We start from the raw sequence: 57,671 nt of genomic DNA, 5'->3' as shown, positions 1-57,671 counted from the left end.
TGGCTTGCTCAAAAAAATTAGAGACAACGAAGGGAAATTTACCGAACTAAAATACGATTCCGATTATAATGTCTCTAAAATGATATTTCCAAATGGAGGCGTTTCAAAATGGAATTACAATATCTGGGGCGAATGCATTCAAACCACCAATCCAGCAAAACACAAACAACAATTTAGTTATGATGTGTTAGGTAGAGTAAAGAAAATTAAACTCACCGACGATAACATTATCAACCTAAAATACAACGCCTACGACGAAGTGATTGAAACCATCGACTCGAAACGCCATAAAATTAATTTTGAATACACGCCCCTTGGAAGCTTGAAACTTCGGGAAGAAAGCGGAAGCAAAGTGCAATTTAAATACAATACTGAGGAACAACTTCTCGCCATTATAAACGAACATAAAGAGTACTATCGCTTCGGAAGAAATAAAAATGGAGAGATTATAAACGAAACTGGTTTTGACGGCCTAAGACGCGAATACCAACGGGATCGCGCAGGAAAAGTGTTGAAGGTAGTACGTCCTGAAAATCGTTTTTCTGAATTTGAATACGATTTAAACGGTCGCATCACACGTACCGAACACAGTGACGGTACTTGGGAAACCTTCAGTTATAACGATGACGGACTTCTTATTGAAGCCGTGAACCAAAATAGTACCGTACAAATTACGAGAGATGAATCTGGGAAAGTAGTTTCCGAAGTACAAGACGGTCATCTAGTAGAAAGTACCTACGACAACGCTGGAAATAGAATTGGTATTTCAAGTAGTCTAGGTGCCGATATTACACTAAAGCGAAATGAGTTTGGTCTTATAGAGCAAGTAGATGCCATGGCCGAAGGACACGATACTGCATGGACTTCAAAAATGTCGTACAACAGTATCGGACAAGAAATTGAGCGTGTGTTACCAGGTGGAATCACCAATAAAATGGCGTACGATAAAGCGGGGCGCCCAATACAGCACACTGTTTCTAGAACCAACAAGGAGCTAAGACATAGAACTTATGCGTGGAATATAAGCGACCAGCTACACAAAATGGTGAATGAGCTTACAAGCGGTGTTGTTAGCTATACGTACGATTCCTTCGGAAGTTTAGCCAGTGCACGCTACGAAGACAAGCAATTTGACTACAAGCTTCCAGACGAAGTTGGAAATATATACCGAACCAAAGAAAAGAGCGACCGTAAATATGGCGCGGGAGGAAAACTTCTAGAAGCCAGCGGTAACAAATACAAATACGACCAAGAAGGGAATTTAATTTTAAAAAGCACCCTTAACGGAAACTGGGAATACAAATGGCAAGGCAACGGAATGTTACAATCGGTCGTAAAACCAGATGGCGACACCTTAACTTTTGAATACGATGCCTTAGGAAGAAGAACCGCAAAAATTCTTGTTCCGAGAATGAACCATAAAGATCGTATTATTACACGATGGGTTTGGAACGGTAACGTGCCACTTCACGAATGGAAATACAAACTTGAAGACAGGCCGCAATGGATGGTGAACGAGTTTGGTGATCTAACACAAGACAAAGAAGAACCGTTAGGACTCCCAAAACAACCAATTTTAGAAGCGCTTAAGACTTCGGAAACATCTGAGGAAACAGTAAAAGTTGAAGAAAACGTTGGTTTTATTACTTGGATTTTTGAAGAAGGAACCTTTAAGCCTGCTGCAAAAATTGTAGATGGTGAACAATTTTCTATTATTACGGATTACCTGGGAACCCCCGTAGAAATGTACAACTCGGGAGGTCAAAAAACCTGGGAAGTCGAGTATGATATCTACGGAAAAGTACGTAAACTTGTTACAGGTTCATTGAACGATTGCCCGTTTAGATACCAAGGTCAGTTTGAGGATGTTGAGACTGGATTGTATTATAATAGGTATCGATATTATAATGCAGATGAGGGTGCATACATTAGTCAGGATCCTATAGGACTAGATGGTGGTATGCCGAATATGTATAGCTATGTAAGTGATAGTAATACATTTGTTGACTTATTTGGGATGATGCCGACATGGATGCCTACTAAGCAAGGATATCAACGTCATCATATGATACCGAAAAGTCTTCAAAATCACCCTGCTTTTAAAGCATCTGGAATGAATATTGACGGAGCTAGTAATATGAAATATTTACCCGTAGCTGAAGGAATAGACTCAAATCCTAATAAGTCATTACATAAAGGGTGGAATGAAACCCATTCAGAATATAATAAAAAAATGAAAGGGAATCTTGATGCTATAAATACTAGAGCGATGACTGAAAATTGGGATCAAAAAAGAATTCAAGATGAAATTTTAGATTTACAAAGAAAAACAAGAGCAGATTTAGATACAGGAAAAATAAAATGTGGATAGAATGTTTAAACTTAGTGTAGCACTTTTTAATGAATATCATTATTTAGAGTTTGTTAATCAACAAAATAATATTATTAATTTTTTCACCTTAAATAAAGGGAATGATACTTTTTTAAATTTTACAGAAATAATTTTTAAGGCTCAAAAAGGTTTTAATTTAAAAAACATAAGATCTTTTGATTATTTAGAAGGCTTTATGGATATTCATGTTTTTTCTGAAAGATTTAAAAATTCTTTGGAAACAATATTAAAGGATGAAATAATATTCTATCCATGTAAAGTTCTTTGTGAAGAAGAAAAAATAACATTTTACATAGCAAAATTTATTAAATACATGGATATTATTGACGAAGAAGCTTCTGAATATTCAACTTTCTCAGATGGAGTAAAAAAACTAGAGAAACCCGTTTTTAAAGGAGGGATCGATTTTGATTATGCAGTAAGAGATTCAAAAGAACTTATTATATCGGTTGTTTCAAATAAATTTGTTGAACTTTCAAAAAAGAATAATTTTAAGATATCTTTTGATGAATTAAAAGTCTCTGTTTAATTCTACTTAATACATTTTGTCTTTAATTAATTTAATTCAAAACCTAACAACTAAAAAAGTTGTGGGGTTTTGTTTAAAGACCACTCCCCTTTCCAATATCTATATACGTAATACTATAATATTTACGGAAAAGTACGTAAACTTGTTACAGGTTCATTGAACGATTGCCCATTTAGATACCAAGGTCATTTTGAGGATGTTGAAACAGGATTATATTATAATAGGTATCGATATTATAATGCAGATGAAGGAAATTATATAAATCAAGATCCATTAAGACTTTTGGGAGGTGCTAATTTCTATCAATATGTAAATAATTCTAATTTTTTTATCGATCCTTTTGGATTAGCTGGAATGCCTAAGAATGGCTGGAATTATGGAAATATGCCAAAAATAGAAGGCATGGAGAATCATCATGTTATACCCAAATCAAATATTAATCATCCAGCAATTAAAGCTGCAGGGTTTGATGTTAACAAGCCAAGTAACTTAATTTATTTACCTAAAGAACATGGTGGCTATGGAGATAGAAGTGCTCATAAAGGATATAGTGGAGATCATGCTAAATATAACAAAGCAATGAAAGCTGAACTTAATGAAATTGATAAACTTGGAAAAGCAAAAAATTGGGATAAGAAGCAATATCAAGATGCAATCGAGGCATTAAGAGGAGATACAAGGCAAGGATTAAGAAAAGGAGAAATAAAATGTCGTTAAATTTATGAAAAACAATAGATACTTTGAGTTATACGAAAAATACAAACGTGATGTTAATTTTGTATTTGATGAGGAATCAAATGGACTAACGGGAGTAGATTTAAGGGAAGGCAAAATTTATAATTTTGAAGAACCTGTTAGGTATACTGTAGATAAACTTGACTCCTATATAGATAGTTATGATATTTTACCTACTATAGGAGGTATTCTTGTAAGTGAGAAACTTAAAAAACAATTCAATGATTTAAGTAATAAGGATCTCAGTTTTTTTCCTTCAATTATTTATGATGAAAAAGGAAACTCTAATAATAATTTTTATTTTGTCTCTATCCTAAATATAGTTTCTTGTATGGATATTGAGAAGTCTGTTATTGAAAAAACAAGATATGGAACAACTAAGATTAAAAAATTAATATTTAAGCCTAATTGTTTAGGTGAACACTTAATCGTTAGAATGAAAGAACATGATTCTTATATAATCGTTTCAGAAGAATTTAAAAAACGTTGTGAGGATTCTAAATTAAAGGGCGTTGAATTTATAGAAGAAGGAGATAGTATATATACAAATATATAAAGCATAGCTCGTTTCATTTTCTTAAAATATTATTCAAAAAAGTATGTTGCGACTTGAATAAGATATTTATAGAAAAATCCATAAACAAATTACTGAAAGTTATTAACTTTTAGTAATTGAATCTGATTAGCAGCCATAAATAATATTGAAAGAGGTAAAGAAAGTTCTATCGATTTTAAAAAAAAAATTCTGATTCTGAATATCAAAAATCAGAAAAATTAAATTCCACAACTAAAAAAGTTGTGGGATTTTTGTTTAAAGACCACTCCCCTTTCCAATATCTATATACGTAATACTATAATATCTACGGAAAAGTACGTAAACTTGTTACAGGTTCATTGAACGATTGCCCATTTAGATATCAAGGTCATTTTGAAGATGTTGAGACTGGATTGTATTATAATAGGTTTAGATATTATAGTGCTGAAGAAGGTGCATACATAAGTCAGGATCCTATAGGGTTAGATAGTGGAGAATATAATCTCTATTCATATGTTCAAAATTCTAATGCTCTTTTTGATCCATTAGGACTAGAAAGATATCATCGAAAAAATGGACAATTTGGCAAAAAAAGAGGACGCCCAAGAAACCCAAGTGTTCATGGTAATTCAAAAACATCAACAAAACCTGCCGTTTTATATGCAATGTATGATGGGGAAGGAAATTTCCAAAAGTATGGTATCACCCAAGAAGTCGATAATCCTAGAAAGAGGTATGGTAATACTATTCCCGCAGAATACGAAGTCATAGAAATTGATAGAGGCAAGCGCTCCGATATGCTCAAGAAAGAAAGACATCTAACAGAAAGAGGAGGAGGCCCGCTCAATAAGGAAAAATGGGCTAACACTAAATGTAAATAATGGAAGTAACACTAACCTCACAAATTGGAGGTCTAGATGCTGGAGAGGTATTTCGCCCAATTAATATTCAGCTTCGTAGATCACTAAAGCTAATTACAGATAATTACTCTGAGATTATTGACCATTTCAAACTTCAAATGAGAGTGAGTGGATCAGTTACAGTATATAAAGAAGATACTGGTGTTCACTATCTTAGGGTTATGAAAAAATTGAAGTATATTTCAGGTGAAATTATTTTAGGTAAAGAGGTTTGGGAAAACAAAACAAATACTGAAATTGTAATATCGGTATCTGAATATGTAGTTCTTCTTTTCGAAAATTTAATAGCCAAACTTAAACAACAGCAAATTGATATAGATGGGGTGAGGTTGCTTGATGATGTTAATAATATTGTGATAAAAGACTTTATGAAAAAACTCCTTTAAACTGAGTTTGAGTCCCCCTCTCATGAGTCATATCACATAATCTGGTGCGCTTTTACAAAGAGTGCCTAATTTTATTTACACTCTATTATTACCAACTACTTAGGAACCCATTTTAGAAGCGCTTAAGACTTCGGAAACATCCGAGGAAACAGTAAAAGTTGAAGAAAACGTTGGTTTTATTACTTGGATTTTTGAAGAAGGAACCTTTAAGCCTGCTGCAAAAATTGTAGATGGTGAACAATTTTCTATCATAACCGATTACCTAGGACCCCCCGTAGAAATGTACAATTCGGGAGGTCAAAAAACCTGGGAAGTCGAGTATGATATCTACGGAAAAGTACGTAAACTTGTTACAGGTTCATTGAATGATTGCCCATTTAGATACCAAGGTCAGTTTGAAGATGTTGAAACAGGACTGTATTATAATAGGTTTAGATATTATAATGCTGATGAAGGAATTTACATTTGCCAAGATCCTATTGGACTGGCTGGTGGAATGCCGAATATGTACAGTTATGTATTGAATAACAATATACAATTTGACCCATTCGGTTTAGAGTGTTGGGGAACTGCACGAAAAAAGTTTTGGAAAAATGAAGCTGCAAATAACTCTGGTGGGTACTCTCCTAATAATTTAAAAAGAATGAAAGAAGGGAAAGCTCCTAAAATGACTGTTGAAGTTACAAACAGAAAAACAGGGGTAACCACAACAAGAGATTATTCAATGGAATTACATCACAAAGATATACCACAAAGAGTTGGAGGTGATGGTGTTCACGATTCATCTAATCTAGATGCTCTTACTCCTTGGGAACATGAGGCTGTTGATGAATTTAGACATGTTGGTTCAGACTTAGATGAGGTAATAAAAGGAGTAGATACATGGTAATCATTAAAATTAAATAATGCAAGAATCAATAAAAGTTATAGAATCAGATGTTTATACTAACTATATAAATTTCATAGAAAATAAAGTAGTATTAAAAATTTTAGATAAATATAGAGAGAATGCAGCCATTCGTGATTCAGACAAAATGAATAAAGCGAATGTTTCAGCCTCTAGTATTATTGATATATTAACAAATGATAAAGATAAATTTACAGCATATGTTTTTTCTAAAATAAAGAAATATGAAAATGTAAAGTTCAAAGAAGACTATCCAGAAGGGGAAGAACCAGAAGAAGAGGATAATAATGAACAAATATTAGGGTATGCAAAAGGTTTTATACTTTTATATGCAATAGAATATTATGTCTTAAAACACAACCCAGATTCATTAGAAGCATATATAAAAGAATGCAAAATCCCGCAAGCAAGTAAGTACACTAAAGAATTAAAACAGATATATAGAAAGTTATAATACTAAACTATTATAGCTGCGGTTTTTTTCATTGAGATTACTTCTCTTTCCCACATACATATACCTAATTACATAATACTTACAGAGAAATATGTAAACTAACCACAGATTCATTGAACGATTGCCCGTTTAGATACCAAGGTTGCTTTTAACGATGATGAATTTGCAGAAGTATTATTGGCTATTGCAAAAAAATACAATTCAAACACTAAAATAAATATCTTTATAATATCATCATTAGGAAATATGATGGAAAGATATAAATTGAAAGAAACTAAGAGTATTTATGAATACTTTTTATCTAAAATATATGAAAAAGGGGTTTCAGTGTATGCTTCTCTATTTTTTACTGAGCTGAAAAATTTCATCAATTATCAAAATAAATGGGACTATATAATGTCAGTTAAAGACATGAAACCATCTAAAATAGCAGAATCATCATTTGAAACTATTATACAAAGTAAAAAAAATGAAATTCCAGAAGAGTATAAAGTTACTGTTATTAATCATTATTTAAAAAAATCAGAAAATTCAAATAGCGAAAGTGGTAAAAGTTATTATCTAGATTTAGCTAATGAGTTTAAGTAATACAGATTCTATTTGTTTTTGCTGAATACCTAGTAAAACAAAACCCCACAACTAAAAAAGTTGTGGGGTTTTGTTTAAACACCACTCCCCTTTCCAATATCTATATACGTAATACTATAATATTTACGGAAAAGTACGTAAACTTGTTACAGGTTCATTGAACGATTGATTTCAAAAAAATGCTTTAAAATGTAGCTTTTTTTGTACCTTCATTCTACGTATTCAACTTCCCTAACGTATCCAAACAAAATCTTTTATCATTTATGAAATTACACATGTACCTTTTAATGCTTCTTGCCATTTTCAATCTATCACAACTAAACGCGCAAGAAACAACAGAACCCGAATACGTCGAAACTGAAGCAACTATTACAGATTTAGATTACAAAGTTAGAGGAAGAAGCTCAACAATGATGGCTGCTGTAACCTTTGTCGATCTAAAAGGAGATACCATTGCAACCAAAGCGCGAATACTTCACATACCACTAATAGGCTCCCTTAAGAGTGTCGGCGACCAAATTGATATTGTATACCAAAAGGACAACCCATACCTTATTAAAAGTGCGGGAGACTCCTTTCTACAAACCTATGGTCTATACCTATTAATCGCCGCAGGAATTATAATTTCAGGATATCGTTTTTTCAAATACAGAAAAAATTCATAATTAAAACTTAGTCTAATGGGTTATACCCTATGGTTCCTCATAAGGCTAGAAAAGCCTAAGGACTCTAAAACTGCATTTTATCGAATAAATCCCAAGTTAATCCATTCTATCTCAGAAAAATGCTTTAATCCTTGATTGTTTTAATTGTGTTCTTTAATTTTACTTCATACATATTTTTATATACATATATATCTTATTATTAACTAATTAAAATTTATTTATTATGTCTTTTAAAGCAAAATTAAAAGTAGCAGGAAACGAGTACAACGTATTAAGTTGTTCTTATGAATTGCACCAAGAAACGGATGCAACAGGAAGACCTTCATCTATCACTAGAGGAGGAAAAATTAGATTAACAGTAGAATCTACTGCAGACACAAGTTTGTCAGATTGGATGTTCAACAACTTTGAGCGTAGAGATGGATCTATCGTATTCTTAAAAAGAGATACGGAAGCAACTTCTAAAGAATTAAAGTTTACTGAAGGTTACATGGTAAAATATCATGAAGGCTTCGATTCTACAGGAAAAAACCCAATGTCAGAGTCTTTTGTTATTTCAGCAAAAACAATCGGTATTGGAAATGGAGAACACGTGAACGACTGGGTATAACCAATCATTCCAATTATAATTTGATAAGGGAACGTATAATACGTTCCCTTATTTTTTTTGAAAAATAGTTAAATCAGTAGCTAAGTCAAAATCTTTTCTTGGGCGTTCGAGCGGGCTATTCATTCCAATTCCGTTTTTTACTGAAATGTAAAAATCCGGGATTTCCATTGCTATCCCTAACGCAGTAATATAATACTTACAAGAGTTACACAGAACAGGTTCAAAACAAACTGCTAAAACACTCTTTTACAAAAAAGGGTATAATAAAAAAAGACAGCTATTTAAGCTGTCTTTTTTTTATAAGATTTAAATAATGACCTATTGTTGTTCGTATTCCGAATCCCAATCAGTACCATCATCTCCTTTTTGTCCATCCATCTTAATCATAAAGTTTTTAGCTGGAAAATAAGGTTTCATGTGTATATCTAAATGAACTCTATCCTTTTGGTTTGGATCTTGCTCAAATCTTTTAATAGAGAAATCTTCAATTAACTTGTCGGGTCCTGTAATTCCGTCAAGGAATTTTACAATTTGTCCCATCAACTCCTTACGCGTTCTAGCATTAAAGTTTTCAAAAGCTCGTCGGTTTAAGAAATCCATCAATACTTTCGTTACGTAATCAAAAACACGAACTACAGAATAGGTTTGTAACCCTAAGTTATCTCCATTAAACAATGTTTTAGCAGAGAAAGCCATTACTTTACCATATTCATTTACCATAGGAACTAATCCCAATTTTTCAAGCTGTGCAATGTCACTTTTCTTCAAGTCGAAACGAACACCGTCCACTTCATTCATACCACCAAACTTTTTACCAGCAGTTACTTGCGACATTAATGTGCTGTAAATTTTACCTGCTAAAGCACCCGATGGCGGAACGTATAAATCTTCATCCTCTCCTACTTCATCATGTTTCCCTCTACCTACAAGCCAGTTACAAGACATCATTACATTAGATCTGTATTTGTCTCCACCCGTTAAGTTGGCTGCTTCAAACATTTCCATCACATCATCCGGCTCGTCTAAATGTTCGAAATCGGTAACAAGCATTACTTTATTATCGTGCGCAATTTTAGCCCACTTTTCAACTACTTTATTAGACCCTAAGTATCCAGGAATTACTAATAACCCGTAATTATCTCTTAAGTCCAAACGGTCAAAAGCACCGTTTAATTCTTCAGCAATAGCATCAATAAAACGCGTGTTATCTAGATCTTTCATTTGATCCAGCTCAGCGTTTACGATAGATATATTTTTAATTTTATCAGACTCAGCATTTTTGTAAAACAAAGCAACAGAACGATACGAACGCTCTAAATCTCTAGTGGCTTCAATAGCTCTTCCAAGATTTTTTGTTAAAGACTGTTGTGCTAAATGAGCACTTTTCTCAGAACTTTCAACCATTTCAGAAATATCGTCAGAACCTGAAAGTGCGTTAGACCAAATTTCTAGTGTTTTTTTCAATGTTTCTCGATCCTCCTTCTTAGTCATTTCCGTTAAGAAAATCTTTTTCCTTGCTTTACGTTCTGGGTTCATATTTTGAACACCTTCAATACAAGCTTCAAGTAAATCGAAGCCTCCAAATTTTACAAGTTTATCACTACTTTCTTTTAAAAATTCAGCAGGATTTTCAACAGGAGAAAATTGTTGTTGGTTAGCGGCCATATCTTTTATTTGTTTTCTTCAATTTCAGTTAATAATGCACGAATAGAATCTAATAATGCTTGTTTAGCTTCAGGGTCAGCAATTGCTGTCTTTAAAATCTTATTGGTTTTAAGCTGCTTTACAACTTTAATATACTGATCTTTTTCAGTATCCAAATCTTTTAAATAACCACTTTGACGTGTAATTCCTTTTGCACCAAAATCTCCTAGGTTAGCAAAAGTTAATTTTTCTTTTTTCCCTACACCATCGTTGTCTTCAAACTCTACTTCTACCTCTGGCTTGTAATGTTCAAAAACTTCTTCAACAGTTTTTAATCCAGTTTCTACCACTGGCTTAATGGCTGGGTCGTTGGTTAATTTTTCTACTAAAAGTGTTCTATTCTGAGGTATTTCTGCAAAGGCCTCATTGGCGTCGGTTTTCACTTCCGTTCCACCAATTCCGTATGTATCGCTCATGGTTTACTTATTTATGTTAAATATATTATTTTTTTTTAATTTATAGATTGTAAAAACTAAGTAATATTCCATTTTAACTCGTTTTTCTCATCTAATTCCAGCTTAATATTTGTCCCTTTTGTAATTTTTCCAGAAATTATCATTTTAGACAAAGGCGATCGCAAGTCGCTTCTAATAACACCTCGCAACGGACGCGCTCCATATTTGGGCGTAAATCCCTTTTTAGCCAACATCGCCGTTGCCTCATCACTAATCTCTAAAGCAATTTCTTGTTTCTCTAAGGCCTTGTATAAGTCTTTCAGTTGTATTTTAAAGATCTTACCAATATTAGCTTCTATAATTGGTGAAAATGGTATTATCTCCGTAAGACGTCCTAAAAATTCAGGTCTAAAGTGATTCCCCATCATTTCTAGTAAGTCGCTTGATTTTGGAATAATCCCTTTTCCGAAGGAATCTACAATATGCTGACTCCCAATATTTGAAGTAAATAAAATGACTGCGTTAGAGAAATCACCTTCCTTCCCTAGCCTATCGTGTAATTTTCCTTCATCTAAAATCTGTAAAAAGATATCAAATACAGAAGGATGCGCTTTCTCAATTTCGTCAAAAAGTACTATTGAATACGGTTTTTGTCTAATTTTATTTACCAGTAATCCTCCTTCTTCATATCCAACATATCCTGGAGGTGCTCCGTATAATAATGCTGCCGAATGTTCTTCTTTAAACTCGGACATATCGAACCGAATAATCGATGTTTCATCTTGAAACAAAAATTCAGCAAGTGCTTTCGCTAATTCTGTTTTTCCTGTTCCTGTAGGCCCCGAAAAGAAAAAAGACCCAATAGGAAGCCCAGGCTTGCTTAAACCAGATCGTGATTCTAACACAGCTTCAGTCACCGTTTTCGCTGCGTGATCTTGTCCAATTACTCGTTTTATTAATTGCTCTTCCATATTCAGCAAACGTTCTTTCTCATCGGCTTGTAATTTACCTGTCGGAATTCCCGTTTTATTTGCTATAGTAGAGGCGATATCGTGTTTCGTGATGCTTTTCTTTTCCTTTTCAGCAATGGTTTTTAAGTTATTCAACACGCTATTTAACGCTGTAAACCCTTCTTCTGGAGTGGTTATGTTCTCAAAATGGTCTTCTTCGCCCAGTTCCGTAAACAACAAATAGCTCAACTTATCTTGCATTTGGCGATACATCCAATCTTGTTCTGCTAAAATCTCATGGATTTCTAATTTTTCTTCCTCAAGCGCATCCAATCGTTCCTTCAACAAAGCGATTTCAGGCACCGATGTTTCTACCATAAATTTAGCGGCAGACATGGTTCTATCTATTAAATCGATTGCCGAATCTGGCAGACTTCGTTCTTTATTGTAGCGTTTTGCCAAACGAATTGCTTCAGAAATAGTTTCCGAATCAATTTCTAAATTATGATGTTCAGAATAATAGGAAATTGCATTTTTAATCATTCGATGTGCCTCATCTTCACTTGGTTCTAACAATCGAACGGTTTCAAATTGCCGAGCCAACCCTTCATCTACTTCAATGTGTTTTCTAAAGGCATCGTTGGTAGCAGTAGCGATAACTGTAAGCTCTCCCTTTACAAGTTCAGACTTTAAAATATTAACCAAGCCTTGATTTCCAGAGGTTTTATCGGTTAAATTTTTAAGCTCGTCAATTAATAAAATAGGTTTGTCAAATTGTTTAATTTCATTGAATACTTTTTGAAAACGATCTTCAATTTCACCTTTATAGCCAGCACCAGAAACGAGACTTATAAAGTCAAGTTCGAATACTCTAGCATCTTTTAAGTGCGACGGAATGTTTTCATTAATCGTAGCGTATGAGAGTCCGTTCATCATAACCGATTTACCAACACCAGGATCCCCGAGAATTAGAACGTTTGGTTTTGAACGACGTCCAAGGATTTCAGTAATCATTTTTATTTCTGAATCTCTCCCTGAAATATTTTCAATGGTAGCATTTTTTGCCTCTAGGGTTTTATCGACACAGTATTTTAAAAGTGTAGATCCTCCTGAAGCAGTATTATTTTTAGCTTTTCCACTTCCTTTTGCTCCTCCTCCAACTGAAGCAGCTGCAGAATCGCCTGTTCCTACAAAATCGATAATTTCGTTAGGAGTTAATGGAAATGTTTTTAATTGATCGTACGAAAACCCTACTCCTGGAGTACATAACGCTATTAGTAAGCAATGCACACTTACTTCGTCAATTCCTAATTTGAGTTTAATATTATCAGCCTCATAAAAAACGGCTTCTACAGAAGAGTCTCCTACTGGATTTTCTGGAACTTTTGTTGTTTTTGGCAATGTTTCCAAACGAACTTCTGCCCATTCTTCCACATAATAGGCATCTTGGCCCATAGATTCTATAAACTTAAGCATCCCAATCTCCTTGTGAAGTAATGCTTTTAATAAATGAGCTGCCGAATATTGCTCATGCGCATACTCTCTTGCAATTGCTTGTGCAATGTGTACTGCTTGTTTAAGAGTATCCGTTAATGTATAATCTATCATTTTTATATATTAGAAATTGATGAATGTCATTAAATCTATTGGGGAATAGATTATTAAAGTTACATAATTTACTTTGTAATACGGTATGCGCAAAAACTATTCGTTTAGGTGCTTAAAAAATGGTTAAAGAGACTAATCAAGGAGTGTAAATATGCTTTTAGAGTAGTAATAGAGTACCATCCCATAAAATAGTGTTTTCATTTATTCTACGATTATAGGCGGTATTAAATCGTTCATAATTGCAAAAATAACAAGCCCTGCTATGTTTTTAACCTTGGTTTTTTCTAATAAATTTTTTCGATGAACTTCAACCGTTCTCGGACTTATAAAAAGCTGTTCTGCAATTTCTTGTGTGGTACATTGTTTACAAATAAGCTCTAAAACTTCTCGTTCTCTCGGAGTTAAAAAGTTTTCGTCAAAAACAGATTTATCATCTTCACTTTTCGAAGTACTTGCTTCGTTTAAAATGTTCATGACATTGTTATCGTAATAAAATCCTTTATAATAAACTTGTTTTATAGTATGTAATACTTTTTCTGGGGAAGAATTTTTTACCAAATATGCGCTTGCACCAACACTAATCATATTCCGAATAAACGATTTTGTATTGTAGGTTGTTAAGGCTACAATACCCACTTCTGGATACTCGTGACTTATAATTTTGGTTGCTTCTACGCCATTTAATTCTGGCATTTTAATATCGGTAATAATAATATCTGGTAATAAAGTACAATCTTTTAAAAAGGTGATAAGTTGTTTTCCATCTGAAGCTTCATACATTATATTAATATTGACATCTCGTGATAGAATGTATGCCATCCCTACTCTGAAAAGCTCTTCATCGTCTGCTATAACAACATTAATTACCATTTGCTACTGAATTAATCTAGTTCTTATCTAAAGTGATTTTGGCGGAAACTCCATTACCTGGAGAACTTTCCATTTTAAGATTCGCATTTAAAATGGAAGCCCTGTTTTCAAGACCAATCATTCCTAAGCCTTTTGCATTTAGAGCATCACTATAATTGAAACCTTTTCCATCATCCTTATACTGTAAAGATACTATGTTTTCTGTACTTGAAAGAATTAGTGTGATTTTTGTCGCATTTGCGTATTTAATAGAGTTACTTAGCAATTCTTGTATCATTCGAAATAGATGCAATTCTTCATTTGGATTGAGCAACCCATCGATAGATTTAAGAGAGGTTTCCATGGTAAGGGTGCCAGACTCTCCTACTTCATCACTTAACTCTTCTAACGCAGCCTGTAAGCCAAACTTTTCTAATGTTGGAGGTAATAAATCGTGTGCTATCCTTCGGGAACTCTCTAAAACAGAAGTGGTTACTTTTAAAATACTTTGCCCAAATTTATTGGCATCGGCTGCTGTAATATTTCCTTCGGTTAAAAAATTTGCATTTAAAGAGACGATGTTCAATTTAGAACTAATGGCATCGTGTAAATCTTGTGCGATACGCCCTCGTTCTTCTTCTTGAATAATTAATGAAGATTTAATTATTTCTTTTTGATGATTGATTTGAGTGGTTGCTTTCTCCATTTCAGCATCAACAATCTTTTTTCTGGAAAAATAGAAGAATAAAACTATAGATAAACCCATTAACACTAAAACTCCAATAACAATTAGTATTAGAGTGATAACTTGATACTCATCAAGTAATAATTTATCCATTCAGATTCTTTTTTTTATAATAGTTTTTTCCCCATTCTAGTAAAATCAAAACTTGAAAAACAAAATAGAAAACTGCATTCAAATTACGCATAATACTGGAGACGCTTTTAAATTCATCTACAAAAACTAAATTACCTGCGGCAAAAATTAAAATACTAATTAGCATGTAAAAAAACACACCTATATTTACAATTAAAAATTCACCTTTAGCTGAAAGTAACCTGTAAAAATATAATAATGAGTAAATTACAATTATAATTTGAGCAATTGCAGAACCTAACGGATTGTATTTAGCACTTAATTCGGGATCATCAATATATTGAAAAATGAAAAATAATAAGGCAATTGATGTCATAAAATAAACCCACCGATATCCTAACAGCGTTTTATAAAAATAGGATAACATCAAAAATTGAAAAATAAAATAATATTTAAATAGAAAAAGGTTCGTCTCAAAATCTAAAAAATTTCTTACAAATCCCATTAAAAATTGAATAATTCCAATTCCTATTAAATATAGGGTAAAAATCTTATAGGCCTTACTATTTCTAGTAAAGCCTATAAGGTATAAAAAAGGATAAAACATTGACAGATAAACAATTATATCTGTAAATATGTCTATAAATAGATCCATATTAGTCTAAAGGGCTAGCCGGATCACTTCCTGGTGGAACTGGCTGTGTAAAATCATACATTTTACCAGTTCCGTTATAGCCCGTTATTAAGTCACGGTATATGACTCCCACGCCTTTAACAGGATCTGGTTCTGTTCCTACTAAGATTAATTTTTCCTTATTGGTTGCAGAATCTACCCCTAAGTACGCACGAACATATTTATCGCCAGATTGCCCAGCAATTTCATTAAGTACAGATTGTAAATCGGAAGCTGGAATTAAAAAACCCTTACAGTCGTTATAACTATTGTAAGATGATTCTACAGCTCTCCATTCGGTAGTCCATGCTACAGCTGTCTCTAACGGAATTGAATTGTCGCTACTATCACTCATAATTAAAAAATTTATTTGGTTAAGTGATAAAAATAGAAAAACCATCGCAGTCTCACGAAGGTTTTTCTAGAAGATTTTAGTTTTCATTTTAAACTATTAAATTTTTGAAAGTAAATTATTAGTAGAGCTATTCTTCATTCTCTCAGAAGATTGTATTGCTTTTAATGTATGTTTCGCAATATTCTTCCCCAATTCTACTCCCCATTGATCATAACTGTATATATTCCAAACTATACCTTGCACAAACAATTTATGCTCATATAATGCGATTAAACTCCCTATTGATTTAGGTGTTAACTTTTGAATTAAAATTGTATTTGTTGGTTTGTTCCCCTCAAATTTTTTGTAATTATTTGGAGTCGTAACACCTTCTGTTCCTTGCAATAAAGCTTCTGTCTGCGCTATAAAATTAGCCAACAATTTATCATGGTGTTCTTTATTGCCATGCAATGACTCTGCAAAGCCAATAAAATCTGACGGAATTAATTTTGTTCCCTGATGCAACAGTTGAAAAAACGCATGTTGCGAATTGGTTCCTGTACCTCCCCAAATAATGGTTCCAGTTTCGTAATCGACTGGAGCGTCATTTCTGTCTATACTTTTACCGTTACTTTCCATAATGGCTTGCTGCAAATACGGAACTAGCTTGGTTAAATATTGCGTGTAAGGTAATACAGCTTCACTTTCAGCTTTATAAAAATTAGCATACCAAACTGACAGCAATGCTAACACAACGGGGATATTTTCTTGAAAGGGTGTTTCTGAAAAATGACCATCCATTTCATTGGCGCCTTTCAGTAAATCTTCAAAATTTGTGTATCCTACCGAACAACAGATTGATAATCCAACGGCGCTCCATAAAGAAAATCGGCCACCAACCCAATCCCACATTGGAAAAATATTTTCTGAAGCAATTCCAAACTCTTTTACAGCCTCCAAATTAGTAGAAACGGCTACAAAATGTTTGGCTACGTCAGATTCTGAAGCGGTCTTTAAAAACCAACTCCGCACCGTTGTTGCATTGGTTAAAGTTTCTTGAGTAGTAAACGTTTTTGAAACTATAATAAACAGTGTGGTTTCAGGATTTAGCTTCTTTAAGGTTTCCATTACGTGATCGCCATCTACATTCGAAATGAAATAGGTCTGTAACTGATTTTTATAATAGGTCAACGCTTCTGTCACCATGTCTGGCCCTAAATCACTTCCCCCAATCCCAATGTTTACAATCGTTGTAATAGGCTTTCCTGTGTATCCTTTCCAATCGCCTTGAATTACTGCTTCTGAAAATTGTTTCATCTGCTGAAGCGCATTTGCTACTTCTGGCTTCATGTTTTTAAAATCGCGAAGGGCTGTATGCAATACTGCTCTATTTTCAGTTTCATTTATGTTTGCTCCTGAAAATTGTTGCTGAATAGCTTCTTTTAAATTGACATCCTCGGCCAACTGAAGTAGCAACGAAAATGTTTCCGAAGTAATTCTATTTTTTGAAAAATCCACATAGAAATCATTCCACGAAATAGCAAATCGATCGGCTCGAGTTTCATCTTCCGCAAATAAATCTTGCATTTTTACATTCTTGGTTTCCTGAAAATGTTGCTGAAGTTTTTTCCAAGCATTGGTTTTTATAGGATTTACTGAAGGTAATGACATGTAAGTTTCTTTTTAGTACTGTTTCAACACACTAAATTTCTATTACTTTAAATTCAGTACTTGTGTTCTATAATAATCTATAAGACCGTCGATGGGTCTTCTAATAATGGTTCCTAACTCCAAATTGTAGGGCTTCATGCAATCGCGAATAATCGCCTCACTAAAGTGTGCAATAGACCCTATAAAATGAATGGGGACCTTTTGCGCTTCTTTGTAACAAAGAATGCGGTATTCAATAAATTTTAGAATTCCTTCGCTTATGAGCTTGTAAAAATAACCATTCACTTCTTCACTTGTAAAAATAAACTCGGCAAAAGAAGCCAAATACATATTTGGGTTTGGCTTTTTGTACAAATTCATTTTTATTTCATCAGGATCTAGGTCGAACCGTTTTTCAAATTCTGAAGCCAACTCACTCGGCATTTTATTGTAAAAATAATCCCGAATCAATCGCTTTCCGAAGTAGTTCCCACTCGCTTCATCCATTAAAACATAACCCAACGAATTTATAACGTTATGAACCTCTGTACCATCAAAATAACAACTATTTGAACCCGTACCTAGAATACATACAATTCCGGGCTCTGAAGTCGCTGCGCGAACTGCTGCTACAGTATCTTCGTTTACGGTAATTGTAGCGTTAGTAAAAAAGCTCGTCAGTATTGTAGCTAGTAATTCTTTAGGTGTTTTGGTTCCACAACCCGCACCGTAAAAATCTAATCGGTCAACAGATTCTGCTATTGCTAATAAATCTTTATTCTCAGTAATGCGTTTGTATAGTTCTTCTTCTGGAAAAACGGCTGGATTTAATCCTGAAGTTCGTGTTTTTAAAACGACTTCTCCGTGAGTATCCAATAGAATCCAATCACATTTTGTGGAACCTCCATCGGTAATTAATATCATCCTTAAACTTTTGCTACGTAGGCAGCTAAATCGATCAATTTTGACGAATATGCATACTCATTATCATACCAAGCTATTAATTTGAAGAAGTTATCGTTTAACGCAATTCCTGCTCCAGCATCAAATGTACACGTATGTGGATCGCTCACAAAATCTTGAGATACTACAGCGTCTTCCGTATAATTTACAATTCCTTTGTAAGCACCTTCAGAGGCTTTTTTAAATACCTTTTTAATTTCTTCGTACGAAGTACTTTTTTCAGTTCTAACCGTTAAATCGACCACAGAAACATCAGTAGTAGGAACACGAAATGCCATCCCTGTTAATTTACCTTCCAAAGCAGGGATTACCTTTGTTACAGCTTTTGCTGCACCTGTAGAAGCTGGAATAATATTAGACATTGCACTTCTTCCTGCTCTAAAATCCTTACGTGAAGGTCCGTCAACAGTAAGTTGTGTCGCTGTTGTTGCATGTACGGTAGTCATTAGCCCTTCTACAATTCCGAACTCATCATTGATAATTTTTGCTAATGGCGCCAAACAGTTGGTGGTACACGATGCGTTAGATACGATAGTGTCTGTTGCTTTTACGTCGGAATGATTTACACCCATGACAAACATTGGAGCATCTTTAGAAGGTGCAGAAATTACTACTTTTCTTGCATTTGCTTTAAGATGGGCTCCTGCTGAATCTAACGTTGTAAAAATTCCTGTACAATCAATAACAATGTCCGCACCTGCTTCATCCCATTTTAGGTTTTCAGGGTTTCTTTCCGCAGTCACACGGATGGTACGTCCGTCTACAACTAAGTTATTATCTATGACTTCTACAGTTCCAGGAAATTTTCCGTGTACTGAATCATATTCAAGTAAATACGCTAAGTGATCAACATCTAGTAAATCATTTACAGCCACAACTTCAATATCTTTGTGTTGTGATGCAATTCTAAAAGCTATTCTTCCGATTCGGCCAAAGCCGTTAATTCCAATTTTTGTCATACTAAATGTCTCGTGTGCACGAGAATGTTTAAATTAAACTTATTCTTAATGTTATTTTTAGAGTCTTTCGAGACTATATTGTATCTAAGGATGGAAAAGAGTATACCCAAATGTATACTAGTTTCACGAAAGACTTGTTAAATTGATGTTATGTCTGCCACTCGGATTAATTCTAAATCCAATTCATTTTCACCTTTTAAAGCATCTTCAAAAGGAACAGATACAATTTTACTGTGTACAATACCTATCATTACATTATGTTCGTTATTAAGTAATGCATCTACGGCTCCTACTCCCATTCTACTTGCCAAAACACGATCGTAACAACTTGGTGAACCTCCGCGCTGAATATGTCCTAAAACACTAACACGAACCTCATACCCTTCTAAATTATCTTCAATGTATTTTGCCAATTCGAAAATATTCTTTCCAATTTGATCGCCTTCAGAAACCACTATAATACTCGATGTCTTTCCAGATTTTTTACTGCGACGTAACGAATCGATTAATCGATCCTTCCCCATATCTTGTTCGGGAATCAAAATTTCTTCAGCGCCAGCACCTATTCCTGCATTCAAAGCAATATCTCCAGCATCTCTTCCCATTACCTCAACTAAAAAGAGTCGATTATGTGAATTTGCTGTATCTCGTATTTTATCAATCGCTTCTACTACTGTATTAAGAGCTGTATCATACCCGATGGTAAAATCGGTTCCATTAATATCGTTATCAATGGTTCCTGGAATACCTACAACAGGAAAATCAAACTCTTCACTAAAGACCAACGCTCCTGTAAATGTACCATCCCCTCCAATTACCACTAAAGCATCTATATTTGCTTTTACTAAATGATTATAGGCTTTTTGTCGCCCTTCTTTGGTTCGGAAACCTTTTGATCTAGCCGACTTTAAAAAAGTTCCTCCTCTATTGATAATGTTTTTTACCGAACGTGCATCTAGATCTTTAAAATCGCCTTCAATAAGACCTTCATAGCCTCTAAAGACCCCAACACATTCTAATTTTTGATAGGCGCACGACCGAACTACAGCCCGTATCGCTGCATTCATTCCTGGAGCATCTCCTCCACTCGTTAAAACACCTATTTTATTTATTTTTCTACTCACTACTGTAAATTTATGTTATAAAATGATACTGCGCAATTTCTTTTAAAAACTATAACGTTTTCGGTTGATAAATATTTAAAAAAAGCACTAAAACTGTTAAAAAAGACAGTATCCTAGTGCTAATTTGCTTTTTATTTTGAAGAACCCCCTCAAAATACCCCCCTTTAACTTTAAAAATTCACACTTACTTTACTAGAACGACATATTCCCACGGAGCAAAACTAAGTTTTTGATTTTCTACTAGTTTTAATTCCTTACCTGTTATCACATTTTTATAATCGCCTGTAACAGCTACAGTAAATTCTGTGGACGTATTTGAGAGATTCGCGATATACAACAACTCACTTTCTTTTAAATTACGTCTAAAAGCAAGTACCGTAGCATCCCTTGAGGTTGCAATACGCGTGTAACTCGAAGCCATTTTTCCTCCGCTCAGTGCAGGATTGGTATTTTTTAATGTTCCTAGTTTTTCTAAAAGAGGCCACATTTTTCCTTTGGTATGCGGAATTTCATCTTTTTCGAAAAATAACAATCGATGTTCTAGGTCGTATTCTTGTCCGCTGTAAATTAAAGGCATTCCTGGCATAGAATAACTTAGTGCGACCAAAGCTTCAGCTGCATCTCCCATTCGTTCTTTAATTGTTCCATTCCACGAATTCTCATCGTGATTGGTCGTAAAATTCATTAGAATATCGTCACGTTCATACATCGAATCCTTTTTGGTAATGTAAGCATCAAAATCGTGAACCGTTTTCTTTCCTTGCGCAATATCATTCATTACATGGTGTCCGTCCCACGCATATGCCATATCAAACAAATCTGTTCCTTTTAATAAATCTGGTTCCCAAGCTTCTGCTAACATAAAAATATCTTTTTGAGCCCGTAACTTCGGAATTGCATTCTCCCAAAACACTAGCGGTACCGATCCAGCAACATCACATCTAAATCCGTCGATTCCTTCTTCAGTAAGCCAATACGACATATCTTCAATCATCTCCTTTTGTAATCCTTCATTACTGTAATCTAAGTCGGCTACATCTGCCCAACCTACAGGTGTTCCGTCGTCATTTAAAGGATCTGTAATTTCTCCTGCTGCGTTTTTTGTATAATATTCAGGATGGCTTTTTATCCAAACATGATCCCAACCTGTGTGGTTTGGCACCCAATCTAAAATAACATACATCCCATTATCATGAGCTGTACTGATAAGACTTCTAAGATCATCCATCGTTCCAAATTCTGGATTTACTTTGGTAAAATCTGTTACAGCATAATAACTTCCTAACATTTTAGCACGTTCGGCTTCATCTTCAATTAAACTCGCAAAATCGCCTCCTGTAGCTTTTCGTTTTGTTTCAGAAATAGGAAAAACAGGCATTAACCATAATATTTTCACTCCTAATTCTTTTAACTGCGGAATGTCTTCTGTAAACGCATTAAACGTTCCTTCAGAAGAATATTGACGAATATTAGCTTCATAAATCACGGCAGATTCTAAATCTGCATCTGAAATAGGTTGGATTGTTTTTTCTGAAACTGTTTCAGTAATTACGCTCTTTTGCGTTTCATTTTTACACGCTACAACGACTAAAGCGACTAGTATAAAAGGGATCAGTTTTTTCATGTTTTCTAGTTAAAGTTAGTTCGAGATGATTCTAAAATCATTCCCTGGAATTAAGGTGTTTTGATACGTAAATCCTTCCGAAGCTTTATTAAAAACAACCGTCATGATTTCATCAAAATAGGCTCTCTGAATAATTAATACGTTTTCGTCTGCTTGCAACACTTGAGTACTTCCGTACTGAAGCGCCATCGAATTACGACGTGTTTTAATACCTTTTGCAATGCGTTCTTTTAGTTTCATTTCCAGGTTTGAAAGATCATCAAACTGCATCATTTTACGATTGTCAGGATCGTTTCCTCCTATGCTTCCGTATTCATCTCCGTAGTAAATACAAGGAATTCCAGGTGTGGTAAGGTTAAACGCTTGCAACATTGCCAGTTTGTTATAGGCTATGGTATCGCTCATTTTTATCTCACGTGTCCATCCTGCTTTTTTAGCGTCTTCATCAAATCGAACATCGCCAGAAGCGTAACTGATAAAACGTGCACGGTCTTGATTTCCAGAAATATTCCCCATTAAATGATGGCTTCCGTAGTAGGTTAACCCTTGTTTTAAAGTCGCTGCCAAACGTTCGAAAGAAGCATCGGTTGCAAAAGCATTTACTTCGGCATCGTATAAATTAAAATCAAATTGCGCTTGCAACATTCCTGTGTTGATGTAGCTTCTAATTAAATCGGGGCTTCCATAGGTTTCGCCAATTTGAAAAATAGGACGATTGGTACGTTCTTTTACTTTTTTAGTCAGTGTGCGCCAAAAATCTAACTGAATGTGCTTCGTCGCATCGTGTCTAAATCCATCCAACTCATAATGTGTAACCCAATACGCAGCCGAGTCTGTCATTTTCTCTACCACTTCTGGCTTACTGAAATCCAACGTTGGCAAAAACGTGTCGAACCAAGTTGTTAATCGATGGTCATCCCAACGCTCTGTATTTAAAGTTCCGTCTGGCAAATACAATTGGGTCGCCCAATCTGGGTGTTCTTTATACAACGGATGCTCTTCATGCACGTGATTTGCAACATAATCTAAAATCACATTCATCCCATTTTGGTGTGCTTTTTCAATCAACTCTTTAAACACCTCTTCATCACCAAAACGATCGTCAATTTTAGTGTTGCTAATGGGCCAATACCCGTGATATGCTGAGAATTTTGTAAGCGGTTCTGGCCACAAACCGTAGGCACCTTCTGGGTTTTGTGTGATAGGCGACAACCAAATGGTATTGATGCCCAAGTCTTCAAAATAGCCATCGTTAATTTTATCTAAAACACCCTGCAAATCGCCTCCGTAATAATTAGCTTTCGGTAATATACTGTCGTTTGCTACTTTTCGTGTGTTCTGCGGATTCCCATCTTTAAAACGGTCTACTAATAGGAAATACATGATTTGTGTCTGAAAGTCGGTGCGGTTTAATTTGGAAGCATCTGTAATAATATGTCCTTCGGAAAGGGGTATCAAAACATCGTTGCTGCGTCCATATTCGTTAGAAGTATACACCCGAACCTGCGCTCTTTTCGCATTGTTTTCAGGAAGCGTAATGCTTAGCAATCGTCCTTCAACCGAAATGTTTTCTGAAGCAATTAATTGGTTATCTATATAGGCTACTACTTGTGTTACTGGCTGACTCGCAGTCAACGTAAATCCTTCCGAAGTAACTGACTTTGTTTGTACAAACGGAATTTTAGATTCGTTAGTGGGTACAGAAAGTAACGAGTTAAAGCCGCCCATTCCATTACTTGTTTTTTTAGAATTGCTAGGATCTAGTGTTTCTTTTCCATCAATCATTAAAATGTATTGATGGTCGCCTGGGGTTACGCGAGTTGTGAAATTCCAAATACCATTTTGGAATTGTAAAGGCATAGTTTGCCAATTGCTAAATTCCCCCTTCACTCCTACCTCTTTGTACCTTTCATCAGCATCGGGAAGCGAAATAGACACTTCCTTTTTAGTGCTTTTAAACAGCGGAATATTAGTAACAACTCCCGAAGTCCAAATAGACATATTAAGCAGGTACGGAGCGTTTTCTTTTAATGTGACAACTACTTTTTCTTTAGTATCGAGTAGTTTACTTTCAAAAAAAGGATTTGTACCGATGGAATCAATATTTGAAACATCTAGTAAATAATCTGAAAGCAAAATTGCTTCACTATCGGTAGTTAAAAATACAGGTGTAGCAAGATTGACAGTCTCTGAGACAGCAATTACTTCTTCTTTTTCGTTTGTACACGACAGGCATATAAACGCAAAACTTAGGAATATAAAACAAATTGATTTCATAAAAACTAGCTGTTAAAAGGTTACTTCGTAAGTTCAATAATTAAGGCTGCTCTTGGCGCTAGTTGCATCGAATTTTGAAGTGTGATTTTTTCTTCTGAAACAATATCAGTTCCAGAGGTTGCTCCGTGTAAACCTTCAGCAAAACGATTCAATGATAGCGTTTTTTCTTCTTCGGAATTATTTAAAACAACCATCACCCGTTCTGAAGCATTGTATCGGAAATAAACATACACATCGTCCATTGGTATGTATTGTAAAAACTTCCCTGTATGCATTACTTCCTTTTCTTTCCGCCAATTCAATACTTTTTTCACAAAGCTGTGGTATTGGTTTTGTGAAGCTGTTCGTCCTTCTTCTGTAAATGCATTTTGAATATCACCCGTCCAACCGCCTGGAAAGTCCTTCCGAATATCGCCATCGCCATTGGCTTCTTTATCACCCATCATTCCTAATTCATCGCCATAATAAAATTGCGGAATCCCGCGAACGGTAAAGATCATGGTGAATACCTGTTTTATTTTATCAAAATCGTTTCCGTAGATTTGAGCAATGCGATTGGTATCGTGATTTCCAGCAAACACTAAAATATTATCGATGTCTGAATACAGAAAATCATTGCTGAAATTATCGTAGGCGCGTTGCAGTCCCGTGTCCCAACCTTGCGTTTCTTTAAACATTTGCATGAACGCATCGTGAAGTGTAAAGTCCATCACCGAAGGCAATCCTGAATTAAAATCTTGAATAGCTCCTATTTTACTGTCTTTTTGCCAAAATGCAATTTCGGCTGGAGAATGCATCCAAACTTCTCCTACAATATTGAAATTAGGATATTCTTTCATGATTTCTTTGGTCCAAATTGCAATTGCTTCCTTATCGTTATACGAATAGGTATCGACTCTAAATCCATCCAAATCGGCATATTCTATCCACCAAATCGCATTCTGAATCATATACTGCAACAACAACGGATTTTTCTGATTCATATCGGGCATGGTGGTATCAAACCAACCATTCATACATCCTTCAGCGTCAACTTCAGACGCATTTGGATCGTATTGAGTCGTCATTCGGTAATTACTGCGTTTAAAACCATTTGCATCCCCATCTTTCCAGATATGAATCCAATCTGTCGTTGGTAAATCCTGAATCATCCAATGCTTGCTGCCCCAATGATTGGTAACATAATCCATGACCAATTTCATATCGCGTTTGTGCATTTCTGAAGCCAATTGTTTGTAATCTTCATTGGTACCGTAGCGAGGGTCAATTTTGTAATAATCACTTTGGGCGTACGTATGATAACTATATGAAGGTTCATTATCTTCTAGCAAAGGTGTACTCCAAAGTGCGGTAAAACCAAGATCTTCTAGGTAATCTAACTGATTAATAATTCCTTGTATATCGCCTCCGTGACGACCACCGTTATTGGCTCTATCAACTTTTTCAACCGTATTTTTAGTACTGTCATTTGTTGGATCCCCATTGGCAAAACGGTCGGGCATTAGTAAATACATGGCGTCGCTCGCATCAAATCCTTGACGTGCTTCGGAAGCGGTTCTACGTTCCTTTAATTCAAAGTCGTAGGTGAATTTCGTCTTCCCTTTTTTCTGAAAGTGTAGCACATAGGTTCCTTCTGACACATTTTTTGTTGCAACCGTTACAAACAAATAATTAGGATTTGTTGTTTTTTGAACTTCGGTAATATTCAATCCATTAACGGAAACATCAAACTGGCTAATATCCTTTCCGTAGCACAAAATTTGCACATCACTCTGCTGCATTCCGGCCCACCAAAAAGGAGGTTCTACACGTTCCACTTGTCCAAAAACAGCCAACGTAACGCAAAAAAACAAACTACTTAAAAACAACTTCATAGGGCAACTTCTTTATTAGGTGTAACTATAACAGGCACATTATTGACTAAAATTTCTAATTCTTTGGTTCCTTCTAAGGTCAGTGTATGACCTGTCTGATTCACATACACTTTTAAAACTTGATCTCTAAAGTTTATTTTAAACGTATAACTTTCCCATTGCGAAGGTATTTTTGGAGCAAATGAAAGTTGTCCATCCTTCACTCGCATTCCGCCAAAACCTTCCACAATACTCATCCACGTTCCCGCCATACTTGTAATATGACATCCTTCTTCTACTTCGTTATTATAATCGTCTAAATCTAAACGAGAGGTACGTAAATACAATTGGTATGCCTGATCCATCCTCCCTAGTTTCGCAGCTTGAATGGAGTGCACGCAAGGAGAAAGTGATGATTCGTGAACGGTTAATGGTTCGTAAAAATCGAAGTGTTTTTCGAGTTGTTCTTCGGAAAAATCTGCTTCAAAGAAGTAAAATCCTTGTAACACATCGGCCTGCTTAATATAAGGAGAGCGCAAAATACGATCCCAAGACCATTTTTGGTTAATAGGACGCTGTGACGCATCCAACTCAGCTACTGAAATTAATTCTTTATCTAGAAATCCGTCCTGCTGAAGGTATACGCCTTCGCTTTCAGAATAAGGGAAATACATAGTAGAAGCCACCTCATTCCATTGTGCAATTTCTGCTTTTGAAAGTTTGGTTTTGTTCATAATACGAACATAATCATTCTCAAACCTTTCAGAAACATTTTGAATTTGTGCCGTTGCATATTGAATACACCAAGCAGCGATATAATTCGTATACCAGTTATTATTTACATTATTTTCATATTCATTAGGGCCTGTAACTCCGAGAATAACCGACTTATTTTTTGCTTTTGAAAAATTCGCTCTTTGATGCCAAAAACGTGCAATTGCGATTAACACTTCCAATCCTTTTTCTGGAATATACGTAGTATCTCCCGTGTATCGAACGTAGTTGTAAATAGCAAAAGAAATAGCACCATTTCTATGAATTTCTTCAAAGGTAATCTCCCATTCATTATGACACTCTTCCCCGTTCATGGTTACCATAGGATACAATGCAGCACCTTTGGTAAACCCTAATTTTTCAGCATTTTCAATCGCTTTTTCTAGATGATGGTACCGATATTCTAACAGGCTTCTCGCAACCTTTTGATCTTTAGTTGCCATATAAAAAGGAATGCAATACGCTTCGGTATCCCAATAGGTACTTCCGCCGTATTTCTCTCCAGTGAAGCCCTTCGGACCAATATTTAAGCGGGCATCTTTCCCTAAATAGGTTTGGTTTAACTGAAAGATATTAAATCGGATTCCTTGTTGTGCTTTTATATCCCCTTCAATAGAAATATCTGCCATTTCCCAAATAGTAGCCCAGCTTTCCTTCTGAAGCGCTAGTAATTTAGAAAACCCTAACGATACCCCTTTTGCAAGTGTTTCTTGGGCAGCAGCTACCAAATTTTCAGCGTTATGATTGGTGTCTACTGTATATCCTCCATATTTCTGAAGGGAAGCCGTTTCATTTTTACCAACCGTTACAGTGTATTGTAAACCAACATAATTTTCTTTCAAAATGGGTGTTGGTTGTTGCGTAACTTGCGTTTCATTTACAAATAATTGAGACTCCATAAAAGTACAGACATTGAACTCTGTTTTCATGGTATGAGAAACAATAAACGCTTGTTGTTTGCTTTCAGAAACAGAAAGCGTATCCCAAAATTTATCATCCCAATTGGTATCTTCATTGGTAATTCCACCATCTAAATACGGGGTAAACACAATACTTGCATCACCATTTAAAGGAGTGATTTTATAACGTATTGCGCCCAATTCGTCCATTTCTAAGGATAAAAACCGCGTGCTTTCAACAGCTATTTCAAGACCATTTGCAAGTGTTGCTTGAAATGAACGCTTGTAATAGCCTTCCTTCATATTGAGCACTCTTCTAAAATTAGAAATACTTTCACAAGTATTTAAATCTAACACTTCATTGTTTATATAAATATGTATTCCAATCCAATTGGGTGCGTTAAGTACTTTAGCAAAATATTCTGGATAGCCATTTTTCCACCAGCCAACTCTTGTTTTATCTGGATAATAAACTCCTGCAATATAACTTCCTTGGAAGGTGGTTCCCGAGTAATCTTCTTCAAAATTAGCTCGTTGTCCCATAGCTCCATTTCCAATACTGAAAAGACTTTCGGATGATTTTACGCGTGTTGCGTTAAATCCTTCTTCTATAATTGACCAACTATCTGGTTGTATATAATCTTGATTCATTGTAATTGTTTTTACATTCCTTTTTAAGAGAATACGCTTACTTTTTAATTAATTCTTTTATAAATTCTGAAGGCATTTCTGTGAAATCACGAAATACATGATCAGCTTCGTGTAATACCGTTTTATCCCCTATTCCAATACTTATCATTCCTGCTGAATTGGCTGCTTGTATACCAGCAACAGAATCTTCAAAAACAACACATTGGTTTGGAGGCACCTGTAATCCTTCAGCGGCATTTAAAAACACTTCCGGATCGGGTTTAGCTTTGGTTACGTTTGTACCATCTACAATGGTTTCAAAGTATTCTTTGAGAGCAACTTTATCTAAGATGATACGTGCATTTTTACTCGCAGAACCCAACGCTATTTTTTGGTTGGTTTCTTTCAGAAAATCTAATACACGGACTACATCTGGTAAAATTTCAGACGTCGTCATTTTAGAAATATACGAGAGGTATTCTTCATTTTTTTTGTTCATCGTAGCATTAAAAGCTTCTTCAGATAGAGAAATTGCACCCCATGTTAGTATTTTATGTAATGATGCTACTCTACTTACGCCTTTTAATTGCTCGTTTTGAGCTTCAGAAAAAGGAATTTCTAAAGATGTAGCTAAATTTTTCCAAGCCAAATAGTGATACTTTGCGGTATCTACAATGACGCCGTCTAAATCGAAAATAAATCCTTTAGTGTTCATCTTTCTTACTTTTCTTGATAGCTAATAGCATTCGGGTTTGTAATCAATAAGTTGCAAAAACCTGCAATTAACAAGCTTATTCCTGCAATAATCATTGCATTTATAGTGTTTTCTCCTAATAACTTATAGGTGAAATTAACACCTCCAAGGGCTGCTATAATTTGTGGAATAACAATAAACATGTTGAATATCCCCATGAAAACACCCATTCGTTTTGGATCTATCGCACTAGAAAGCATGGCATACGGCATGGAAAGAATACTTCCCCAAGAAAATCCTATTAAGGTGAAACTTAGCGCGAGCCAAGAAGGGCTTGGAACAAAGTACATGAATATAAATCCGAAGCCTCCTAAAATAAGGGCTCCCATGTGAATGTACTTTCTATTAATTCGTTTTTTGGAGGTATAAAAAGTTAAAAGTAATGCAAATGCCATAGAAGACAATCCATAAATTCCCATATACGATCCCACACTATTTGAAGCTTCTTGAAAGGCTGTGTTATCGGTATTAAACTGTAGTAATTGCGTTGCATTGTTTAAATCGTAATTAGCTTCAATAGGTGCTGGGGTGTGAAAAACATGTTCGGTTAAGGCAGGATTTGCCATACTCCACATAGTAAAAAAAGCAAACCAGCTAAAAAATTGGATTACTCCCAATTTCTTCATGGTTAGTGGCATATTTCCAATATTTTCTATGATATCTAGAAGGAACCTATTTTTCTGTTTCTTTTCTCTTTCAAATTCTTCCATATCTTCTGGAGGATATTCTGAAGTTGTAAAAATGGTGTATAAAATACTTGCCATAAATACAAAGGCTCCGATACCAAAAGCTACTTTTACAGACATAGGGACCACACCTTGTGCGGCTTCGTTGCTAACGCCTATTTCTGAAACAAGCCATGGTAAATTACTCGCTATCCAGGTACCTATTCCAATAATAAGTGTTTGAACAACAAATCCGTAAGAGCGTTGTGAGTCTGGAAGATTATCAGCTACAAGCGCACGAAAAGGTTCCATTGAAATATTTATAGACGCATCTAAAATCCATAAAAATCCAGCAGCCATCCATAAGACAGGAGAATGTGGTACAAATAACAACGCCAGTGAGCTTAAAATAGCTCCAATAAGGAAGTAAGGTTTGCGACGTCCCCAACGAGGATGCCATGTTTTATCGCTTAAGTATCCTATAATAGGTTGTACTAATAATCCTGTAAGCGGTGCTGCAATCCAAAGCAATGGTATATCATCTTTGGCCGCACCTAATGTTTGAAAAATTCTGGACATAAATCCACCTTGCAAGGCGAATCCGAACTGAATACCAAGGAAACCGAAACTCATGTTCCAGATTTCCCAAAAGCCTAATTTAGGTTTTTGCATATCGATAGTTTAAATTACTTCGATATATGGAATGTGCCACAGATGTGACATTCTACATATCAAAACTTATTTTAAAGTGGAAGTAAAAATATAAGTCTTGAAAATGTTATCTGGCTGTAAATATATGTATTTTTTTTAGTGGTGAAATGTTAAATTTCTGAAGTTGATGCTCTTTCTATTAATTCTGTTTCAATAACAACGGTTTGAAAAGGAGGCTCAACATGGTCATTTTCAAGCCGGTCTATTAATAAATCAGCTGCTTTTTCTCCAATTTGTTTTCCGTGTTGACTCACTGAAGTTAAGCCAGGAGTTGCATATTTTGATAAGACTCCATCTGTAAAACCAATCACTTTTATATCCTTCGGAATAGATTTTCCTAGTTTTAAAGCTTCCTTCATGGCCGATAATGCATAAATTTCGTTTACCGCAAATATTCCATCAATTTCTGGATTATTTTTTAATAACAACTGAATTTCTTGTTCTAACAAATCCATGTGTGCTTCTTCATTGAGCTCGTCATTCAATTTTAAAATAAAATTTTCATTCAAAGGTAAATTACTTTCAGTCAAAGCTGTCAAATAACCTGTGGTTCTAAGCTTTCCGACGCTTACATAATCTTTTGTAGTAATAATTCCTATGTTTTTACAGCCTAGCGAAACTAATTTATTTACTGCTTTCCGAGCTCCTTCAACATCATCGACAATTACTTTATCGCATCCTATTTCTTTAATGGCTCTATCAAACATCACAATAGGCATTCCTTGGTCTATTGTTTCAGTTAAGTGATGGTAATCTTTGAGAAGTTGTGTTTCTTTTGATACAGAAAGGATGAAACCATCGATACTTCCGTTTGCCAACATTTCCATATTGATAACCTCTTTGGTGAAAGATTCGTTGGAAAGACCTATAATTACGTTGTAGCCTCGCTCGTTAGCTACTTTTTCAATCCCACTTATAACGGTTGTAAAAAAGTGATGCACTATTTCAGGAATAATTACACCTAGGGTTTTAGTCTTTCTATTTTTTAAGCTTAATGCAATATTATTGGGTTTGTAATTATAGAGCTTTGCAAAAGCTTTTATTTTATCTCTTGTATCCTTGCTTATTTCGTGGCTATCCCGTAATGCTTTTGAAACTGTCGAGATGGACACATCTAATTCTTTAGCAATTTTTTTTAAAGTTAATTTTTGCATTCGTTAATAGGGAGGGTTGAATTTGTTAAGTATTTATTGAGATATGAAATTGATAATTGAAGCTACAATATATTATTGAATTACGAATAAAACCAATAAGAACTACCAAAATGTTAAAAAATAAAAACTTATTAACACGAAAACGTTTTCGTGAGCCTCAAATTTAACAAATTCTTAATATATAATTAAAATTCGTATACATTTGAATTGGAAGTAAAAATATACAGTCTTTTAAATCATTGTAAATCAAGAACTTAAACCAAATGAGACAACTATTCAAAAAAATTTTATTCGTAGTCGCTTTCATACCTTTAGCGCTCTTTTCGCAAAATGAGGTACAAGGAACCATTACGGATGATAGTACAGGAATGGCGATTCCAGGTGTTAATGTAGTAATAAAAGGTACAACAAATGGTACGACATCAGATTTTGATGGAAAATATACCATCAACAATGTAAAAACAGATGATCTAATTGTCTATACCTATGTTGGCTTCGCAGCGCAAGAAGTAAAATACTCAGGACAAACTTTAATTAATATTCAATTAGTAGAGGACGCTTCTCAACTTGAAGAAGTATTACTAATTGGTTATGGCTCTACAAATAAACAAGATGCAACGGGAGCTGTTCAGAAGGTTTCTTCAGAAGTCTTTAATCAAGGAGCTATTGTTTCACCCGATCAATTACTTTCTGGAAAATCGGCAGGGGTTCGCATTACTAGTAGTGGTGGTGGCCCTGGAGAAGGTTCCGAAATACGAATTAGAGGAGGCTCTTCGTTAGCGGGAAATAACAGTCCTTTAATTATTCTTGATGGAATTCCGTTAGATCAACGAAGCTTACAAGGTGTTAGAAATCCTTTAAACGCTATTAATCCAAACGAAATTGAAGAGTTTGTCGTTTTAAAAGATGCTTCAGCAACAGCTATTTATGGTTCTAGAGCTTCAAATGGTGTTATTCTTATTACGACAAAAAGCGGTAAGAAAAATACCCCTTTAGTTCTTGATTATGGCTTTCAGTTTTCAGCAGATCAAATAACAGACAAAGTAGATGTCTTTGATGCTTCAGAATTTAGACAACTAGTTACGGATCGTGGCGGAGATCTTTCAAGATTAGGAAGAAGCAATACAGATTGGCAAGATTACATTTACAGAACTGCGAATGGTGCCATTCATAACTTAACAGCGACACAAGGTTTTAAAAACTTTACGTACCGTATTAACTACAACAACACCAATAAAGAAGGAGTTTTGTTAAAAGATTTATATCGCAGAAATGCTTTAAACTTGAACTTGACTGCAGATTTACTTGACAATCACTTAAAATTAGTGGCAACAGCGAAGGGAAGTTTTGAAGATAACTACTACGCAAATAAAGGAGCTATTGGAAATGCTGTTAATTTTGATCCTACACAACCTGTATATGGTGCTGGTAATTTCGAAGGGTTTTATGAGTATACAGATGAGACTGGTGGTCCGCTAAACTTAGCACCTAAAAATCCTTTTGCACAATTGCAACAAGACGATAACAAATCGAGAACAAAACGCACCATTTCTAACTTAAATATAGATTACAAGTTTCACTTTTTGCCAGAATTACGATTTATAGCGAATGCAGGTATTGATTATTCTGAACTTGATGGGAAACAATTTATTTCGGCGAATTCGGCAACACAGCAAAATGGACAGTTTAAAAACTTCTATTCTGGGTTAAACCGAAACACAAATTTAGACTTAGTGCTTAACTACAAAAACAGTATTGAAAGCATTAACACGAAGTATGATATCCTTGGAGGTCATGAATATCAAGAATTTTACATTCAATCGTATTTATTCAATTCCCAAGGAAGCGATGTTACCTTGGAGAAAAATGATATCAATAGAAATTCATTAGAGTCTTACTTCGGAAGAGTTAGTTTTGATATTTCTGATAAGTATTTAATTTCTGCAAGTTACAGACGTGATGGGTCGTCACGATTTAGCCCAGATGCACGTTGGGGAAATTTCCCAGCAGCTTCTGTAGGTTGGAAAATTAGTAACGAGGACTTTTTGAAGAATTCGAAAACAATTTCTACACTGAAGCTACGCGGAGGGTACGGAATTACAGGAAACCAAGAAATTAATACTAATTATGGATATCTAGGGGTTTACACGCCTGGACAACCATCTGCAAGTGTTGAATTTGGCGGGATTTTTGTAAATACATTACGTCCTGAAGAGTTTGACGAAAACCTAAAATGGGAAGAAACTACGCAATACAACGCTGGTTTAGACTTTGGTTTTTTTGAAGATAGATTAGCGATTAGCGTTGATGGATATTACAGAGAAACAAAGGATTTATTAGCACGTATTCCTGTTGCTGCAGGGTCTAACCTATCTGATATTTTAACTACTAATATTGGAGAATCTAGAAGTCGAGGTATTGAAGTAGGTATTGATGTAGATTTAGCGCGATCTGAAAATTTCAACTGGAGCATTAACCTTAACGGAACGCTTCAAGATTTCGAAATTACAAAACTTGATTTAAGCGGAAGCGAAGACTTTTTCATTCCACAGGGAGATATTTCTGGAGGTGTTGGAAATAAAATTCAATTATACCGTCCTGGCTACGATCCTTCTACATTCTTTGTTTTCAGACAAGTATATGATGATGCAGGAAACCCAATTGAAGGTGCTTACGTAGACATTAATGGTGACAATCAAATTACCGAAGAAGACAAACAAGCCTACAAAAAAGCAACACCAGATGCGTATTACGGATTCTCTTCTAACTTAAGCTACAAAAACTTTGATTTTGCGTTTACGTTGAGAGGAAGTTTAGGAAATTACGTGTATAACAATGCTTCTGCCGGAACTGGTTACTACGCTAGTATGTTTGATACTCTTGGAGATTTTTACCAAAACGGAAGTACCGATGTCGTAAATACCAATTTTGAAGAAGCACAGTACTTTTCAGATTATTACATCCGAAGAGCCGATTTCTTGAAACTTGACAATATGTCGATTGGATACACGATTCCACTTGAAAAAGTTACAGTACGAACAACCTTAACAGGAACCAACCTATTTACACTAACTGAATATGAAGGGTTAGATCCAGAAATCTCTAATGGTATTGACAACAATTTTTACCCAAGACCTAGAGGATTTGTACTTGGATTAAACTTTACTTATTAATAAAAATTATAAACTATGTACAACACTGTAAAAAAAGTTTTTATTCTTTTCACACTGACAGCTTTATTTGTGTCGTGTGAAAAAAGTCTGGACTTAACGCCTGAAGACGATAGAAATACGTCTGCTTCAGTATTTGATGATCCTGCTTCGTACGAACAATTTTTAGCGAAAATATATGCAGGAATTTCTTTAAGCGGACAAGAAGGACCCGCTGGAAATCCAGATTTAGAAGGTCTTGATGAAGGGTTCTCTAACTACCTACGTTTGTATTGGATGATGCAAGAGTTTACCACAGACGAAGCCTTAATTGGTTGGGATGATGGAACTATTAAAGATTTACACGGACAAAACTGGACCGCTGGAAACGAATTTATTCGTACAGCATATTCTCGTATCATGTACCAAATTGCACTTTGTAATGAATTTTTAAGACAAACCTCTGATGAAAAATTAGACAGTAGAGGCGTTACAGGAGATTTAAGAACTCAAATTCAAAATTACAGAGCCGAAACTCGCTTTATGCGTGCATTAAGCTACTGGCATGCTTTGGATTTATTTGGAAACCCACCCTTTGTAACTGAAAATGACCCTATTGGTGCCTTTTTACCACCACAGACCAATTCATCAGACTTATTCAGTTATATAGAAAGTGAGTTGTTAGCTGTTGAAAATACAATTGTTACCGCAAAACAAAACCAGTATGGCCGTGCAGATCAAGCTGCAGTTTGGACGCTTTTAGCAAAACTATACCTTAATTCAGAAGTATACACAGGTACTGCTCATTACGATGCTGTAATTACGTATTGTAACAAAATTATTAGTGCGGGTTATAGCATTGCACCTATTCCTTACGAAAATCTGTTTCTTGCCGATAACAATACAAATGGCGCACAAACAGAAACAATTTTTGTAATCCCTTTTGATGGTGTTTATACTAAATCATTTGGAGGAATGACCTTTTTAGTACATGCTCCAGTAGGTGGATCTATGGATCCTTTAGAGTTTGGAATTAACGGCGGATGGGCTGGAATTAGAACAACATCTACTTTTGTAGAACAGTTCCCTGGAGAAGATGTTTCGCCAGATGGAAGGTCTCAATTCTATACCGACGGACAGAGTAAAGAAATTACTAGTGTCCCTCCTTTTAACCAAGGATATGCTGTGAAAAAATTCAAAAATGTAGATGTAGATGGAAACCCTGGTTCAGACCCTAATGATCATCCAGATACAGATTTCCCTATGTTTCGATTGGCAGATGTTTATTTAATGTATGCAGAAGCTGTTGTTCGTAATGGTGGTGGAAATGCTGGAACAGCAGTAGATTATATTAATGAGTTACGCCTAAGAGCCTATGGAGATACGTCAGGAAATATTTCGCAATCAGATTTGACACTAGATTTTATTCTTTCTGAAAGATCTCGTGAGTTATACTGGGAAGCACACAGAAGAACGGATTTAATTCGTTTTGGAAAATTCTCAGACCAAGGTGTATGGCCTTGGAAAGGAAACGTTCCTTTTGGAACTACCACAGAATCATTTAGAGATTTGATGCCTATTCCTGCTACAGATTTAGGGGTAAATCCAAATTTAGTACAAAATCCAGGTTATTAATTAAAAAAATAAGAACATGAAAAAAATATCAATATACTTAATAGCGTGTCTTTTCTTAGCATTAAACGCTTGTAAAACAGAAGACGATGTTGTGTTTGTAGCACAAGAAGCAGAAGGATTAGCCTTCACAAATAACTTTTCAGCAGAATATATTTTAACTCCTGCAACCTCTGGAAACTTAGGAGAACGTTTTACGTGGGAATCTGCAGATTTTGGAGAACAAACAAACGTGTCTTACAATTTAATGAAATCATACGCTTCAGATTTTTCTGATCCTTCGTTAATAAACTCAACAACAGGCAATGAACTTTCAATTACCATTGGTGATATGCTTGGGTATGCTGCGGAATTAGGACTAGATTCTGATCCAACAACACCACAACCAAACACAGGACAAGTATTTGTACGTTTAAGTGCTTCTATAGGTACCAATGGCGGTAACGAGGTTTTTTCCGAAGTACAAACACTAACACTTGTTTTAGCTGAAACACAAGTAAATGAAATAAACTGTGACTTAGACCAAGTATGGTTAGTAGGTGCCGCAGTAACATTTGCAGGTTGGGGCTGGGAAACACCTAACAAAGTAGTATGTAACGGAAATGGAGTGTATGCCGGAAACATTAACTTCAACAATGAAGGCGATGCAAACTTTAGATTTTTTACGGTGGAAACAGATTGGGCTTCTGGAAGAAACTACCCGTACTATGTAGATGCTGGGTATACTATTGATCCATTATTTGAAGATTCGTTAGATGGAGACAACAATTTTAAATTTTTAGGAGAAAATGGTCTTTACTTTTTACAAATTGACGACATCAATAAAACCATTACAATGGATGATCCACAACCGCTAGGTGATTGTGAGTTTGATCAATTATGGATCGTTGGTGCAGGTGTTCCAGATGCTGGTTGGGGATGGGAAAGTCCAATTCAAACAATGTGTGATGGTGAAGGAGTCTATTCTGGATTTGTAAACTTCTCTAATGAAGGCGATGCAAACTTTAGATTCTTTACTGTGGAGACAGATTGGGCTTCTGGAAGAAATTTTCCATACTACGTAGACGCAGGCTATACTATAGATGCACGATTTATCGATTCTGAAGATGGAGACAATAACTTTAAATTTATTGGAGACACAGGGGCTTATTTCTTAACTGTAGATGATGTCAATAAAATCATTTCAATAGAGTAAAAAAATTCGATTGCAGTTTTATTACTAATTATTTGTTAAGCAGAAAAGGAGGGTTTTTTAAAAAGTTCCCTCCTTTTTTAATTTTAAAAACTGAAAACCATGAAAAAGATACTTTTACTAACACTGGTATTACTCACCTCAGTTGCTTTAAAAGCGCAGGTACAAAATGCTAATTTTTCAATTTCACCTGCAGCTTTCGATCCTTCAGATGAAATTACAATTACAGTTTCAAATGTAGATCCTGCACTTTGGGGAGAAACTGATATTTATATATGGGCTTGGTATTTCGATTTGGATGATAATCCTGCTGGAGATTCCCCTACTAATGGTGCTTGGACAGACTCTAATGAAATCCAAAAGCTTACAAACAACGGAAACGGAACCTTTTCGTATGTGCTTACCCCTGCTACATTCTATAACGATCCAAATATTGGACGCATGGGAATGCTTATAAAAGCAGATGATGGTAGTGATCAAGGAAATGGCGAACGAAAAACACAAGATTATTACACCGAAGTAGGTACGTTTCAAGTTACCTTAACTTCTCCTGCACAAGCAATCACAGTAGTAGCCTCGGGAGCCACAATTTCAGTTTCAGCTACTTCAACAGTTCCTGCAAACTTCCAATTATTGGCAAACGGAACTTCTGTTGTGACTCAAAATACCGTAAGTTCTTTCAGCAGCAATCAAACCATAACTGCCGACACTTATTTTGAATTAATTACAACAGATCCTGCTTCAGGAGGAAGTGTTACCAAAACATTTAACGTAATTCTCACTCCAAATCCCACCCTTGCTTCTGTTCCTTCAGGAATGATTGACGGTATTAATTTGAACCCTAACAATCCAGACACAGCAACATTAGTATTATATGCTCCAGGTAAAGACTTTGTGCACGCTATTGGAAACTTCAACGGAAACGATTGGCGTCTAACAAATACCTATCTATTGAATAAAGACACTGCAACCAACCGCCATTGGATTACCCTTACGGGCTTAAATAGTGGCGATAGTGATGTTTTGTTTCAATACGTAATAGAAGGCGAAATTGTAGTGGCAGACCCCTACTCTACAGCTATATTAGATCAATACAACGACCCATATATTTCACAAACTACCTTTCCTGATATCCCAAATTATCCTGCAACTAAAACAGAACACGCCATTAGTTGGTTTAAGGTGAATGAAACGCCGTATTCTTGGCAAATCACCAATTTTGAAAAACCAAATCAGGAAGACTTAGTCATCTACGAAATGCTCATTCGCGATTTTGATGCCTTACATAGTTATGACGCTTTAATGGATAGATTGGATTACATTGAAAATTTAAACATTAATGCAATTGAACTGTTACCTATCAACGAGTTTGATGGAAATCTAAGTTGGGGATACAACCCTGCGTTTCATATGGCTATTGATAAGTACTACGGAACTAAAAATGCATTAAAAGCCTTTATTGACGAATGTCATGCCAGAGGAATTGCCGTTATATTAGATGTGGTTTACAATCATGCTACTGGACAAAATCCATACTACAGAATGTGGAACAATTGTAACGGGTGTTATGAAGGTCAAGCAACGTCTGAAAACCCTTTTTTCAATGTAACCGACCCAAATACAGCGTTTCAATTTTTCAACGATATTGACCACGAATCTGCAGCTACACAAACCTATATTGACCGACTTAATCAATTTTGGATCGATGAATATAACATTGATGGGTATCGTTTCGATTTTACAAAAGGCTTTACAAATACTGTAGGCGACGGTGGTAGCTATGATGCTTCTCGTATTGCCATTTTAGAACGTATGTACGACCAGATTCGCGCAACGCAATTAGATTCGTATGTGATTTTAGAGCATTTTGCTCCAAATACAGAAGAAACTGAACTCATTGAACACAGAGCCACCACCAATCCTCAAGAAAAAGGAATGCTGGTGTGGGGAAATCATAATTTCAATTACAATGAAGCCACCATGGGGTATAATGACAACTCCGATTTCTCTTGGATTTCGTATGTAAACAGAGGTTGGGATACGCCTTCTAGCGTTGGATACATGGAAAGTCACGATGAGGAACGATTAAATTTTAAAAATATTACCTACGGAAACAGCAGTGGATCGTATGATGTAAAAGATTTAGAAACAGCGCTAGATCGTCTCGAATTGGCAGGCGCTTTTTATTTTACCATTCCTGGCCCTAAAATGATTTGGCAGTTTGGAGAGTTAGGATACGACTTCAGCATTAATTATTGTGAAGATGGAACTATAGACCCCGATTGTAGAGTTTCTCCAAAACCTATTGCTTGGGATTTAGGCTATGATGGTATTGAAGGTAGATATGACGTTTACTTTGCATGGAGAAAACTCATTGCAATTACCAATGATAATCCAATATTCAATACCGACGATTTCACGATTGATGCCGATGCTACCAATGGCTTGAAAAGAATTCAATTACAAGATCTTAGCGCCACAGGAAATGAAATTAAATATGTAACTATTATAGGAAACTTTGGAGTAGCCACACAAAATAGTATTCCTGGTTTTCAAGAAACAGGAACTTGGCACAATATGCTAACGGGAGAAACCACAACAATAAGTGATGTAAATGCGCCTATAGAGCTTCAACCGGGAGAATTTAGAATGTATTCGAATGAAGCTTCTGTTTTGGAAATACCAGAAACTACAATGACAAACATAAAGTTGTACCCAAATCCAGCTAATACTTCATTTAGATTAAATGAAAATGTTTCAGAAATTTCAATATTTGATAGTACAGGAAAGCAAATAGAACATATTAAAAGTTATTCTCACAATACTGAAATTTATATAAAAAACTATGAGACTGGCATTTATACAATACGTGTCGTATCGAATAGTAAAATTCAGAATTTCAGGTTGTTAAAAATTTAATTTTAAAAATACGTGTAAATACGTATTGGATTGAAGGGAAGTATAAATTAACTTTGAGGTATGAATTAGTGAATGTTCATCGAGTTAAATTTTTTGTGGGGATAAAAAATTTGTTCGTTTAGCAATTAAAATTTACTAAGTTAGGTTTGTTACAAGCGTCTCAATGAAAATTGAGACGTTTTGTTTTATAAAAACTAGCGGCTTCGCCAAAAGGGTTTGTTTTATTTCTTAAAAAAACGTACCTTACTTACATATAGACAGATACATTATCACCTTAAGCGTTTTACGCAACCAAATTAAAAAAAATGTATCTATTCGTTGAACCTTTACTCTTACTGATATGAGAAATGGAATTTTATATGTAGCTCTTTTTGCATTTTTATTTTCTTGCAATAGCAACGATGACGCTACCTCGTCTGAGACAGAATTAATCGGAACTTGGAAATTAGTAGAGAATTATGCAGACCCAGGAGATGGAAGTGGTGACTTTGAAACTGTAGATAGCAACAAAACCATTCAATTTCATAGCGACGGAAGTATCACATCCAATGGATCGCTTTGCGATATGTCAATTCAATCGACTACCCCTACTTCTGGAACCTATTCCTCTACTGATTTTACGATAAACTCGGAAGACTGTACAAATAGCTCGGGCTTTAACATCACATATACTATGAATAACTCATTTTTAACAATTAGTTATCCGTGTATTGAAAGTTGTTTATCAAAATATGTGAAAGTTCAATAAATACAAATTTAAGACAGGAGTATTGTTCTACATTACTCCTTTTTATTTTCCTTTAGTAAATCCTCTAATGTGAGTTTAAAATCTAAATACTCCTCAGGGATTTCTACAAAAGGTTCTAAGCTAAAGCTAAACGGCCGATCGGCCTTAAACACCCAATAATTTCCTTCAACCACACCACTTTCCGTTTTAACATTTTGCTGTGGAATGTAATTAATAGAAAATTCCTTTTTCTCTTCGTTATACCAAATACCCAGTGGTCGCAGCTCACTTTCATTAGAATAAGTAAGTGTTATGTTGGGTTGTATTTTTTGATGAACTGTTTTTATATTAAAACTCTTATTGGTCAAACTATCCAATTCTTTTGCCCAAGATCCTCCTCTTTCTTTCCAATGAGATATGTCGTCCCATTGTTTCATTACAATAGCGGTGTCTTGTGAAGGCTGAATCATAGTAAACAATCCTTCTTGAACTATTTCTATTTGTTGTTTTTCAGGATAGATCGTTACAGTCGTACTATCGGAAGCAATTTGTGCGTTTTCCGTTCCGAAGAAAGATCCTAAGACATAAAATAATATTTTAATTTGCTCCATGGTGAAGGTGTTTCGTGTTTTTAGAGCCCTAAAATAACACTATTTTAATTAGTTTCTTAAAGCGTATGTATAACAACGCTATTATCTTAGTCTTTTAATACTGTAAACTCAATAGAAGAATCGTTAAACACCTTATGCGTTTGTTTTACAAAATCAGTTTCTTTCGCTTCAAAGATGTTTGGAACAAATGTTTGCGGATTTAAATCGATTAATGGAAACCATGTGCTTTGCACCTGTATTTGTAGTTTATGTCCTTTTTTGAAAGTGTGATGTATGTCTTGTAGTTTAATAGTGACCGGCGTCTTTTGATTCGGAACAAATGGTTTTGGAGTACTAAAATCCTCTCTAAAACGTCCGCGCATTACCTCACTACGCACCATCATGTGGTAATTACTCATTTTTAAATACGCCTGTGTTTCTTCATAATCTTCGGCATCTGGAGGATACACATCAATTACTTTTACTACCCAATCGGCATCCGTTCCAGTGGTAGCGACTTGTAATTTTGCCAATATATCACCCGTCATTGTTATGTCTTCGGAAAGTACCGGAGTTTCGAACACTAATACGTCTGGACGACGGGCTGCAAAACGCTGATCGTCGGTCATATACTTTCGTGGCGTGGTTACCATTTTTATATCTTCGGAATACGGAACTGGTTTTTTAGGATCACTTACAAACTCCTCAAAAGTGATGCTTTTATCGGCTGCTTGTGTTAAGCGCTCATTATTCTGAAGCCAAAACGTTTTCTTTTCAGTGTTTTTAGGAGGCCATTCAGTGTAGCTTTTCCATTGTTTCGACCCTGTATCAAACATATAGGCTTCGGGAAGTTTTGAAGCACCTTTTCCATTCTCTTTCAGAAAATTATTAAAAAAGGTAGTCTCTATGTCTTTTTGATAGTTTTCAGAAATAAGATCTCCAAAATAAACATTTCCAATCGCCTGACGTCCTTTGGTACGCGCCCAATCACCGTGACTCCAAGGACCAAAAACAACAGTATTATAGTTTGTACTGGTCTTTTCTATCGTTTTATAAGTTTCAAAAGGACCGTATAAGTCTTCCGCATCAAACAACCCACCAACAACCATTACTGCGGGCTTAATATCTTTTAAATGCTGAATAATTCCGCGAGATTTCCAGAACTCATCATAATTAGGGTGCTCCTTCAGCTGTTGCCAAAACACATTATCCTCTCCGTAGTATTGATCTAAATTTGACAACGGACCTGCATCTAGAAAAAACTGATATTGGTCTTCCGTAGGCATTTTAGTAAATTCATACCAAGGCTCCTTAAGAGGTTTTGTTTTTTCATGTCCAAAGAGCGCAGTAACTCTCCAATAGCTTAGCAAATAAGCTCCATTATGGTGAAAGTCGTCAAAAAAGAAATCCCCAATACACGCTTGAGGCGAAACCGCTTTTAAGGCAGGATGTGAATCTAACAAAGAATAGGTTGCGTAAAAACCAGGATAGGAAATTCCCCAAATCCCAACGTTTCCGTTGTTATTAGGCACATTATTCACCAACCAATCGATACTGTCATAGGTATCGCTCGCTTCGTCAAACTGTGTTCCTTTTTTATTTGGAATATACGCTCGCATATTATCGTACACCCCTTCGCTAGCCCAACGACCACGAACATCTTGGTACACAATAATATTCCCTTCTTTCATTAAGTGCTCATTAGGACCAATTTTTGTTTTAAATTGATCTTCACCATAGGGTCTGCAGCTATACGGTGTTCTTTGGAACAAAATAGGATACTTTTTGGAAGCATCTTTAGGTGCGTAAATAACCGTAAACAATTTTACGCCATCACGCATTGTTATGGTAGTTTCCGTTTTTGTAAAGTTTTCTTTTACATATTCGTCATTTTTTTCTTGCGATAAAACAATAGAAAACGCCATGAAAAAAACAAACGACAAGCTAAATAAGCGAAACGGAAACTTCATATACTTTTATTTAAAATTTTGGACTCCTTCTTTTAACCATGCTTCATAGTCTTCAACATCGGGAGTATATCCTACTGGATCAATTAAATTATTTTCTTTTAAATCCATTAGCACATAGAAAGGTTGTGCATTGGCTTTGTACCTTTTAATTTGAAGGTCACTCCATTTATTACCAATGGTTTTAATTTTTTTACCTGTTTCTTCACTGGTATATTTTTCATCTTCGGAAAGTTCTCGTTTGTCATCAACATACAACGAAATAAGAACAACATCGTTTTTCAAGATTTGCAATACGTTTCCTTTAGGCCACACGTTTTGCTCCATCTTTCTACAATTTACACAAGCCCATCCTGTAAAGTCAATCATAACAGGCTTTCCAACTTCTTTTGCGTAAGCCAGCCCTTTATCATAATCGTTAAAGGCTAAAATATCGTGAGGAGGTAATAAATGGGCTCCGTCGGGTAAATCGCCATGCGCAGCAGCAGTACCGCCTCCTAACTTAGAGAAACCAACTCCGTATGGAGATTCACTATATTCTAATGGTGGTGGAAACGCGCTAATAATATTCAATGGCGCCCCCCATAATCCTGGAATCATATACACCGTAAAAGTCAATACCACTAACCCCAACAACATTCTTCCTACCGAAATATGTGTTAAAGGAGAATCATGCGGCAATTGAATTTTTCCGAAGAGATACAACGCTAAAGCACCAAAAACCGCAATCCAAATTGCAATAAACACTTCTCTTTCTAACAAGTGTGTTTGCATTACTAAATCGGCTTGTGATAAAAATTTGAATGCCAAAGCTAATTCTAAGAAACCTAATACAACTTTCACAGTATTAAGCCATCCACCACTTTTTGGTAATGAATTAAGCCATCCAGGGAACATAGCGAACAATGCAAAAGGCAATGCAATTGCTAAGGAGAAACCTAACATCCCAATTACTGGAGCAAGTCCTCCTTTTGAAGCTGCTTCTACTAATAAGGTTCCTACAATAGGTCCTGTACAAGAAAATGAAACAATGGCAAGTGCTAACGCCATAAAGAAAATACCTACGATACCTCCTTTGTTTGCGTTTTGATCTACTTTATTTGCCCAAGATTGTGGCAATACAATTTCGAAAGCTCCTAAGAATGAAACTGCAAATATTACCAACAACAAGAAGAATATAATATTAAACCAAACATTGGTAGAGAGTGCATTTAATGCATCTGCTCCAAACACCCAAGTAACTAAGGTTCCTAATAATACGTAGATTACAATAATAAAGATTCCGTAAAGAATCGCATTTTTAATTCCTGCAGAACGGTTTTTACTTTGTTTTGTAAAGAAACTAACCGTTAACGGAATCATAGGAAACACACACGGTGTTAGCAATGCTGCAAATCCTGAAAGGAACGCCAAAAAGAAAATGGTCCACATACCACGTGTATCGCTCTTTTTTTCTTTCTTAACCTCTGTAGAAGCGACTGCTTTGTCTCCTCCATCGTCTGAAGCTGCAGCTGCAGTGCTTCCTGGAATTGTAAATTCAAACTCTGAACTCTCAAAAATACATTTTTCGTCATCACACGATTGGTAATCGACAAATGCATTTATGGTATGCAGGTCTTTATTTAAAAGTTTTATTTTTTGAGTAAACGTGGCGCTATTGTAAAAATACGAAAGCTCCATTTCGAAAATTTTATCAAAACTAGAATGTGAAGGCCCTTCAGCTACACCACCAATCAATTCGAAGTCTACATCTTTGTTTTCGAATGTAAACGTAGTTGGAATTGGCCCACCATCGGGAATGTTTTGAGTGTATAAATGCCACTTATCTTCAATACTAGCATTAAATACCAACTCGTAGGTGTCGTCGCCTACTTTATTAATTTCAGAAGACCATTTAACAGGCTCTACAATTTGAGAAAAGCTAGTAATACTAGCAAATAAGGTTAGGAGAATAACTAAAAACTTCTTCATAGACTTGTAATGATTTTAAAAATTTCTTTTGTGTTCGTATCTACTTTAAAGCGATCGTCTTGTCGGTACCCTATAACCCAAACAATTTTGTTGGCGCTACATAATACCCAGACTTTTTCTTTAGCTACCAAAGATAACTTTTCATCTTTAAAAAACTTACTCAATTTCTTTTTTCCTTCCATTCCGAAGGGTTGAAAAACGTCGCCTTCACACCATTTTCGAAGTAACAAGGGGTACTCTAATTTATCGGCATCTACATATATCGTAGTAGGCATACTATTTCCTATCTTTTCGATAGATTTAATTTCGAATAAAAATGGAATCGTTATTTTTTTTTCGTTTTTTGACAGAAAAATTTTATTTATGGCTGTTTTTTCGTCCTTTTTTGACACTTTTTCTGTTAAAAAAAGCACTTTTCTGTCTTTTAAAAGACGATGTGTCTTCGAAAAAACCTGTTTTCCGCTTTGAGCTGTCAGTAAATCTTCAACAGCTTGTAAATCGGTAAAACCAAATGGAAATAACAGCTCGTATAGCAATGCCGGCGTATTGGGCAAGGTGGTTAGTTTTTGAATATCGATGTGGTATCCTTCGGAAACTTCTGTAACTGCAAGGTTGTACACCAAAGACATATAATCTTCAATTAAATGTTGTGCACCTTCTAAGTGTTGCCTTGTTTTCTGAAAGCTTTGTATTAAACCTGGTGCTGCTTCTTTATACTCGGGAAGTACGTTTATTCGCAATTTATTCCGAAGATAATCTGTGCTGGCATTACTACTATCTTCACGCCAATACAAGGTGTGTTTTTTGGCGTACTTTAAAATAGCATCTCTTCCGAAGGACAAAAGAGGACGTACAATAGTATCGTTCACCTCTGGAATCCCCGTAAGACCTCTAAGTCCGCTGCCACGCGAAAGATTAATAAAAAACGTCTCTATATCGTCGTCTGCATGATGTCCTGTTAAAAGATAATCATACTTAGATTCCTTCAGCAACTCGTCAAACCATTGATATCGCAAATCGCGTGCTGCCATCTGTGTAGAAAGTTTATGCTCTTTCGCATATTTTTTCGTGTCGAAGATTTGTGTATGTATTTTACAATCAAGCTTGGCTGCCAAATCTACAACAAAGGCTTCGTCCCCGTCACTATCCGTTCCGCGGAGCGAAAAATTACAATGCGCCAATGCAATATTTAACTGTAAACTGTGTAATAAATGTGTGAGTACCACACTATCCACTCCTCCACTACAGGCGATTAATAGTTTTTTATCTTTCAGAAATGAAAGCTTAGAATCGATATGTTCTGTAAACTTTTGAAGCAAAAAAATATTGATAAAAGATGAATACTAACTCTTGTCGTGCTTCCTACAAACTTAACCAACTTTTTTGGTTTTACAGTGTCTTTTTGAGTCCCTAAACTAGCCTTCTAAAACTTCGCGCATCGCTTTGGCTTTTAACAGGCATTCTTCGTATTCACTTTCGGGAATAGACTTTGCGGTAATAGCGCCTCCTACCGAATAACTCACATAATTTGTTTCAGCATTGTACAAAATACTACGTATAATCACGTTAAAATCGAAATCGCCATTGGGTGTAAAATATCCCACTGCACCACTGTACAATCCGCGTTTTGAGATTTCAAGGTCTTCAATTATTTGCATGGCCGAAACCTTAGGAGCTCCTGTCATACTTCCCATTGGAAAGGTATTTTTTAGTATACGAACAGGAGTGATTTCAGAAGAAACTGTACACGAAATCGTAGAAATCATTTGATGCACCTGCTCAAACGTGTAAATCTTGCACAATTCATTTACAGTAACGCTTCCTTTTTCAGCAATTCTCGAAAGATCATTACGCACCAAATCTGTGATCATTATATTCTCACTGCGTTCCTTAGGATCATTTGCAAGTTGTTCGCGCATTTTTTTGTCTTCGGAAGGATTCGGTAACCGTTTAGCAGTTCCTTTAATAGGTTGTGAGACAATACGATTTCCAACCTTCTGAAGGTAGCGTTCTGGTGAAGCTGAAAGTGCATATTGATCAGATAGCTTTAAAAAGGTGGCAAACGGAGGTTTTGAGATGGCATTCAATTCAAAAAAAGTATGCACTGGATTTATAGAAGCATTTTCAGAATAAAACTCCTGACAAAAGTTAGCTTCGTAAATATCCCCTCTTTTAATATGTTGCAGTACTTCGTTCAATTTTTCGAAATAGGTATCTTTTGAAGTTCGAAGTCTTATTTTGATGGGTTCCGACTGTTTTTTAAGCGCTTCAGAAGGATCGAAATCTAGAATTTCTTCCCAGTCACTGTCTAACTCATCATCGACCATCGCCAAATATTGTAACGTCACTTCCGTTTCAGAAAATAAAAAAATCTTTTTAGGCTGAAAGAAATAAAGGTCGGCGAAATGAAGCGCGTCAAAATTCTGAGAACTTAGATGTTCTACATCATTTTTTAAATCGTAGGTAAGGTAGCCAAACAACCAATCTTTGGTGGTTTGTTGGTATTCGTTTAATTTTTCAAAAGCAGTATAATAATCCGTTTTAATTGCTGTAAAAGCATCGACGGCAAGAATTGCTTTGTAATGACTGTGCTCTTGTGGATAGTTATTAGAATCTAACCAGACTACCTCGTCATACTGTTGCGCCCAAGAAAGAAGTTGGGTTTTAAAAGTTTCGGACAATTGAAATGTAAGCGTTTTTGTTTTCCTCATTCCGAGTACTACTTTTTAACCGTTTTAATTAATCGCAAAATTAAGGTAATTTAATGACCTCTCCATACTGCAAACAAGATCCTTTAAAAAGAGACATGCTTATAGAAATCTATTAACCTAAAAACGCTTATTTTGACTAACTCACCGGCCAAATAACGCATTTCACCGACACTTAAGAGCATTAAACGTCAATTAAATAGGCATTTTCCTACATAAATAATGTTCTTTATCGATACAAACAATACTTTAAACGAATATCCTGATAATATTCATTAAGTTGCTTGTAGGAAACTTATTTATTGACATAAATTTGCACCGAAGATAACCCCAAATTATCGCCTACTATTTATGAAAATTATTACCTACACATTAACACTCTTTTTAGTATTAACGGCTAGCTTCCTACAAGCTCAAGTTGGTATTGGAAATTCAAGTCCAGAAAGCACATTAGACATTAGTGCCTCTAATGCTTCATCTCCTTCGAATAAAGATGGTATTCTAATCCCAAGAATTAATGCATTCCCTACAACAAACCCTGGTTCAGAACAAAATGGGATGTTGGTTTTCTTAACCACTGCCATTGGAACTGACGATGTTGGTTTTTACTATTGGGACAACCCTAATACAAGATGGGTTGGTATTGGTGCTGAAGAATGGAAATTTGGTACAAACGCTACAGGAGACAAATTAATTTATGCGACACGCGCTAAATTAACTGGAACAGATATGGTGATTACTGATGATGGTCGTATTGGTTTTGGTACGAGTGACCCGATTGAACGTTTTGAGTTTAAAGGTCCTGGAGATAACGACATACAAATTACAAGTGCGAACCCAAATCCTCCAAACCTTATATTTTACAATACAGGAGGATCATTAGCTGCGCCTACTAATTTAGCGAACAATGGAGAAATTGGAGCGTTAATTGTAAAAACACACGACGGAAACAATATTGTTGAAAACGGTGGTTTCCGATTTTATATGGACGGAATTGCAACCCCAGGAAGCTCTCCATCAAAATTTGTTATTACTACAACACCTCAAGGTTCTAACACACAACAACAGCGTATTTCTGTACGAAGTAATGGTAATGTAGGTTTTTCTGAACAAAATCCTACGGCAACCCTTCATGTAAGAGCAGGAACAGCAAGTGCAAATTCAGCTCCTTTAAAATTTACAAGTGGAACTAAATTAGCAACTCCTGAAGCTGGTGCCATGGAATATGATGGAAATCGTCTTTACTTTACGCCTGAATCAAATATTAGACAAGTGCTTTTAAAAGGATATGAGCAAACTGCAACTTTAAATTTTCCTAATATTGGGAATAAAGATTCAGAAGACTTAACTGTTAGTGTACCTGGTGCTAGTATGGGAGACAACTGTTCCTGTTCTCCTTATGGAGGACTTGAAGTTGGTCTTGTTTGGAATTGTTTTATTAACGCATCAAATAAAGTAACAATTCGTGTAACAAATATAAAAGGAGGAAACATCAACCCTTCTAGTAGAAATTGGAAAGTATCTGTATATAATTAAGTAAGTGTATAAATAGTACAACCCACACCCCTGCACCCCGCAACAAAAAAAAGACTGATGAAATTTCATCAGTCTTTTTTTGCATTTGTACCATGCTGATTATAAGTAAGACTCCTAAATACTGGAGGAATCAATTTACCGAATGCCATAGCAACGATACACTCATAATACTTCATAAAAAAACCATCCATTAAAACGGATGGTTTTTTAAAACATTATTTTATTATCTCTTAAACGTGTAACGCTCTGTCTTCTGTTGCAGCTAAGGCTGCTTCTTTAACAGCTTCTGCATACGTTGGATGTGCATGACTCATTCTCGCAATATCTTCAGCACTAGCTCTAAATTCCATTGCTGTAACTCCTTCTGCGATAAGATCGGCAACACGTGCTCCTACCATATGTACTCCTAATACTTCGTCCGTTTCTTTATCGGCTAGTATTTTTACGAATCCGTCAGTATCTCCACTGGCGCGAGATCTCCCTAAGGCACGCATTGGAAATTGTCCTACTTTATACGCCATTCCTGCTTCCTTCAATTGCTCTTCCGTTTTACCAACAGAAGCAACTTCTGGCCATGTGTACACAACCCCTGGGATTAAGTTATAATCGATATGTGGTTTTTGTCCTGCAATGGTTTCAGCAACAAAAACACCTTCTTCTTCAGCTTTGTGCGCCAACATTGCTCCTTTAATTACATCTCCAATAGCATAAATGTTTGAAATATTGGTTTGTAAATGCTCATTTACAGCTACTTTTCCTCTTTCAGTAACTTTTACACCTGCATTGTCAAGACCTAGTCCGTCAGTATAAGGACGACGTCCTACAGAAACCAAACAGTAATCTCCAGTAAAACTTACTTCATTTCCTTTTTTATCGGTTGCCGTAACATTTACTTCTTTTCCTTTTCTTGAAACTGCTGAAACTTTATGAGAAAGGAAAAACTTAACGCCTTGCTTCTTCATCACTTTTGTAAGCTCTTTACTTTGCGAACCATCCATTGTAGGGATAATTCGATCCATAAATTCTATTACTGAAACCTCAGCACCCAAACGACGGTATACTTGCCCCAGTTCTAATCCAATTACACCACCACCAATTACAATTAAATGTTTTGGTATTTCTGAAAGCGTTAATGCTTCCGTAGATGTAATCACTCTTTCTTTATCTAATGTTATAAATGGAAGTGTAGAAGGTTTACTACCGGTCGCTATAATGGTATGTGTAGCTTCAATTGTTTCTTCTCCTTTTTCCGAAGTAATCACAACATGCGTAGCATCTTTAAAAGAACCTACTCCTGTAAAAACATCCACTTTATTTTTGTTCATCAAAAAGTCGATTCCTTTAGTTGTTTGTTCAACAACAGAAGCTTTACGCTCGATCATCTTTTTGAAGTTTATTTTTACTTCTCCCGGAATATCAATTCCGTGCGCTTCAAAATGTTTTATTGCATCTTCGTAGTGGTGCGACGAATCTAATAATGCTTTACTTGGGATACACCCAACATTAAGACACGTACCTCCAAGGGTATTATATTTTTCTATAATTGCTGTTTTTAATCCTAATTGAGCGCAACGGATTGCCGCTACATATCCACCAGGACCTGAACCTATTATTGCAACATCGTATTTTGACATATTCTTTGTAGTTTAAAATGCTATTACAAAGGTACAATACTGTTTTAAAGTTTAAAAGTTTCGCGCACTAGAAGTTTGCAAGAAAAAAAGGTTTCTTTAATTAAACGGGGCTGTGTTATTTACTGCTTGTGTTTACTGTCTCTAACAAAAGGGTAAGTTGTTCTTGTTGTTGCGCTATAATCTGCTTTAAATTTTCAATTTCTGAAGTAAGTTCTTCAACCTGATTTAAAGTTGTGTTATTAATTTCTACTTCGGAAGAAACCATAGATCTAGGAGCTGTAGGAGTTACCCAACTTAATTGTCCTGCACCGTCAGTTTGCATTACTTGTCCCGCGGTTCCATCTGAAGCTGGTAAAATATAACTATTGGCTGCAGTGGTTCCAATTGAAACATTTCCAAGAAAATAAGCAGCATACGACACACCCGTTAATCTTTCTACGTTGGAGTATATACCGTATAAATCTCCCCCTGTAGTCCCGGAAGAATTAGAATCTTGTATATGAATATAACTGCCATATTTAGGCCCTGTTCCTATACCCGACATCGTAGTATAACTTCCATAATGATTGCCATTACCATTATTTCCTATATTTGAAAAATTAGCATAATATCGACCATCGCCTTCTCCATTCATAGATGTATTTACACCAAATCTATCCCCAGATCCATCATTAATAAAACTATTATTTAATCCAAATTGAGTTCCGGGTGAGGCTCCAAAAAAATTGTTATGAAATCCGTAAAAAGTAGCGTCCACACTGGTAAAAAAATCATTTTGAACTCCATAATTAGTCCCCGTTTTATTGCCGGTAAAGGTGTTATTCATGCCCCATACCCTACCTGCTCCATTTACAGACAATATATTATAAATGGCAAATTTTCTTTCGTCACCATTCCCCGATAAGCTATTTACAACTCCAAAATGCAAATCGTCTCCATTACCACTTACATTGTTATAGAGTCCATATTTACGACTATTGGTATTTCCCGATAAAGATGTATACACTCCATATTGCTCTCCATCTCCTCCTTTAGTATTATTTAACCTTATACCATATTGATTTCCATCTCCATCATTATTCATAGTAATTAACCCTCCATACATAGTATCATCACCTGGTGTATCAACATTTATGTTCAATGCTCTAGTACTTGTAACTGTATTAAGACTTAACGGGTATAGCGCATCGGAATCTCCTATGGCCACGTTTCCATTTGTGTATATATCGTCGTCGATAGAGGTTGGTGCATTTGTTGTATTTTCTACAAACCAATCGGCATCGCTCCTTCCTGGGGTTGCTCCATTCAGTTTTTCCCATACAGCACCATTAAAAAAATAAAATCCGACACCGGCTCCTCCAACAATTGCAGTATTCGTATTATAAAGTAACATGCCTTCTGAAACTGCATTGACACCATCAATCATAGTATTAGAAATAGCATCCAATGAAACTCTTGGAATTAAAATTCCTTTATCTGTGGCGGTAACGTCTAAAACGGATGCGGGATCTGGAGTTATAGTACCAATACCCACTTGCGCTATTGCAAATGAGCTAATAAAAAACATTAGGATACTGCTATATAAGGAAAATACTTTCATCATTTAAAATTTAGAAAGTAGGGTTCTTGTTTCCTGTAGAAAAGGGAACACAAAAATAGAAATACTAGCTACTCATAAAAAATATATTTTTTGTTTTCCGAAGAAAAGATGCTTTTCAATCAACAAAACACTTATTGACAGCTATTTATTCATTGATTCTATAAAAAATCTTCACTTCTTTTTACCGTATATTAATTGCCGTTGTATTTTTTACTTCACTAATACTAAAAGAGCTCTGCGTACTTCCAATATGCTGAATGGTCGTTAATTTAGTCACCATAAAATTTCGAAATTGGTCCATATCGCCCACAATTACTTTTAATAAATAATCATATTCACCACTCACATGAAAACACTCTAATACCTCTTCTAGTTTTTTCACCTCACTTTCAAATTTTGTAAGATACTCTTTGGTATGTTGTGCTAATTTAATTTGGCAAAACACCACGAATTTTAACCCGATCTTTTCTTTATTTACTACGGAAACATACTGCTTGATAATACCTTCTCGTTCCAGTTTTTTAATCCGTTCGTAAACAGCTGTTACTGAAAGGTTCAATTTGGAAGAAAGTTCTTTGTTGGTTTGTTTACAGTCTTGCTGTAAAAAAGTAAGCAGTTTTTTATCAATAGCATCTAAAGTCATTGCTGAAAATTTTTCTATAAAGCATAAACTTATGAAATTGATTTCGGATAAAAAAACTAAACAAACACAATTTAACCGATTTATATTCTAAAAATTATCGTTTCAGTTGAAATATAATTTACTTCACTCTACTTTTGATACAGTACTTACACGGATCTTTCCGAAACACTAAAACCTTTAAAACAACAGTTTCAAATTAAATCAAATTATAAAATGAGCAACAATAAAAAATTTAATCCAGCGAATAGCATTCAGGATTTACAATATTTTGGAGAGTTTGGAGGCGTGAATCCTTCTATATCAGATTCATCAACCTACACCTTTCTTTCAGCAAAAACAATGTTCGATACTTTTGAAGGGAATGCAGACGGCTGTTATTTATACTCACGACATACTACACCTTCGAACCTATACTTAGGAGAAGCATTAGCTGCAATGGAAGGGACCGAAACCGCCAATGTTGCCGCGAGCGGAATGGGTGCCATATCGCCTACTATTTTACAGTTTTGTCAAGCGGGGGATCATATTATTTCAAGTAGAACCATTTACGGAGGTACGTACGCCTTCTTAAAAAACTTCACCCCTAGATTAGGAATAGACACAACGTTTGTCGATATCACAAAACTAGATCTTGTAGAAGCTGCTATCACAAAAGACACTAAAATAATTTTCTGTGAATGTGTGAGTAATCCGCTGTTAGAGATTGCCGACATTGAAGGCTTGTCTAAAATTGCAAAAAAACACGGGATTCAATTATTGGTCGATAATACTTTTTCTCCTTTAACCATTTCTCCTGCGAAGTTAGGCGCCGATGTTGTACTACATAGTTTGACAAAATTCATCAACGGAAGCAGCGATACAATGGGTGGTGTTGTATGTGGATCGCAAGAATTAATTGACTCACTTCGGAATGTAAACGATGGCGCCTGTATGCTTCTAGGAGCTTCTATGGACAGTTTGCGTGCCGCTTCTATTCTGAAAAACATGAGGACGCTTCACATACGAATGAAGCAACACAGCCACAATGCACTTTATTTAGCTACAAAATTTGAAACAGATGGTTTACAAACTGTGTATCCAGGATTAGCGTCACATCCAGGTCATGAATTATTCAAAAGAATGATGAATAAAGACTACGGATTTGGAGGAATGCTAACCATCGATGCAGGGAGCTTAGACAAAGCCAACGAACTTATGGAATTAATGCAAGAGCGAAATCTTGGTTACTTAGCGGTAAGTTTAGGGTTTTACAAAACCTTATTTAGCGCGCCGGGTTCTTCAACCTCTTCAGAAATACCAGAAGAAGAACAAAAAGAAATGGGACTAAGCGATGGATTGATTCGTTTCTCTATTGGTTTAGACGACGATATTGAACGTACCTACCAAATGATGAAAAGCTGTATGAAAGAACTAAGAATTCTTTAAAGTACCACGTTTAATAAATAAAAAAAGCCGTCTATTTTTAAAAATAGACGGCTTTTACTTTTTATGCTACAGCTTCAATAGCTTCTATTACATTCAATTCAATCAAGAGGTCTGCCTTAAATGGACCTTCTATATCGAGAAAAGCCTTTTCTAAAAAATGAATGTCAAAAAATAAAAAATCAAGTTTCATGTTTTTTCTTTATACCATTTAATCTTTCAAAATTCGTTCAGTTAGGCTCCCTGCTTCTGTAATGACTTCTACAAAGTACATAGCGCTGTTTAATTCTGAAAGATTTAGTTCCGTTGTATTGCTATTTAAATCAGAAGTATTTAGAACCACTCTCCCGCTTAAATCAAAAATCCTAACGCTTGTGATCGTTGTTTTTGGTGATACGATATTTAGAACACCTTGTGTCGGATTAGGATAAATAGCTACTTCTTTTAATACAGGATTATTAGTTCCTAAAATTACTTCTGGTACAAACTGAAGCACAAATCGATTGTCGTAAATTCCTTTTTCACTCATAAAAGTGTAGTTGGCTTCACTTAGGTTTGTTATCACATCTTCTAAGGTATCAATCAAGTATACCGTTGCAGTTCCTAAGTTGATCCCTTCTATATTTTGAATAGAAATCGTATAATCTATTTTCTCATCAATTAAAGAAGCAAAACCCATTGAGATTTTTTTGTTTTCTTCAAATACACCTCTTGCTTGAATTCCTAACACATCGGTTCCATCATCTAAATGAGAATATAATGACACATTAGTTGCCAATCGTTTGGCATCATACCCTTCATCAAATCCATCTGTTGCTTGATCTAAAAAACCAATTAGAGCAGTACTTTTTAAATCGTATCCATCACTTTCTACTTGTAGCCAAATACGATCTAAGTTTTGATTGCGAGGCATTGCATTACCTGTTGTTCTTCGCATTGCGTTGTTAAAAGTAATCGATACGGGTCCGCCTGCCGAAGATACCTTCACTCCAAATCCTTGTCCTGTAGAAATCATCCCATTTGGAACTGTGCTAGAATCAGATCCTGCAGCGGCAGTTCCACCAGTTAAATTAAAAATTGAAATATCTTCCATAGTATAATTAAGTCCAAAAGGTCCTGGAAGTCCTGCATTAGGAGACGTTACGTGTTCCCAAAAATATACAGCATCTACACCCCCTGAATTTGTAGTTATAAAATCGGTGGCTGAAATTGCAGAGGCATATGGATTCGCTAGTATACTTGGACTTGAATTCTGATTTCCATTGTATCCTGCTGAATAATTTATAACACCATTATTTAAAGTTCCTGTATTAAAATTCAAATTTAAGGGAGCTGGAGGTCCCGTTAGATCACGCATTACCATATACCCTTCTCCTAGATTGATAGGTCCGTTTTCTAATACTGGCCAATCATTTCCTGTTTCATCTACCCAATTCCCAGCACCTGGAGATCCATCACCAACTTCTGTATTCGGACTAAACTCTTCCGTTAAGTGATTACGCACACGAAGGGCATTTTCGAATACATGTGCTCTAGTTTCGGAAGACATCGGACTTCCAAGCAGCACAAAATCACGACCATTTAAATCTGGCGTATCTACATAAACATTAATTGTTCCGTTATTGGTTACTGTAGCAGCATCCTCAATTTGCACTACGCTGGCAATTTGCGCAACATTTAGCGTTCCATTTACTGTAATATCATTAACGACACTTAAAAAATCATCAGCACCGATGGTTAACCTTGTCGAGGCATCAACGGTGACTTCACAGGCGGTGATACTTCCGCCGTCGGTGGTAGTATCATAGTCGTCTGAAATGACAACATGATCAGTAGCGGTAGGATTACCAGCTGGATTCCAATTAGAACCATCCCAAGTTTTTACAGCACATG

Annotated in this window: 46 protein-coding genes (1 of these 46 running past the window's edge); 18 read left to right on the top strand and 28 right to left on the bottom strand. The window is 35.6% G+C overall.

Annotation, left to right across the window (positions count from 1 at the left end; translation table 11 throughout):
- From BLQ00_RS12805 to tssD, 11 genes are all read left to right on the top strand, one after another.
- A protein-coding gene (locus BLQ00_RS12805; RefSeq protein ID WP_189342871.1) for a DUF6531 domain-containing protein crosses the window boundary here: on the top strand, window positions 1-2,371 show its 3' portion. The gene continues 1,754 nt to the left of window position 1, outside the view; only the last 2,371 of its 4,125 coding nucleotides appear in the window; its start codon lies off the left edge, out of view; its stop codon occupies window positions 2,369-2,371.
- A 1-nt stretch (window position 2,372) separates the two neighbouring features.
- Window positions 2,373-2,921: an imm11 family protein gene (locus BLQ00_RS12800; protein WP_093144715.1), complete on the top strand. Its 549-nt coding sequence runs from the start codon at window positions 2,373-2,375 to the stop codon at window positions 2,919-2,921.
- A 120-nt stretch (window positions 2,922-3,041) separates the two neighbouring features.
- Window positions 3,042-3,638 (top strand): RHS repeat domain-containing protein, encoded by a 597-nt coding sequence (locus BLQ00_RS12795; RefSeq protein ID WP_262891373.1) that lies wholly within the window; start codon window positions 3,042-3,044, stop codon window positions 3,636-3,638.
- A gap of 4 nt (window positions 3,639-3,642) precedes the next feature.
- Window positions 3,643-4,212: an imm11 family protein gene (locus BLQ00_RS12790; RefSeq protein WP_093144713.1), complete on the top strand. Its 570-nt coding sequence runs from the start codon at window positions 3,643-3,645 to the stop codon at window positions 4,210-4,212.
- Between the two features lie 302 nt (window positions 4,213-4,514).
- Window positions 4,515-5,072, top strand: coding sequence for an RHS repeat-associated core domain-containing protein (locus BLQ00_RS12785; RefSeq protein WP_093144712.1), 558 nt, complete (start codon window positions 4,515-4,517; stop codon window positions 5,070-5,072).
- The gene (locus BLQ00_RS12780; protein ID WP_093144711.1) at window positions 5,072-5,497 is read left to right on the top strand and encodes an Imm12 family immunity protein; all 426 of its coding nucleotides are present in this window, start codon (window positions 5,072-5,074) and stop codon (window positions 5,495-5,497) included. Before BLQ00_RS12785 ends, BLQ00_RS12780 begins: the two co-directional genes overlap by 1 nt.
- Before the next feature lie 109 nt (window positions 5,498-5,606).
- A complete protein-coding gene (locus BLQ00_RS12775) occupies window positions 5,607-6,386 on the top strand; it encodes an RHS repeat-associated core domain-containing protein (RefSeq protein WP_093144710.1) in 780 nt (259 codons plus the stop codon).
- A 16-nt stretch (window positions 6,387-6,402) separates the two neighbouring features.
- A complete protein-coding gene (locus tag BLQ00_RS12770; protein ID WP_093144709.1) occupies window positions 6,403-6,858 on the top strand; it encodes a hypothetical protein in 456 nt (151 codons plus the stop codon).
- Between the two features lie 177 nt (window positions 6,859-7,035).
- Window positions 7,036-7,446 (top strand): hypothetical protein, encoded by a 411-nt coding sequence (locus BLQ00_RS12765; protein WP_093144708.1) that lies wholly within the window; start codon window positions 7,036-7,038, stop codon window positions 7,444-7,446.
- Window positions 7,447-7,709: 263 nt separating this feature from the next.
- Window positions 7,710-8,111, top strand: a complete 402-nt coding sequence (locus BLQ00_RS12760; protein ID WP_139149411.1) for a DUF3592 domain-containing protein — start codon at window positions 7,710-7,712, stop codon at window positions 8,109-8,111.
- A 223-nt stretch (window positions 8,112-8,334) separates the two neighbouring features.
- Entirely contained in the window at window positions 8,335-8,721 is a 387-nt protein-coding gene (gene tssD / locus BLQ00_RS12755; protein ID WP_093144706.1) for a type VI secretion system tube protein TssD, read from the top strand.
- Between the two features lie 318 nt (window positions 8,722-9,039).
- Here the strand turns inward: tssD and BLQ00_RS12750 are convergent, their stop codons facing one another.
- The 18 genes from BLQ00_RS12750 to BLQ00_RS12665 form a co-directional block, all read right to left on the bottom strand.
- Window positions 9,040-10,386, bottom strand: a complete 1,347-nt coding sequence (locus BLQ00_RS12750) for a DUF5458 family protein (RefSeq protein WP_093144705.1) — start codon at window positions 10,384-10,386, stop codon at window positions 9,040-9,042.
- A 5-nt stretch (window positions 10,387-10,391) separates the two neighbouring features.
- Window positions 10,392-10,841 carry a hypothetical protein gene (locus BLQ00_RS12745; protein ID WP_093144704.1) on the bottom strand — a complete coding sequence of 150 codons (450 nt, stop codon included), beginning with the start codon at window positions 10,839-10,841 and terminating at the stop codon, window positions 10,392-10,394.
- Between the two features lie 56 nt (window positions 10,842-10,897).
- On the bottom strand, window positions 10,898-13,378 hold the full coding sequence (locus BLQ00_RS12740) for an ATP-dependent Clp protease ATP-binding subunit (protein WP_093144703.1): 2,481 nt from the start codon (window positions 13,376-13,378) through the stop codon (window positions 10,898-10,900).
- Between the two features lie 201 nt (window positions 13,379-13,579).
- The gene (locus BLQ00_RS12735; protein ID WP_093144702.1) at window positions 13,580-14,248 is read right to left on the bottom strand and encodes a response regulator transcription factor; all 669 of its coding nucleotides are present in this window, start codon (window positions 14,246-14,248) and stop codon (window positions 13,580-13,582) included.
- A gap of 16 nt (window positions 14,249-14,264) precedes the next feature.
- Window positions 14,265-15,065, bottom strand: coding sequence for a sensor histidine kinase (locus tag BLQ00_RS12730; protein WP_093144701.1), 801 nt, complete (start codon window positions 15,063-15,065; stop codon window positions 14,265-14,267).
- The gene (locus tag BLQ00_RS17715) at window positions 15,058-15,420 is read right to left on the bottom strand and encodes a hypothetical protein (RefSeq protein ID WP_217629431.1); all 363 of its coding nucleotides are present in this window, start codon (window positions 15,418-15,420) and stop codon (window positions 15,058-15,060) included. The genes BLQ00_RS12730 and BLQ00_RS17715 overlap by 8 nt, the downstream gene beginning before the upstream one ends.
- Window positions 15,421-15,700: 280 nt before the next feature.
- Complete coding sequence (locus BLQ00_RS12720; RefSeq protein ID WP_093144699.1) at window positions 15,701-16,072, bottom strand: hypothetical protein; 372 nt, start codon at window positions 16,070-16,072, stop codon at window positions 15,701-15,703.
- 96 nt (window positions 16,073-16,168) lie between these two features.
- Entirely contained in the window at window positions 16,169-17,722 is a 1,554-nt protein-coding gene (gene pgi, locus BLQ00_RS12715; protein WP_093144698.1) for a glucose-6-phosphate isomerase, read from the bottom strand.
- 42 nt (window positions 17,723-17,764) lie between these two features.
- Window positions 17,765-18,625, bottom strand: coding sequence for a BadF/BadG/BcrA/BcrD ATPase family protein (locus BLQ00_RS12710; RefSeq protein ID WP_093144697.1), 861 nt, complete (start codon window positions 18,623-18,625; stop codon window positions 17,765-17,767).
- Window positions 18,626-18,627: 2 nt separating this feature from the next.
- A complete protein-coding gene (gene gap, locus BLQ00_RS12705) occupies window positions 18,628-19,623 on the bottom strand; it encodes a type I glyceraldehyde-3-phosphate dehydrogenase (protein WP_093144696.1) in 996 nt (331 codons plus the stop codon).
- 137 nt (window positions 19,624-19,760) lie between these two features.
- On the bottom strand, window positions 19,761-20,690 hold the full coding sequence (gene pfkA / locus BLQ00_RS12700) for a 6-phosphofructokinase (protein ID WP_373287757.1): 930 nt from the start codon (window positions 20,688-20,690) through the stop codon (window positions 19,761-19,763).
- Window positions 20,691-20,931: 241 nt separating this feature from the next.
- A complete protein-coding gene (locus BLQ00_RS12695) occupies window positions 20,932-22,371 on the bottom strand; it encodes an alpha-amylase family glycosyl hydrolase (protein ID WP_093144694.1) in 1,440 nt (479 codons plus the stop codon).
- Window positions 22,372-22,386: 15 nt separating this feature from the next.
- Window positions 22,387-24,648: an alpha-amylase family glycosyl hydrolase gene (locus tag BLQ00_RS12690; protein WP_093144693.1), complete on the bottom strand. Its 2,262-nt coding sequence runs from the start codon at window positions 24,646-24,648 to the stop codon at window positions 22,387-22,389.
- Window positions 24,649-24,668: 20 nt separating this feature from the next.
- Window positions 24,669-26,522 carry a glycoside hydrolase family 13 protein gene (locus tag BLQ00_RS12685; RefSeq protein ID WP_093144692.1) on the bottom strand — a complete coding sequence of 618 codons (1,854 nt, stop codon included), beginning with the start codon at window positions 26,520-26,522 and terminating at the stop codon, window positions 24,669-24,671.
- Window positions 26,519-28,825: a glycoside hydrolase family 65 protein gene (locus tag BLQ00_RS12680; RefSeq protein ID WP_093144691.1), complete on the bottom strand. Its 2,307-nt coding sequence runs from the start codon at window positions 28,823-28,825 to the stop codon at window positions 26,519-26,521. The genes BLQ00_RS12685 and BLQ00_RS12680 overlap by 4 nt, the downstream gene beginning before the upstream one ends.
- Window positions 28,826-28,862: 37 nt before the next feature.
- Window positions 28,863-29,519: a beta-phosphoglucomutase gene (pgmB, locus tag BLQ00_RS12675; RefSeq protein WP_093144690.1), complete on the bottom strand. Its 657-nt coding sequence runs from the start codon at window positions 29,517-29,519 to the stop codon at window positions 28,863-28,865.
- Window positions 29,520-29,524: 5 nt separating this feature from the next.
- Window positions 29,525-30,895, bottom strand: a complete 1,371-nt coding sequence (locus BLQ00_RS12670; RefSeq protein WP_093144689.1) for an MFS transporter — start codon at window positions 30,893-30,895, stop codon at window positions 29,525-29,527.
- A gap of 149 nt (window positions 30,896-31,044) precedes the next feature.
- Window positions 31,045-32,088: a LacI family DNA-binding transcriptional regulator gene (locus tag BLQ00_RS12665; protein ID WP_093144688.1), complete on the bottom strand. Its 1,044-nt coding sequence runs from the start codon at window positions 32,086-32,088 to the stop codon at window positions 31,045-31,047.
- A gap of 263 nt (window positions 32,089-32,351) precedes the next feature.
- Here BLQ00_RS12665 and BLQ00_RS12660 point away from each other — a divergent pair, with 263 nt between their 5' ends.
- From BLQ00_RS12660 to BLQ00_RS12640, 5 genes are all read left to right on the top strand, one after another.
- Window positions 32,352-35,261 (top strand): SusC/RagA family TonB-linked outer membrane protein, encoded by a 2,910-nt coding sequence (locus tag BLQ00_RS12660; protein WP_093144687.1) that lies wholly within the window; start codon window positions 32,352-32,354, stop codon window positions 35,259-35,261.
- A gap of 15 nt (window positions 35,262-35,276) precedes the next feature.
- Window positions 35,277-36,872 (top strand): RagB/SusD family nutrient uptake outer membrane protein, encoded by a 1,596-nt coding sequence (locus BLQ00_RS12655; protein ID WP_093144686.1) that lies wholly within the window; start codon window positions 35,277-35,279, stop codon window positions 36,870-36,872.
- Between the two features lie 16 nt (window positions 36,873-36,888).
- Window positions 36,889-38,064: a SusE domain-containing protein gene (locus BLQ00_RS12650; protein WP_093144685.1), complete on the top strand. Its 1,176-nt coding sequence runs from the start codon at window positions 36,889-36,891 to the stop codon at window positions 38,062-38,064.
- A 99-nt stretch (window positions 38,065-38,163) separates the two neighbouring features.
- Window positions 38,164-40,980, top strand: coding sequence for an alpha-amylase family glycosyl hydrolase (locus tag BLQ00_RS12645; protein ID WP_093144684.1), 2,817 nt, complete (start codon window positions 38,164-38,166; stop codon window positions 40,978-40,980).
- A gap of 340 nt (window positions 40,981-41,320) precedes the next feature.
- Complete coding sequence (locus BLQ00_RS12640; protein WP_093144683.1) at window positions 41,321-41,728, top strand: lipocalin family protein; 408 nt, start codon at window positions 41,321-41,323, stop codon at window positions 41,726-41,728.
- A gap of 32 nt (window positions 41,729-41,760) precedes the next feature.
- Here the strand turns inward: BLQ00_RS12640 and BLQ00_RS12635 are convergent, their stop codons facing one another.
- The 5 genes from BLQ00_RS12635 to pabB all read right to left on the bottom strand — a co-directional run bounded on the left by BLQ00_RS12635 (window position 41,761) and on the right by pabB (window position 48,946).
- The gene (locus BLQ00_RS12635; protein WP_093144682.1) at window positions 41,761-42,318 is read right to left on the bottom strand and encodes a hypothetical protein; all 558 of its coding nucleotides are present in this window, start codon (window positions 42,316-42,318) and stop codon (window positions 41,761-41,763) included.
- An 86-nt stretch (window positions 42,319-42,404) separates the two neighbouring features.
- On the bottom strand, window positions 42,405-44,267 hold the full coding sequence (locus BLQ00_RS12630) for a CocE/NonD family hydrolase (protein ID WP_093144681.1): 1,863 nt from the start codon (window positions 44,265-44,267) through the stop codon (window positions 42,405-42,407).
- A gap of 6 nt (window positions 44,268-44,273) precedes the next feature.
- Window positions 44,274-46,235: a protein-disulfide reductase DsbD family protein gene (locus BLQ00_RS12625; RefSeq protein ID WP_093144680.1), complete on the bottom strand. Its 1,962-nt coding sequence runs from the start codon at window positions 46,233-46,235 to the stop codon at window positions 44,274-44,276.
- A complete protein-coding gene (gene tilS, locus BLQ00_RS12620) occupies window positions 46,232-47,554 on the bottom strand; it encodes a tRNA lysidine(34) synthetase TilS (RefSeq protein ID WP_093144679.1) in 1,323 nt (440 codons plus the stop codon). Before tilS ends, BLQ00_RS12625 begins: the two co-directional genes overlap by 4 nt.
- 96 nt (window positions 47,555-47,650) lie before the next feature.
- Window positions 47,651-48,946 (bottom strand): aminodeoxychorismate synthase component I, encoded by a 1,296-nt coding sequence (pabB, locus tag BLQ00_RS12615; protein ID WP_093144678.1) that lies wholly within the window; start codon window positions 48,944-48,946, stop codon window positions 47,651-47,653.
- A gap of 348 nt (window positions 48,947-49,294) precedes the next feature.
- Between pabB and BLQ00_RS12610 the strand changes: the two genes are divergently transcribed.
- Window positions 49,295-50,479 (top strand): hypothetical protein, encoded by a 1,185-nt coding sequence (locus BLQ00_RS12610; protein ID WP_093144677.1) that lies wholly within the window; start codon window positions 49,295-49,297, stop codon window positions 50,477-50,479.
- A gap of 230 nt (window positions 50,480-50,709) precedes the next feature.
- Here the strand turns inward: BLQ00_RS12610 and lpdA are convergent, their stop codons facing one another.
- The 3 genes from lpdA to BLQ00_RS12595 all read right to left on the bottom strand — a co-directional run bounded on the left by lpdA (window position 50,710) and on the right by BLQ00_RS12595 (window position 54,356).
- A complete protein-coding gene (gene lpdA / locus BLQ00_RS12605; RefSeq protein ID WP_093144676.1) occupies window positions 50,710-52,113 on the bottom strand; it encodes a dihydrolipoyl dehydrogenase in 1,404 nt (467 codons plus the stop codon).
- Window positions 52,114-52,228: 115 nt separating this feature from the next.
- Complete coding sequence (locus tag BLQ00_RS12600; RefSeq protein ID WP_175445450.1) at window positions 52,229-53,716, bottom strand: hypothetical protein; 1,488 nt, start codon at window positions 53,714-53,716, stop codon at window positions 52,229-52,231.
- Window positions 53,717-53,894: 178 nt separating this feature from the next.
- Window positions 53,895-54,356 carry an Lrp/AsnC family transcriptional regulator gene (locus BLQ00_RS12595; protein WP_093144674.1) on the bottom strand — a complete coding sequence of 154 codons (462 nt, stop codon included), beginning with the start codon at window positions 54,354-54,356 and terminating at the stop codon, window positions 53,895-53,897.
- A 213-nt stretch (window positions 54,357-54,569) separates the two neighbouring features.
- Between BLQ00_RS12595 and BLQ00_RS12590 the strand changes: the two genes are divergently transcribed.
- Entirely contained in the window at window positions 54,570-55,781 is a 1,212-nt protein-coding gene (locus BLQ00_RS12590) for an aminotransferase class I/II-fold pyridoxal phosphate-dependent enzyme (protein WP_093144673.1), read from the top strand.
- Window positions 55,782-55,842: 61 nt separating this feature from the next.
- Here the strand turns inward: BLQ00_RS12590 and BLQ00_RS17870 are convergent, their stop codons facing one another.
- Window positions 55,843-55,971, bottom strand: coding sequence for a hypothetical protein (locus tag BLQ00_RS17870; protein WP_262891370.1), 129 nt, complete (start codon window positions 55,969-55,971; stop codon window positions 55,843-55,845).
- Window positions 55,972-55,989: 18 nt separating this feature from the next.
- On the bottom strand, window positions 55,990-57,671 hold a 1,682-nt coding region (locus tag BLQ00_RS12585), incomplete at its 5' end, for a T9SS type A sorting domain-containing protein (protein ID WP_093144672.1).

It is taken from the genome of Ulvibacter litoralis (genome assembly GCF_900102055.1).
GTDB lineage: Bacteria > Bacteroidota > Bacteroidia > Flavobacteriales > Flavobacteriaceae > Ulvibacter > Ulvibacter litoralis.
The sequence above is the reverse complement of the archived record's forward strand: the minus strand, read 5'-3'. Positions and strand labels throughout refer to the sequence as shown.

Coding starts and splice junctions, on each gene's coding strand:
- BLQ00_RS12650 (WP_093144685.1), top strand. CDS start 36,889: ATGAAAAAAATATCAATATACTTAATAGCGTGTCTTTTCTTAGCATTA.
- BLQ00_RS12800 (WP_093144715.1), top strand. CDS start 2,373: ATGTTTAAACTTAGTGTAGCACTTTTTAATGAATATCATTATTTAGAG.
- BLQ00_RS12610 (WP_093144677.1), top strand. CDS start 49,295: ATGAAAATTATTACCTACACATTAACACTCTTTTTAGTATTAACGGCT.
- tssD (WP_093144706.1), top strand. CDS start 8,335: ATGTCTTTTAAAGCAAAATTAAAAGTAGCAGGAAACGAGTACAACGTA.
- BLQ00_RS12760 (WP_139149411.1), top strand. CDS start 7,710: ATGAAATTACACATGTACCTTTTAATGCTTCTTGCCATTTTCAATCTA.
- BLQ00_RS12595 (WP_093144674.1), bottom strand. CDS start 54,356: ATGACTTTAGATGCTATTGATAAAAAACTGCTTACTTTTTTACAGCAA.
- BLQ00_RS12735 (WP_093144702.1), bottom strand. CDS start 14,248: ATGGTAATTAATGTTGTTATAGCAGACGATGAAGAGCTTTTCAGAGTA.
- BLQ00_RS12680 (WP_093144691.1), bottom strand. CDS start 28,825: ATGAATCAAGATTATATACAACCAGATAGTTGGTCAATTATAGAAGAA.
- BLQ00_RS12660 (WP_093144687.1), top strand. CDS start 32,352: ATGAGACAACTATTCAAAAAAATTTTATTCGTAGTCGCTTTCATACCT.
- BLQ00_RS12670 (WP_093144689.1), bottom strand. CDS start 30,895: ATGCAAAAACCTAAATTAGGCTTTTGGGAAATCTGGAACATGAGTTTC.
- BLQ00_RS12750 (WP_093144705.1), bottom strand. CDS start 10,386: ATGGCCGCTAACCAACAACAATTTTCTCCTGTTGAAAATCCTGCTGAA.
- BLQ00_RS12690 (WP_093144693.1), bottom strand. CDS start 24,648: ATGAAATCAATTTGTTTTATATTCCTAAGTTTTGCGTTTATATGCCTG.
- BLQ00_RS12590 (WP_093144673.1), top strand. CDS start 54,570: ATGAGCAACAATAAAAAATTTAATCCAGCGAATAGCATTCAGGATTTA.
- lpdA (WP_093144676.1), bottom strand. CDS start 52,113: ATGTCAAAATACGATGTTGCAATAATAGGTTCAGGTCCTGGTGGATAT.
- BLQ00_RS12600 (WP_175445450.1), bottom strand. CDS start 53,716: ATGATGAAAGTATTTTCCTTATATAGCAGTATCCTAATGTTTTTTATT.
- pgmB (WP_093144690.1), bottom strand. CDS start 29,519: ATGAACACTAAAGGATTTATTTTCGATTTAGACGGCGTCATTGTAGAT.
- pfkA (WP_373287757.1), bottom strand. CDS start 20,690: ATGAATGCAGCGATACGGGCTGTAGTTCGGTCGTGCGCCTATCAAAAA.
- BLQ00_RS12640 (WP_093144683.1), top strand. CDS start 41,321: ATGAGAAATGGAATTTTATATGTAGCTCTTTTTGCATTTTTATTTTCT.
- BLQ00_RS12645 (WP_093144684.1), top strand. CDS start 38,164: ATGAAAAAGATACTTTTACTAACACTGGTATTACTCACCTCAGTTGCT.
- BLQ00_RS12695 (WP_093144694.1), bottom strand. CDS start 22,371: ATGAAAAAACTGATCCCTTTTATACTAGTCGCTTTAGTCGTTGTAGCG.
- BLQ00_RS12665 (WP_093144688.1), bottom strand. CDS start 32,088: ATGCAAAAATTAACTTTAAAAAAAATTGCTAAAGAATTAGATGTGTCC.
- BLQ00_RS12655 (WP_093144686.1), top strand. CDS start 35,277: ATGTACAACACTGTAAAAAAAGTTTTTATTCTTTTCACACTGACAGCT.
- pgi (WP_093144698.1), bottom strand. CDS start 17,722: ATGTCATTACCTTCAGTAAATCCTATAAAAACCAATGCTTGGAAAAAA.
- BLQ00_RS12630 (WP_093144681.1), bottom strand. CDS start 44,267: ATGAAGTTTCCGTTTCGCTTATTTAGCTTGTCGTTTGTTTTTTTCATG.
- BLQ00_RS12790 (WP_093144713.1), top strand. CDS start 3,643: ATGAAAAACAATAGATACTTTGAGTTATACGAAAAATACAAACGTGAT.
- BLQ00_RS12770 (WP_093144709.1), top strand. CDS start 6,403: ATGCAAGAATCAATAAAAGTTATAGAATCAGATGTTTATACTAACTAT.
- BLQ00_RS12710 (WP_093144697.1), bottom strand. CDS start 18,625: ATGATATTAATTACCGATGGAGGTTCCACAAAATGTGATTGGATTCTA.
- BLQ00_RS12730 (WP_093144701.1), bottom strand. CDS start 15,065: ATGGATAAATTATTACTTGATGAGTATCAAGTTATCACTCTAATACTA.
- gap (WP_093144696.1), bottom strand. CDS start 19,623: ATGACAAAAATTGGAATTAACGGCTTTGGCCGAATCGGAAGAATAGCT.
- BLQ00_RS12635 (WP_093144682.1), bottom strand. CDS start 42,318: ATGGAGCAAATTAAAATATTATTTTATGTCTTAGGATCTTTCTTCGGA.
- BLQ00_RS12740 (WP_093144703.1), bottom strand. CDS start 13,378: ATGATAGATTATACATTAACGGATACTCTTAAACAAGCAGTACACATT.
- BLQ00_RS12720 (WP_093144699.1), bottom strand. CDS start 16,072: ATGAGTGATAGTAGCGACAATTCAATTCCGTTAGAGACAGCTGTAGCA.
- pabB (WP_093144678.1), bottom strand. CDS start 48,946: ATGAGGAAAACAAAAACGCTTACATTTCAATTGTCCGAAACTTTTAAA.
- BLQ00_RS17870 (WP_262891370.1), bottom strand. CDS start 55,971: ATGAAACTTGATTTTTTATTTTTTGACATTCATTTTTTAGAAAAGGCT.
- BLQ00_RS12625 (WP_093144680.1), bottom strand. CDS start 46,235: ATGAAGAAGTTTTTAGTTATTCTCCTAACCTTATTTGCTAGTATTACT.
- BLQ00_RS12780 (WP_093144711.1), top strand. CDS start 5,072: ATGGAAGTAACACTAACCTCACAAATTGGAGGTCTAGATGCTGGAGAG.
- BLQ00_RS12745 (WP_093144704.1), bottom strand. CDS start 10,841: ATGAGCGATACATACGGAATTGGTGGAACGGAAGTGAAAACCGACGCC.
- BLQ00_RS17715 (WP_217629431.1), bottom strand. CDS start 15,420: ATGACATCAATTGCCTTATTATTTTTCATTTTTCAATATATTGATGAT.
- BLQ00_RS12685 (WP_093144692.1), bottom strand. CDS start 26,522: ATGAAGTTGTTTTTAAGTAGTTTGTTTTTTTGCGTTACGTTGGCTGTT.